This window comes from Arthrobacter sp. TS-15 (assembly GCF_006964045.1).
In the GTDB taxonomy this organism is placed as follows: Bacteria; Actinomycetota; Actinomycetes; order Actinomycetales; family Micrococcaceae; genus Arthrobacter.
Genome location: NZ_SDXQ01000003.1, coordinates 1 through 56,480, shown reverse-complemented (window position 1 = coordinate 56,480; position 56,480 = coordinate 1). Strand labels below are relative to the sequence as shown.

Here is a 56,480-nt window from a genome sequence, read left to right as displayed (position 1 = left end):
CCATTTCGATGGTTCCCTGCCAGACATGCCGTGCGCGCGGCACTCTCAGCAGGGAACCATCGAAGCGGGGGCCGGGGCCGAGGGCCGGCGCAGGGGGCCCTGGGTGTCAGTGGCTCCCAGCCAGCGAACGCCACAGGAAGTGGTTGCTCCGGGCCTGAAGCGCTGCCGCCTGCCTGTTGTCGGAGGCTCCCGCGTGGCCGCCTTCCAGGGCTTCATGGAACCAGACGTTCGGGATGCCCATGGCCTGCATGCGCGCTGCCATTTTGCGGGCTTGGACAGGACCCACCCGGTCATCCGAGGTGGCAGTCCAGATGAAGGTTTCCGGGTATTCCACGCCGTCGTGAAGCAAGTGGTACGGCGAGAAGGTGCGGATGAACTCCCATTGCGCCGGGACATCCGGGTCGCCATATTCGGCAATCCAGGAGTAACCGGCGGAGAGCTTGGTGTAGCGGCGCATGTCCAGGAGCGGCACTCCGCAGGACACGGCGCCGAACAATTCGGGGTACTGGGTCAGCATGTTTCCCACCAGGAGCCCGCCGTTGGAACCACCGACGCAACCGAGCCGGCGCCGGCTGGTAACGCCACGAGAGATGAGGTCCTTCGCTACGGCGGCGAAGTCCTCGTAGGCACGGTGTCGGTTTTCCTTAAGGGCCGCGCGGTGCCAGGAGGGACCGTATTCGCCGCCTCCGCGGATGTTGGCAACCACGTAAACGCCGCCACGCGAGTGGGCGGCAGCTCCGTCGTCGGACGCTGCGCCCGAGGTCCGGCGCTCAAGCCATGCCCGGCCTACCGTTCCGCTGTACGCGGGGGTCCGGGAAACTTCGAAGCCTCCATAGCCGGAGAGCTGCGTGGGGTTCTGGCCGTCCAACACCAGATCTTTCGAAGCAACCTGGAAGTACGGCACGCGGGTGCCGTCCGCAGACTCCGCGAAGTGTTGCTGGACTTCGTAGTCGGCTTCGGTAAAGAACGACGGCGACCGCTTCACTTCGGCGTGGCGGCTACCCACCCCGGAGCCCCCGGAAGAGGCTGCAACAAGAGTTCCTCGAGTCAACGTCGTCGGCGTGGTGAAGCCCGTGGCCACCAGCCAGAAGTCGTTGCCTTCAGCGCCGGTGTCTTCGTCGTCCACGGCGTAGGCATTGACGTCGTGCAGGGGAGGGCAGGCGTCCAGGACAGTGGATGCCCACACCCCATCGGAGTCAACAACAGACGGGTCAAGCACGCGGATCTCGGAGGAGACATCGCGCAGGAGGTTCAGTAGGAGGTAGTCCTTGGTCCAGCTCCAGGACTGCAGAGACGTGTGGGCATCCGGCGTGAACAGGACCAGCAGAGAACGGGTCCCTGCCAGATAGGAGTCGAAGTCGGCGGCCAGCAAGGAACCGGCAGGGTAGACAACGCCGGCAACCTCCCAGTCTTTTTGCGGGCGGAACAGCAGCCAGTCCCGGTGGGCGCTGATGTTCACGTCGGTGGGAACGTCGATTGCCACCCACGTGTCGTCGCGCCGCAGGGATGTGGTGCGGTTGTAGAAGTCGATGTAGTCCACGGCGAAAGTCCGCTCGTAACCCGGGGTGGAGTCGTGGGCCACCATGGCCAGCATGTGGTCCTCGGGGATTTCGAAGAGGCGCTCAGCGTCGGCCAGGGACTGGCCGCGGCGGAGCTTAACACCGGTACGCGCATAGGACGACGATGTGGCGGGCAGGCCTTCGGCTGTGCTGGAGACCAGCAAAGTGTCGGCGTCCAGCCAGCTGACGTTGCCTTTGGCTGTGGGCAGGTCAAAGCCACCCTCCATGAAGGTGCGGGATTCGACGTCGAACTCGCGGTGGCGGTCCGCGTCGCCGCCGTCGGGGGAGAGCGAAACCATGGCCAGGCGGTACTCGGAGCCGTCGTCCGGACGGAGGAAACCGGCCCCATGGAACACCCACTCGACGCCTTCAGCGGCGGCGAGGGCGTCGACGTCCAGCAGAACGTCCCACTCGGGTTCCTCGGTGAGGTAGCTTTCCCAGGTGGTGCGGCGCCAGAGGCCCTTGGGGTGTTCCTGGTCTTTCCAGAAGTTGTGGGGAAATCGCCGCGTTTGGAGACCATTGCGATGCGATCGGTGGAGTCGAGGACCTCCAGGATGCCGGCCTCAACGGCCTCGTATTCGGCGTCCTCCAGCAATTCCTCGGTGCGGGCATTCTGCTCGCGGACCCACGCCAGTTGCTCTTCGCCGTGGATGTCCTCAAGCCAGACGTTTTCGTCCGTTGGCTCAGGTGCAACGTCCGCTGCATGCCGCGGGCTGCGGGCCTGCGCGGTCTCGTTGTTGGGAAGTGGCGATTGATCAGCTTCTGTGGTGGTCATCGCCCCATCCAAGCAACACTCTTCGACGGTAAGCAAGTCACGCAGAAGTTAGGCTTGAGCGTGGCTAAATCGCAGACCAAACGTGTTGCCCTGATTGGGGCCGGCCCTCGGGGCACCAGTGTCCTTGAGAGGTTGCTCGCGAATTGGGCTGCGGACACACAGCCAGGGGCCACCCTTCGTATCGAAGTTGTGGACCCTTACCCGGCCGGTTCGGGTCACGTGTGGCAGCCGGAGCAGTCCCGGCTGTACCTGATGAACACGCAGTCTTTCTATCCCACGCTCATCCCCGAGGACTCTGAGCTCGCACCGCCGCTCGCGGGTGGTTCGTTTGATCAGTGGCGGGAGGCCCGTCGTCGTGATGGCGTGGGACTGAACGACGCCGAGAAGGCGGAGCTGGCCACTCTCGAATCGCACGACTTCCCCAGCCGGGCACTGTACGGACGGTACCTTCGCCAAACGTTGGCGGGCTTGCTGGAACGGCTGCCCGACGGCGTCGAGGTCACCTTCCATCAGACACTTGCCCTTGCGGCGCGCCCGGTTGAGGACGGATTCGACGTCGAACTCGCCAACGGCGGCACGCTCACCGTCGGTTCCGTGGTCCTCGCGCTGGGCCACATCGAGTCCCGGCTAAGTCCTGAGCAGCGCTCTTTCAAGAGTGCCGCGGACGAGCAGGGCCTGCTGTACTTCCCGCCTGCTCCACCGGCTGACGTTGATTGGCAGGCTGTGCCGGACAATGAACCTGTGCTGGTCCGGGGCATGGGCTTGAACTTCTTTGACGTCATGGGTCAATTGACGGAGGGTCGTGGCGGCAAGTTCGTTGAGGCCAGCTCACCCGGCGCCGGTGTGCTCGAATACCGGCCCTCGGGCCGGGAGCCAAGGATCATTGCTGCATCCCGCAGGGGCACCCCGTACCGGGCCAAGGCGGGCTTGGCGGGCTACTACCCCAGCAGCATCACCATGCGCTACCTGACAGAAGACGCCGTGGACCGGTTCCGTGCGGCTGGCATCCAGCCCGGGTTTGATCATGACCTCTGGCCGTTGCTTCACCGCGATGCGCTGTGGGCCTACTACTCAACGCTTGCCCGGTCCCAGCCCGCCGCGATCAAGGATCCCGCGCAGTTCCTCGCCGATCTTGAGGATGCGCTCCAACCGCATGCGCACACCACTGCGAACTGGGAAATTGAGGTGGGGAACCTCGTTGAAAAACACGTTGCCGCGTCCCGCCGGCTGAATTTGAGAGGGCTCGCAGCGCCGCTCGCGGGCCGGACTTTCGCCTCCCGGAGCGAGCTGGACGCCGCTATCACGGCCTACCTTGATGATGATGCCCGCCGCTCGGCGCTGGGCGAGGCGGACCCCGTCAAGATGGCCATCGGGGCTCTTCACACCGGCCGGGCCATCCTCAAATCCGTGGTGGCGGATGGCGGGATCACCGATGAATCCTGGCTGGCGGGTTTGCGGGGCTGGTTCGAGTCATTCGTTGAAGGTCTGGCCAGCGGAGCGCCTGCGCTGCGTTCGGAGCAGTTGGCCGCTTTGGCGCGTGCCGGCGTCGTAAGTTTTGTGGGCCCGGACCCGAAGTTCAGTGTGGACCGCGGGGCCAGGGTGTTCCGGGCGGTGTCTCCTTGGGTTCATGACTCCCCGGTGGAAGCGCGGACACTTGTGGAGGCGATGTCGCCGGCCAACAGGGTGGGCATCAACCTCTCGCCGCTGCTGGAGCAGCTTATGGCAGATGGTTTGGTGCGCACCAAGATCATGATGAGTGTTGAGGGAACGCCCATGCAGACCACCGGGCTTGATGTGGAACCGCACCCCTACAGGCCCTTGGCAGCCAACGGATCCGTCACGGAGGACTTGTATGTCCTGGGCCTCCAACTGTCAGCTTCACAGTGGGGTACGGCCATTGCCGCGGAAGCGAGGCCGCGCACCGGCCCGGCCTACGCGAGCGGACAACGGACCCTTCGCGATGCGGACGAGATTGCCCGGAGCATTCTGGGCCGCTAACGACCCGGGGCGCCACAACGTTCAAACAGCAGCAGGGCCTCTCACCAACAACGCGGTGAGAGGCCCTGCTTTTCATGGTCACGCTAAGGAGCGGATCAGCCCCTCAGGCACCGTTGATACTCCAGCCATGCAAACGCGTACCTGAGCCATCCCGCAATGTCGTACCACTTTGACGGCTTGGTAGGCGCGGTGCACTGCGGCGGATTCGGGCCGCTCCCTGCCACCTGTACCAGCGCCTTCACTACGGTTCCGCTTTCGACGGCGGAGAGCACCAAGGTTCCGGTGCCTGCAGCTGCCGCTGCGGGAACCTTGAGGTCCACAGTGGCGCTTCCCGCGGTCACGGGGACCGAGCCGAGCGCTATCGCTGCACCCTTGGAATCTACGAACACAGCGTTCAGCGTTGCGTTGGCCGGGCTGCCGATGGAGGTGAGGTTCAGCTTGGAGACCGCCAGAGCCATGGAGTCTCCGGCCTTCACCTCAGGCGCCGTGGAGTTGGCCACCGCAACAGAGCGGCGTGCGAAGTCCGGGGACACGGGCTTGTGTGCCTGCAGGTACTTGATCCACGCATCGCGGTCCACCAGGCCAGTGTCCTTGGTGTTGCTGCCTTCCTTGAAAATCCGGAAGTTGTCACCTCCGGTAGCCAGGAAGCTGAAGGTCCCGATCCTGTACTGCTTGGCAGGATCAATCACGGCTCCGTTCACCCAGATGCCGGTGATACGGTCCCCGGCGGGGCGAGCGGCGTCGTAGGTGTAGTTGACGTTCTTGGAAACACCCAGTTGCTGGTAGGGGCGGCTGGGGATGGTGCCGTCGGCGTTGGTCTGCCACTGCTGCTCCAGGAGCGTCTTGAACTGCGCGCCGGTTAGGGACGTGGTCCAAAGGTTGTTCACGAACGGCAGGACGGCATTGGCTTCGGCGTAGGTGATGGTGCCATCGGGCGCGTAGTACAGCTCATTACGCAGGCCGCCGGGGTTTACGACGCCGATCTCCGCTGCACCGAGTTCAGGCGCCTTGAGCGTGTCCACCAGGGAATCCGCCACCAGGTTGCCCAGCGTGGACTCACTCGCGCGATCGTCCCGCTTGGGGGCGCCGCCCGCCGGATCCGGGGTGAAGGCGGTGGTGATATCAGCGGTTACTGAGCCTACGGGCTGGTTGCCAATGACGGCAGCCTCCGCGAGGGCCTTGTCCACGATGGTCTTCACAGCGGCCACCCGCGGGTAGGCAGCAACGAGGCTGTCCGCGGTATCGGTTGTCCGGTCCACGACTGCGGCCTTGTAAGCGGTCACTGTTTTGCTTGCTGTGTCCACTGTGAGGGTCACGGTTCCCACGTTTTCACCGTAGTTGCCGGTCTGCACGATCGGGCGGGTCTTGCCGGTGGGCTGACCGCTGGCGTTCAGGATCGGAGCGTCCCAGGCATATTCCTTGTGCGTGTGTCCCGTGAAAATCGCGGCGACGTCAGCAGTGGTTTCGTTGACGAGTTTGGCGAACGGCCCGCCGGCTGCAACTTCCTGTTCCAACGTGGCACCTTCGGGCGTTCCGGAGGCAGCGCCATCGTGGTTTTCCACGATGATGAGGTCTGCCAGGTTGTCGGCCTTGATCTTCGCGGCCACCCGGTTGATGGCTTCCACAGGATCGCCGAACTCCAGATCCGCAATTCCGGCCGGCGTCACCAGGGAAGGAACTTCCTGCGTCACAGTACCGATCACTGCCACCCGCATGCCGTTCATGTCCAGCACCTTGTACTCCGGCAGGACCGGTGTGGTGGTGCCCTTCTGATAGACGTTTGCACCCAAGTAGGCGAACTTCGCGTTGGTACCTCCAGCGACGACGCGGTCGCGCAGGTCCGCCCAACCGCCGTCGAACTCGTGGTTGCCCACAGCGGAAGCCTGCAATTCGAGCGCGTTCAAGACGTCGATGGTGGGCTGGTCCTTCGCTACTGCGGAAGCGAAGAGGGAAGCACCGATGTTGTCGCCGGCGGAAATGAAGGCCGTAGCGCCGGGAGCTGCTGCCGCCCGGAGCTTCTCGACTGTTCCGGCGAAGAGGACTGTGTTGGAGTCGATCCGGCCGTGGAAGTCGTTGATACCCAGGAACTGCAGGTCAACAGTTGCCGGTTCGTCGGCAGTCAGGTTCAGGCCCACCACCACGGGGTCGTGGTCGCTGGCCCGGAACTCGTCACCGGCATAGTAGTTGGTCACATTGTTGTTATACCTGCTGTACTCCAGCGCGACAGACTCTACGGAGTTGATGTTCCAGATGTCAGTTCCGGTGACCACTTTGTGGGCGGCCGGGGACGCGAGGATGTGGTCCAGGGAGCCGACCATGCCACCGAACAGGTAGGAGTGCTTGCCGGTGCCGGCTTCCAGGTCCGTGTAGCCGGCGCCCGTCAGGACGTTGATGGGATCTTCTTTGGAGTAGGCGTTGAAGTCACCAATGAGGAAGACCTTGTCTGTGCCTTTCGAGGCCTGAAGGTCCTTGGAGAAGGCCAGCAGGGATTCGGCCTGCTTGGTACGGGCGATGTTCGAGGCGCCCTGGCCCTTGTCAGTGTCATCCGGGGTCGCTGCCGAGCCCTTGGACTTGAAGTGGTTCACGATCGCGATGAACTTCTTGTCATCGTCTCCGCCAACTGGCTTGAACACTTGTGCGAGGGGCTTGCGGGCACTTGCGAAAGCCACGGTGTCATTGTGGATGATGGACTCACCCACGGGCTCGGCCACGGCTTTCTTGTAGATGAACGCTGTACGGATCATGTCCTCGTCGCTCAGCGGGGGAGCGTTGGCGGGAGTGCGCACGTAGTCCCAAACACCGGGTGTCTTGACGTTGAGGGCATCCACCAGCTTGGACAAGGCGTCGTCGCGGTTCTTGCCGAACTGTGCCGAGTTCTCGATTTCCTCGAGGGATACGACGTCGGCGCCGGACTTGGTGATGGCCGTGACGATCTTGCTCTGCTGGCGCTCAAAGTTCTCCGCATTGGCTGCACCGCGGGCGTTGCATCCCTCTTTGACCGTGATCGGGTTGCCGTCGCGATCGGTGTAGAAGACACAGCCTGCCAGCTGGTCACCGGTGGTGGGGAAGTAGTTCAGCACGTTGAAGGAGGCCAGTTTGAGGTTGCCACCTACGTCAGCGGGGCCTGTTGGCCTGCTGGCGGTGAAGCTCGCAGGCTGGACGGAGTCAGCGTTGGCCGCAGTCAGGGCGGTCAGTGGCTGGAACTTCCAGGAGTTGTTGCCGTAGCCCAGAATGACGTCGGTCCGGAACTTTGCGGGTGAGCCGACACGGACAGGGTCGGACGTGGTCAGGTACGGAAGTTGCTGGGCCTTGGTGGAGGCGTCCTTCAAGAAATTGGTGGACGCGCCGTCGTCGAGCTTGATACCGCGCAGGGCGTTGTCCGCCACCACGGCCGCGTGCTCGGCGGAGCCGTAGGCTGCCACAGCAGTGGGCTGCACCAGAGGGGATGTGCCGGCTGCGAGGCCGATCTCACCGTACTGGTTCAGGGAATAGTTGTCCGTGACCGTGAAGTCACCCTGAGGAGCCACGAGCATACCCTCCAGGCTTTCCCGCGCGGCCTCGTTGGCAGGCAACGTGAACGGCGTGGACTTGACCTCCGGTGCCGCCTCGGTGAGCTTCTTCAACCCCGCCGCCTCAACGGTCAGCTGGGTTTGACTGGCGAATTCGCTGACCACACCGGTGAGTTGCACGTAGTCGCCCGGCTGGACCGCTGCCGCCGTCGACGGCGAATAGACGAACAAAGCGTCCGACGCCGTCCTGGCCGCCCCCGCGTTGTCACCGCCGCTTCCGGCGGTTTGGACGTAGTAGCCGTTGAAACCGCCGGTTGCGTAGACGGCTGTGACCTTGCCGCTGGTTGTCACGGTGCTGCCCACAAACGGACTGGCCGGGCCGGTTCCCTGGATCTCGGCGATGGCCTTAAACCCGGGCTGGGGGTCTACGGGCGGTGTTTCGCCGCCGTTGGAGGCGGTGGGAGTGATGGTGGCGCTGAGGCTGAAGTCCGCCGCGTTGGAGTCGGTGTCCACACCATTGGTGCGATTAAGGCTCTTGACGTCCGAGTTGCCGGCGGGTGCGGAGGCAACGGCGGTCTCAAACGTGTTGGAGGTGCCGTAGCCCAGAAGGTCGGCGATGGCTGCATTGCCCGTCACTGATCCTGCTGGAAGTGAAGAGATTGCAGTGGCCTGTTTGGCCAGGACCAGGGTTCCCGTGGTTCCGCTGGGGTTAAGCGTGCCGGTTGCCTGAACATCGGCAGCGGGTAGATCCGGCGCCGTTGATGTGCCGCTATTGGTGGCACCCTTGACCAGGAAGTACCCCTTGGCGGGAATGCTGCCTGTCAATGGGGTGACACCCGTGGGTGCTGCCGTAGCCGTGGCAGACCTGTACTGCAGGGACCATCCGGCCAGGCTGACCGGCGCGTCCGAGGAGTTGTACAGCTCCACGAACTTGTTCTTGAAGGCCGCGCCGTTGCTCCCGCCGCTGAGGTAGGCCTCGTTGATCACCACCGGGGAGGTACCGGCGGCGGCAGGTTCGTCCGCTGCCATGGCTGGGGCGGCCGTCAGCGGGGCCGCGAGCAACCCCATTGACAGGACCGTTCCCGCCAAGGATTTCCTATGCATAAATTTCATCCGCTTGAACTTTCATCAGTGAGCTCTGTGGAGCTCCATGAATGGCGCCCACTGTCTTGTGAAGTGGGCGAATGCCGGAAGTTACTCCCGGGTAAAGCTGCCTCGGACCTAGCTGAACACGAACGGATGAATGGAGGGTTGACCCGGGGTCAACAATGGGGGACCGAGCAACGGCCCGGTAGTTCCGCGACTAGCTGGTTTGCCCCAGGTCCTGAATGACCTTGAAGACGGCTCCCGTGGGGTCCGACAAGGTGGCCAGCCGGCCGAAAGGTGTGTCCTCCGCGGGCTGCATGACGGTGGCACCGAGAGCCGTGGCTTGCTCCACGCTGACATTGGTGTCTTCCACCGCGAAATACACGCTCCACATGGAGGGGACCTGTTCGGGCAGGAAACCGGAGGCGTCCATGATGCCTGCCTTGGCGTCGTCACCGGCCCCAAGCGTTACGTAACGGAAATCCGGGGTGTCGCTCATGACTGCCGTGTCCCAGCCGAAGACCTTCTGATAGAAGGTGACAGCGGACTCGTAGTCCTTGGCAAGAAGTTCGTGCCAGGCCGGAGCCCCGGCTTCTGCCGCGACCTCGTAGCCTTTCATCTCGCCGAACTGCCAGGCGCCGATGGCGGCGCCCGCGGCATCCCCATACATGGCCATGCTGCCCTGCTCAGGCACCTCCATGGGTTCCAGGAGCACCTGTCCGCCGTTGGCTGCCGCTGCCTCAGTGGTGGCTGCGATGTCATCGGTGCGCAGGTAAGTGGACCACACGTCCGGCATGGCACCCATGTCCGCCTGCTTCTCCATGATGCCTGCCACCATCCGGCCGTCCTTGAAAGCGGTGATGTAGCCACCGTACTTTTCCTGGTCTCCGGTCTCATAGGTCCAGCCGAAAAGTGCCGTGTAGAAGGCCTTGGCCTTCTCAGTATGGGACGTCATGAGGTCGATCCAGCAAGGGGAACCGGGAGTGATGTCAGGCTTGGGCATAGATGAAGCTCCTGTTGTTGCGCCGTGGCAAAAGCTGCGACTGATGTCTGCGATGTGAAGACAGGAAGAACACTATGCGGGGGCTCTGACAGTTTCAATGATCTTCCGGGTGTCAGTTCTCAGTTCCGCGGGAGCCGCGCTGCAGCTGCACCGAAGCCGCGCGGGAACTGCGTTGGCGCAACACGCCCGCAGGCACAAGAATGCCCCGGGTCCTGGGACCCGGGGCACCTCATTTGCGGAAGGTAAGGGATTTGAACCCTTGGTACGGGGTTACCGCACACTGGTTTTCAAGACCAGCTCCTTAGGCCGCTCGGACAACCTTCCTCGCCTAGTAGTGTTTCATAGGGAGTTGGCTGTTCCAAAACATCACGTATTCCAGCCCCTGCCCCGGGGTCTGGAGGACAAGCAAGAAACCGGGAGTTCGTCATGAAAGCCGTCTACATCTCAGAGCCGGGCGGGCCCGAAGTCCTCGAAATCCGCGAGGTCCCTTCTCCGGTGCCCGGCGAGGGCGAGGTCCTGATCGACGTCGTGGCTGCGGGACTGAACCGCGCCGATGTCCAGCAGCGCAGAGGGTTCTACCCGCCGCCCCCGGGGGCATCGGAAGTTCCGGGCCTGGAAGTTTCCGGTCGCATAGCCGCTTTCGGCCCCGGCGTCACTAAAGCGTTCTCCGTGGGAGACAAAGTGGTGGCACTGTTGTCTGGTGGCGGCTACGCCCAGCAAGTGGCAGTTCCGGCCGAGCAAGTCCTGCGGGTGCCCGAAGGCGTGGACCTGATAACTGCGGCTTCCCTGCCTGAAGTTGCAGCCACTGTGTATTCGAACCTGATCATGACCGCACAATTGCAACCCGGCGAGACTGTACTCATCCACGGTGCAACGGGCGGCATCGGCACCATGGCCATCCAACTGGCCAAGGCCTATGGCGCGCACGTGGCAACCACGGCCGGCACGGATGAGAAAGTCGGTACAGCCAAGGCCTTCCTCGGCGCCGATATCGCCATCAATTATGCCGAAGAGGACTTCGCTGAAAGTCTCAAGGCACGCAACGGAGGCAAAGGCGCGGACGTTATCCTCGACGTCGTGGGTGCCAAATATCTGCAACAGAACATTGATGCTCTCGCAGACTATGGCCGACTGATCGTCATCGGCCTGCAAGGTGGCGCAAAAGCCGAGATCAACCTCGGGCAACTCCTTAGCAAGAGGGCTGCTGTCATTGGCACAGCGCTGAGGCCGCGACCGGTGGCTGAAAAGGGAATCATCATCTCTGGCGTCCGCGAGTTCGTCTGGCCCATGCTGACCGATGGCAGGATCAGGCCCCTGGTGGCCAAGTCCTTCCCCCTTGAGCAAGTCCAGGAAGCACACCAGTACTTCGACTCCGGCGAGCACGTGGGCAAAGTCCTCCTGCTCCTCTAGTAAGCCCGTTCGCCCGCCGTCCATTCGACCCACTGCAGCGAGGAGCCACATGTCCATCCGGCACAGCCTGCTGGCCCTGCTCCAGGATCAGCCGCGGTACGGTTACGAGCTGCGAGTCGAATTCGAAGACCGCACGGGCGCCGCGTGGCCGTTGAACATCGGCCAGGTCTACACCACGTTGGATAGGCTTGAGCGCGACGGCTTGGTGAGTAAAGACGGCGACGACGGCGGCGGGCACGTCATCTACAGCATCACTGACGCCGGGGCTGGGGAAGTCGAAGCGTGGTTCGCCGGTGCAGTGGACCGGGGCAATCCTCCTCGGAATGAGATTGCCATCAAGTTGGCGCTCGCAGTGACCCTTCCGGGCGTGGACACTTCTGCGGTGATTCAGTCCCAACGAGAAGTATCTGTCAAGGCCCTGCAAGAGCACACGCAGGCCAGAAAAGCCGTCTCGGCCAATCAGCGGTCCTCGGATACCGCGTGGCTGCTGGTGCTCGATTCCTTGATTTTCCAGGCCGAAGCGGAAGTCCGGTGGTTGGATCTTTGCGAGGCCCGCACGGTGCAAGGCCAGGCAAACGGGGGATCGAGCCAAGCTGCTCCCAAACGGTTGAGCTGACGTCCGGCGCAGGGGAACGACCGTTCGCCGCGAACCTGCAGACGGTGGGCGTGTGCCGCCCTATCGTGTCCGTGTTGGTTGTTAAGGTGAGGAGAAGTACCGGAAGTGCAGCGGTCCCCACCGCAATAGCCGTCACCGCAGCAGTACCCATCACCGCAGCAGTTCTCAAGGAGGAGATATGGGCAAGATTTCTGACCAATCCGGACTCGCGGAAGGACTGGATCCCACCCTGCCGCCTTCGGCCGTGGATGATTCTGTCCGTGAGGCGGAGGAACGCAACTGGACCCCGGCCAAAATCGGACTGTGGATTGGTATTTCGCTGCTGGGAGCGGTGGCGTGGTTCATGCTGGCGTTGGTCCGCGGCGAGACCGTCAACGCCATCTGGTTCGTTTTCGCGGCTGTTTGCACCTACCTGATCGGCTACCGCTTCTACTCCAAAGTCATTGAGCGCTATCTGCTCAAGCCGGATGACCGCCGCGCCACTCCAGCTGAGTACAAAGCTGATGGCAAGGACTACGTCCGTACTGACAGAAACGTGTTGTTCGGCCATCACTTCGCCGCCATTGCCGGTGCCGGACCGCTGGTTGGACCTGTCATTGCGGCTCAGATGGGCTACCTTCCCGGCACTATCTGGATCATCATCGGCGTCGTTCTCGCCGGCGCCGTGCAGGACTACCTGGTCATGTTCTTCTCCATGCGCCGTGGTGGCCGTTCACTTGGCCAGATGGCGCGGGAGGAACTCGGCGTCATCGGCGGTACGGCAGCCCTGGTGGCCACGCTGCTGATCATGATCATCATTGTGGCCATCCTTGCTTTGGTAGTGGTCAATGCCCTGGGTGAAAGTCCTTGGGGCGTGTTCTCTGTGGGCATGACCATCCCCATCGCGCTTTTCATGGGCGTCTACCTTCGGTTCATCCGGCCGGGGAAGGTGATGGAGGTATCTATCATCGGCTTCGTGCTCCTGATGGCAGCCATCATCGGAGGCGGCGCTGTTGCCGGTACCGAGTGGGGTGCAGCCTTCTTCCACCTGGACAAGGTCACCATTGCCTGGGGCATCATCATTTACGGTTTCATCGCCGCAATCCTGCCCGTCTGGCTGCTCCTGGCTCCGCGCGACTATCTCTCCACCTTCATGAAGATCGGCGTGATCGTGATGCTCGCGCTGGCCATCATTGTGGTGCGGCCGGAGATCACAGTCCCGGCGTTCAGCGAGTTCGCCAGCCGGGAAAACGGCCCGGTCTTCTCCGGGGCGTTGTTCCCCTTCCTGTTCGTCACCATCGCCTGTGGCGCCCTGTCCGGCTTTCACGCCCTGATCTCCTCGGGGACCACCCCCAAGCTGATCGAGAAGGAACGGCAGACCCGCTTTATCGGCTACGGCGGCATGCTGATGGAATCCTTCGTGGCCATTATGGCTTTGGTAGCCGCGATCTCGATCGACCGTGGCATCTACTTCGCCATGAACGCACCCCTGGCACTCACCGGCGGCACCGTGGAATCTGCGGCGCAATGGGTCAACAGCCTTGGCTTGGCCAACGTCAACATCACCCCGGACGTGCTGGCCCAGACTGCCAAGGACGTGGGCGAGGAGAGCATCATTTCCCGTTCGGGCGGCGCTCCCACCTTGGCTGTCGGTTTGGCCCACATCATGCAGCAGTTCATCGGCGGACCCGGAATGATGGCTTTCTGGTACCACTTCGCCATCATGTTCGAAGCACTGTTCATCCTCACCGCCGTGGACGCAGGAACCCGCGTCGCCCGGTTCATGCTTCAGGATTCCATCGGCAACTTCATTCCCAAGTTCAAGGAAGCCTCATGGCGTCCTGGTGCCTGGCTGTGCACTGCCATCATGGTGGGTGCGTGGGGTGCCGTGCTCCTCATGGGCGTCACTGATCCGCTGGGTGGCATCAACACGCTGTTCCCGCTCTTCGGCATCGCCAACCAGTTGCTGGCAGCCATTGCACTGGCTGTGTGCCTTGCCATCACTGCAAAGCGTGGAGTGTTCAAATGGCTGTGGATCGTAGCTGTTCCGCTGACTTTTGCAGCTGTTGTGACCATCACCGCCAGCTTCCACAAGATTTTCTCGCCGGTCCCGGCCGTGGGTTACTTCGCCAACAACCAGGCGTTCTCCAAGGCATTGGCTGATGGAAAGACGGAGTTCGGCACTGCCAAGACCGTCGCCGCGATGGAAGCCGTGGTCCGCAACACCATGATCCAAGGCGTACTTTCGGTCATCTTCGTGACGTTGAGCATCATCGTGATCGTCGCCGCCCTCCTGGCAACCGTCAAGGCAATCCGCGCGGGTGGCGGCCAGGATCATGAAGACCCGACGGTGCCGTCCAAGGTGTACGCACCGGCGGGGTTGTTCCCCACTCCTGCCGAGAAAAAGTTGCTCGCAGAGTGGAACGCCCTGCCTGCGGAGAAACGGACGCAGAAGGCCGGCCACCACTGATGAACAACACAACTGCTGAAGAACGCCGCTGATGAACACCGTAGTGAAGGGTCTCCGCGGCTTCGCCACCTATATGGGCTCGCTCATGGGTGCTGACGCGTACCGGAAGTACCTTGAGCATTTCGAAGCAAGCGGCCATTCCGGGCCCGCCATGACTGAACGCGAGTTCTGGCGGGACCGGATGGACCGGCAGGACAGCAACCCGCAGGGCAGGTGCTGCTGAGGCGGCGGCCGGAACGAGGTTTCGCTACGAACGAAGTCCAAAATCGGGGCTGGGACAGAAGTTCGCGTGAAGCGCGTGAGAGTATGAACGGATGAGCGATCTGAACAACATTCAGCCCACGGATGAGGCTTCGGACGACACCCCTGTGGAGGGAACCACGCTGGACGAGGGCCTTGAGAAGCCCGCCGGACAGGAGCCTTTTACGGAAGGGGTGGCCAAGGATGCCAAACCCAAGGGAGGTAGCCTTCACGATCTTGTGGACGAGCCCGCCAAGGTGATGCGGATCGGCACTATGGTCCGCCAGCTCCTGGAGGAAGTGAAAGCCGCACCATTGGACGACGCTGCCCGCAATCGCCTTGCCGAGATTCACGAGCGGTCCATCAAGGAACTTGAGGATGGGCTGGCTCCGGAACTCATTGAGGAACTGGAGCGAATCAGCTTGCCTTTCCCTGACGATAAAGCGCCCTCCGATGCGGAGCTTCGCATCGCGCAGGCACAACTCGTTGGTTGGCTGGAGGGCTTGTTCCATGGCATTCAGGCGGCAATTGCGGCGCAGCAAGCGGCCAAGGAACACGCTGCAGCGCAGATGCAGCTCCGTCAACTCCCGCCGGGAACTGTCATCGCACCGGGCATTGTGATCGGCGAAAACGGCCAACCGCAGCGGGCTGCCGCACAGGGTGCTGGCGGCGCTGCTCCGCAAGGCCGACCGGAAGACCCCGACCACGGTCCGGGTCAGTACCTCTGAGTTCGCACGTGGGTTTCTTTGGGGCCGTCCGTCAAGGACGGAAAGACGATGTGGAGCTTGGCAAGGGCTTGTGGCGCCGCGCCCATGACCGTTTCCATCGGGGACTGGACCGGTACCACCAGGTCCTTGAGGGTGTTGATGATGAGCAGCTCTATAACGAGCTGGTGGAGATAGCCAACGAGCTTGCCGAATTGTCGGTACGGGTGAGGACTATCTGTGTCGAGGCCCAGAAGCGGTCCCCGAGTGATGGTCTGGATGTCCCGGGAGCACTAGCGGGAGTCCACCGCGCCCTGTCCAAGGCAGGAAATTCGTTGGCCACTACGGCTGAGGCTGCGGCCATGTTGAGGTTGGCCGTGGGGCCCGTCCCTGTTGGCGCGTTGTCGGTTCGGCGCCGGGCGGAGTCGGTATTCGAGCAGGTAGCCGACGCTGAGCGCCAACTCGGAGATTGACCCTCACATCCCAATGGGGCGCGTGCGCAACTACCGGCGTGCGCTTCTATTCCCTGCGCGCAAGAAGTTAAGCGCATAGCTTATCTGCGTAATATTCGGCGCTTTTGATAGCCGCGGGCTGGCAGGATGGCAGACATGACTTCGTCACCAACACTTACTTTCAACGACGGCAACACCATCCCCCAGCTCGGCTACGGGGTGTGGCAAGTTGAAGACGATGTAGCCGAAAAGGTGGTGCGCCAGGCTTTTGAAGCCGGGTTCCGCCACATCGATACCGCCAAGATCTACGGCAACGAGGCAGGCGTCGGCCGCGCCATTGCATCCTCCGGTCTTTCTGCCGAGGAAATCTTCATCACCACCAAGTTGTGGAACGCGGACCAGGGCTACGAATCCACTCTCGCTGCCTTTGAGGAGTCCATGGACCGCCTCGGCCTGGAGACCCTGGACCTGTACCTGATCCACTGGCAGCAGCCCAAGCAGGAAAAGTACGTTGACACCTGGAAGGCCCTCATCGAGCTGAAAAAGCGCGGCCGGGTCAAGTCCATCGGTGTTTCCAACTTCACCAAGGAAGGCCTGCAGCACATCATCGACGAGACCGGTGTTGTTCCGGCCATCAACCAGGTGGAGCTCCACCCGTTCTTCAACCAGGCTGATCTTCGCGAATTCAACGCGTCCAAGGGAATCCTGACTCAGGCCTGGTCGCCGCTGGGCCAAGGTGGCGAGCTACTTGAAAGCGCTACCGTGGCTGAGATCGCCGCCAAGCATGACGCCACCCCGGCCCAGGTCGTCATCGCCTGGCACCTGGCCATCGGCAACGTGGTGATCCCCAAGTCCGTCACGGAGTCCCGCATCCAGGAGAACTTCGCGGCCCTCAACGTCACGCTGGACGCTACCGACGTGGAGGCCATCAACGGCCTGGACCGTGGTGCTGAAGGCCGCATCGGCCCGGACCCGGCAGTCTCCGACTTCGCCTAAACGCGAAGTCTCACTTTGGTGCCCCGTACCCTTCATGGGTGCGGGGCACCTGCCTTTAACGCTCGTCAACGCCACTCGCGTCCGCGACGCGTCGCCGCCGGTGTCCGTGATGAAATTGAGCGACGCAGACGGACGGAGTTGGCATGGTGGTGTTTGACGCATTGGAGCGGCAGATTGTGGCTGCCCTGCAACTGGATCCGCGCTGCCCGTGGCGGAAGATTGCCGCCGTCCTGGGAGAAGCCGAACGAACTGTTGCCCGCAGGGGATCGCAGTTGCTGGAATCCGGTGCGGTGGCTGTGGTGGGCATCCGGCCCAAGCCGTCGGTAGTGCTGGTGGAAATGCGGTGCATGCCCGGGACGGTACGTGCCGCAGTTCACGCACTCTCGCAACGCTCCGACACCACTTTCGTTTACACCACCACCGGCACCGGTGACTGTGTAGCTGAGGTACTCACTGAACCCTCTCGCATGGCGGAGGTCCTCTCTGACGAGCTGCCGGCCACGCTTGGCTTGCGCGATTCCACCAGCTACCCCGTGCTTCGGTATTTCCGGACCATCCGCGGTTGGCGGCCGGAGATTCTCACCGCCGACAAAGCGGAGGCACTCCGCTCCACCTTCACCCAGGATTCGGGTGCCTTGGTGCCGCGGCAGGATTTGAGTCGCCAGGACAACGAACTCGTGGACGCGCTGTGTGCCGATGGCCGGATGAGTTTTGAGGCTTTAGGCCGCCGGGTGGGCGTTTCAGAGGCAACTGCCCGCCGCCGCAGCGAATGGTTGCTTGCCAACAACCGGGTCCACTTGCGGGCCATTGTAGAGCCCGCTTCCTTTGGCCTTGGCGTTGAAGCGCTGCTGTGGATCCGTGCCTCGCCGCAACATGTTGAACACGTGGGGAAGAGCTTGGCTGAGCTTCCCACCGTCCGATACGCCGCAGCGATCGCAGGCACTTACCAGATCATGGCTGACGTGACGGTGGAGGACATGGCTGCGCTCTACCGCTTCATCACCACCTCGGAGTGGGCACAAAACGCCGCTGGCGTGGATGTTTCGATCCTCCTTGATGCGAGGAAGCGCGGTGGCAGGGTCATGCGCTCACAGTCGTGAGCGGCTTGTGGCCGGCCGAGACAACAGGGGCGACGGCGGCGTACCCCGTCTGCTGCTCGAACGCGCGGCCATAGCGAAGCAACTGCATGTCCGTGAAATGGTTGCTGGCGAGCTGCAGGCCGATAGGTAGTCCGGCAGAGCTGAATCCCGCGGGAACACTGAGCACAGGCAGGCCGGTTGCGGACAGGAGGCAGGCTGATCGCATCCAATCCAAGTACGTCTCCGAGGCCGTCCCGGCAATGTCCGCGGGGTACCGCAGCGTTGCGTCAAAGGGGAGAACCTGGGCGCAGGGGCTGGCGAAAAGATCGTACCGTCCAAAGAAGTCCTGAACACTCAATTCCAGCCGGGTCCGGGCGGCCGCGGTCTCAATGACATCCCGCGCCGTCAGCGCGAACCCCTTCTCAACGTTCCAGTGGACTTCAGGCTTGATGACGTCACCGGCACGCTCCAGGATCGGTCCGAGGCCGGCGGCGAAGTCCAGGGCTCGGGTATTGCCGAACACCAGGTCCGCTTCGCTGAAATCCGGGGTGGCTTCCTCCACAATCGCTCCGAGATCTTCGAAGATGGCCAGTTGCCGCTCAAGATGATCCACGATCTCCGGGTCCACCGGGACCCCGATCCCGAAGTCGCGGGACCACCCGATTCGCACACCGCGCATGTCGGTTTCCAAGGTGGATCGGAATACCTCCGGGTCCAGGCCGGCCGGATGCGGAACGCGGGGATCCTTTCCCGCCGTGACGGACATGAACAGGGCAATGTCCTCCACGCTCCGGGCCATGGGCCCTGTCCTCCCCAGCCACGCGTAGGCGTTGACGTCGGACGGCATGGGGATGACCGCCGTCGACGGCCTGAAACCCACCACGTTGCAGAAGGAGGCCGGAATGCGGAGTGATCCGCCCATGTCGCTGCCGTCGCCGATGCTCTGGACGCGGGATGCGACGACGGCGGCCACTCCGCCGCTGCTGCCGCCGGCGCTCAATGTTGGCGCGTAGGGGTTGGTGGTGGTTCCGAAGAGCTCGTTGAACGTGTGGGAGCCGGCGCCGAACTCGGGGACGTTCGACTTTCCGGTGCTGACCACGCCGGCTGCCTTCAGGCGCGCAATGATGAGGTCGTCGGCGTCGGGGATGAAGTCACGCAAGGCCAGTGAGCCCTGGGTGGTGCGCATCCCGGCTGTGTTGTTGGTGTCCTTGTGGGTCATGGGAATCCCATGAAGGGGTGGCAGTTCCGCTCCGGATGCTGTGAGCTGGTCTGCCCGGTGTGCCAGGGCATGTGCACCTTCAGCGTCGAGGGTGACCACTGCGTTGACGACGGGATTAATCTCGGCAATGCGCTCCAGGTGTTCGGTCAACGCTTCGCGCGCCGAGACTTCCTTCCGGCGAATGGCTGCGGAAAGTTCGACGGCGGACAGCTCGCCAAGGGTGTCAGACATGGTGCTCCTTTGCTGGATTGCTACTGCCTGAAAGTGTGCCGGGTCACTTTGACGGGGGGAAGCCCCGAATCAACCAATGGCAAGCTTTGAACAATTCGGCCACTTCTGAGGCTGATTCCGTCAGCTATTGTGTGTGATCCGGCTCATAGCAGAGGGTGTTGGTAACCCACTGGCCGATCTGGTCGATGGGTAAGGATTTGCCCCACGGCACCACATACCGCACAGCGTCGTCCGGATGTTGGCTTGCCGGGGGCCAACACCTGGGAGGTTCCCATGCACCAACCCCTGGCTCTTCAACCGCTAGCACCCACCGACTCCACCGACATCATGGCAATTGCCAACAATCCCGTCCTCTGGATCTGCGTGGCCGGCGTCTTTGGCGTCATCATTATCCAATCCGTCATCTTCATGAAGGCAGCCCGACGCGCTGCTCCCTCAGTGGACATGAGTGTGCAAGACATCAGGACCTCGTTCCGCTCAGGCGCTGTCTCGGCCATCGGTCCCTCCCTGGCGGTATCGCTGGTGGCCATTGCTTTGCTGGGTCTCTTCGGGGCACCGGCTGTGTTGTCCCGGATCGGCCTGATCGGCTCGGCTGCCTACGATGTTTCGGCCGCGGGCATCGCAGCAGGTTCCATGGGGGCCAAGCTGGGCGATGCCAGTTACACGCAAAGTGTCTTCGCGGTGGCGTTCTTTGCCATGAGCATCGGCGGGGCGATGTGGATGCTCGCTACCTTGATCCTGACGCCTCTGCTGCGCAAGGGTGACGCCAAGATCCGCTCGGTGAATCCAGCAGCCATGGCGATCGTCCCTGCGGCGGCCTTGATCGGCGCCTTCTCCTGCCTGGGTCTCACAGAGCTGCCCAAATCTGGAATCCATGTGCTGTCCTTCGCAGTCTCCGCAGCGGTCATGGGCACGTGCCTGTTGCTGGCCAAGAAAATCGGCAAGAGCTGGTTGCGGGAATGGGGGCTCGGAATCTCGATCGTCATTGGCCTCAGTGCCGCCTACCTGGCCGTCAGCGCCTAAGCCGCCTGCCGACGTCGTCATTCTTTAGGTCCGAAAGGAACACCCCATGTCTTCCATCACTTCTGCTCCAACCGCCAACAACACCGCCATGGCGGACTTCAGCCGCACCACGTCCCGCTGGGGCCAGATCACCATGATCGCAGGCCTCCTGGTTTCCGTGGCGGGTCCGCTGTACCTGGTTTTCGCTACCGGGCTGGATATTGCACCCGCCCAGCTGTGGATCGCCTTCGCGGCAGTAGCCGCAACATTCGGCATCATCTGGATCGTCGAGCCGCTCACGTACTACCCGATCCTGGGCCCGGCAGCGATGTACCAGGCGTTCATGATCGGCAACATCTCCAACAAGCTCCTGCCAGCGGCACTGATCGCCCAAACCAACATCGGCGCAAAGCCGGGCAGCAAGCGGGCGGAACTTGCCGCCGTCGTTGCTATCTGCGGCGCAGCGGTAGTCCACCTGGTCTCCTTGGCGATCTTCGTCGGTCTCCTGGGCAGCTGGCTCATCAGCGTCATCCCGCCGTCGGTGCTGCTCGTCACCCGGCTGTACGTGCTGCCCACCGTCCTGGGAGCCGTACTGGTGCAGGCCATCGTTTCCATGAAGCAGCCCCGCACTACTGTGTTCGCCTTGTTGATCTCGGCCGTGGTCGTGTTCGTCGTGCTTCCGCTGGTGCCTTCGCTCGCCATGGTGTCCACCGCTATCGCTGTGCTGGGCACCATCCTGCTGGCATGGTTCTTCCGCGGTAAGTCCACCATTGCCGAGGCGAAGCCTATCCACATCGAGTAGCAACGCCCGGAACAAGCCCGCATCCACCAGGAAGACAGGACCCATGACGTCAACAGCTACCGCCCTCCAGCTCGATACCAGCCAGACCGCCAAACTACATGCCTTGTACCGGCACCTTCACGCACATCCGGAACTCTCCATGCAGGAGTTCGCCACAGCTACCCTGATCGAGGAGCAACTGGACGGCCTGGGCATTGAGCATTTCCGCTGCGGCGGCACCGGAGTGGTGGGAATCCTGCGAAACGGCGACGGACCCGTGGTGGCCTTCCGCGCCGATTCCGATGGCTTGCCCATCGAGGAAGCTACCGGCTTGGACTACGCCAGCAGGGATACAGGCACACTGCCGGACGGCACGGTAGTACCGGTCATGCACGGCTGTGGCCATGACACCCACGTGGCCAGCCTGCTGGGCGCCGCCGAACTGCTTGCGGGCAACCGGGATGCCTGGTCAGGAACGCTGGTGTTGATCTTCCAACCCGGCGAGGAGACTGCCGCCGGTGCCTTGGCAATGCTCGACGACGGACTGTGGGACAAAGCACCGCGGCCGGAAGTGATCTTCGGGCAGCATGTCATGCCCCGCCCGGTAGGTACGGTTGCGATTTCCAGCGGACCGGTAGCCGCCATGGCGGATTCGCTCAGGGTCACGGTTCACGGCCAGCAGTCCCATGGCTCCCAGCCACAGGATTCCATCGACCCCATCGTGATGGCCGCCCACATGGTCACGCGGTTGCAGGGCATCGTGTCCCGCGAGCTGGATCCGCGGAAGTCCGCCGTCGTCACCGTGGGCACGTTCCACGCGGGCCTCAAAGAAAACATCATCCCTGCCTCGGCCGAGTTCACCCTCAACATCCGAACCTTCGACGACGATGTCCGCGGCCAGGTCCTCGCCGCCGTTCGACGCATCATCGAGGCCGAAGCCGCCGCCTCCGGGGCGCCGCGGCCGGATATCGAGGAGATGTACCGCTTTCCGCAATGTTTCAACGATCCCGACGCCGTTCCGTCCGTTGTTGAGGCCATGCGGCTTGCGTTGGGGGATGAGGCCGTCGAAATCACCCCACCGATGATGGGCAGCGAGGACTTTGGGCACCTGGGCACCGCCATCGGAGTGCCGTCCGTGTTCTGGATGTTCGGTGGCACACCGCTGGACGGACATGAAGGGCCTGGTCCCATCCCTGTCAACCATTCGCCGTTCTTCGCTCCCGAGCTGGAAGGTTCGCTGGCCGGGGGAGTCTCCGCCGCCGTCGCCGTGTTGATGTCCCGGCTGGGCCACTAACATCCGGGTCCGCCCTAGGATGTTGCCCATGGGGGAAATTGAAGATCTTTTTGGCGGGCCTGCATCTGGAATGTCAGCACCGCTTTCGAACAAAGCTGTACTGAGTCGGCGGACGGCCCAATCCGGGCCAGCGGCGGAGGACGCAGCCCCGGTCAAGCACCTTGCCGGGTACGCGCCCTTCGTGGCGTTCTGCGAAAGCAGGGGAGTTTCCGCTGGGCAGCTTGCCTCCGACGTGAACGCGTTGCTGGGATTCCTGCGCACCAACATCGGCGACATCCCGGGCGACCCCGGCCTCAATGAAGCCGCCACCATCTTCGTTGGAAACGTCATTGCGGCCATGCGCCCGGAAGCGCACTGGACAGTGATGGCGGACGGATCCCGCGAAGTAGGCGACCGCGACATGATGATCACGGTGGACCGCTTGATGGAGGGGCTGGGGGAGGCCGACGACGGTATGGTAGCCGGCCTCCTCACGCACCTTGCGGAATGGGCTGGCGACGAGCCGGACGGTCCCGCGCTCCCCGAATTGCGACCGGTTCCCAGCGGGCAAGCCCGCGAACCTTTTGTACGGCCTGAACTGTCATCGCCTCGGTATCGCGACCCTCATGGCCAAGTGATTGATTACGGGAACCGATGGGGCGCAGATAGCCCACCCGAGGACTCCTACAGCGTGGAAACTCACAGGGAACGGTTCGAAGGGCTCCACACGGTGGCTCGGGCTTTGATCGAGTACTTGGAGAGCGCGTACGACGTTGATGTCAGCTGGGATGCAGCCCATGCCACGGACGTGTCCATGAACACTGACGAGGTGATCGGTGCCGCGCGTCTGACATCGCGGGACCCACTCGCCGCCCCGCTGACGTTTGTGTTGACCGATTCCCCGGGGGTGGTGGTTCACGCCGGTGTGCTGCACGACTTCCCGTTTCCCATCTGCGGCTGCGACGCTTGTGACGAGACCGCTGAGAGCGAAGCGTCCCGCCTGGAGGAACTGGTCCTTGGCGTTGCCGCAGGCGGCTACGCCGAACGCTACCCCGTGGGCCGGAAGAAGTGGGCGGAGTACGCGCTCTTCGCTGCTGATGGATCCGGCAACCGTAGCGGGCGTGGCCCCGTGGGAGCCACGCCCGCTCAACTAGCCGCCGCTGAGGAGCGACTCCAAGCCGTCCCGGATGGGTGGAAAGCATGGCCACTCAGGAGGGGCGGAAGGTCTACTCGTGTTTCGGCACCAGGACCCGCCTAGCTGTGCCGCCGTTCAGTAGGTCCTGGGCGCGGACCGCGATGAGCTCGGACAGGAAGCCGAGGGACTCAGGTGGCGCTGTTTCCGCCGCCGCTGCCGCCACCCTCTCCAGTGTTGAAGCCACTGTCTGACGGGCATCGTCGTCGTCCATGCCCCAGGCTGCCCCTTCGGCGACCAGATGTTCCAAGGTGATGTAGCCCAGCCGGATCTGGCCGCTGACGGCGTGCCCGGCAAGGCCGCTCGGCTGGTACAGCAGCAGGGTGGGCGCAACGTCATAGAGCGGAGCCAGCAGCACTTCTCCACCGTCGCGCAGCATGAGGGAGTAATTTTTGGAGTGTGCATCGCCGTTGCCGATCAGCAGGTTGAACGTCACGGCGCGCAACAGGTCACGGCGAAACGCGGCCTCGTCGCGGGTGTGCGGCGCCGCGGCGTTGACCAGCCGGGTCAGGCGCGAGGGCGGTGCGGTGGTGCCTTCGTACTTCGCTTCACTGGCCAGGGCCAAGGCTTGGGTGAAGTCTTCCTGGTGCAACCGGCTGCCCTCGCCTGTGCGGTCGAAGCGCTCCACGATGATGGCCCGACGGGATCCGAAGCTTTCCAGATGGGCTTTGGCCGCGGGAAGCCCTGCCGCGGCTGCTGTCCGCAAAGCCCAGTCCTCGGCGGGGAGCAGCTCCGGGATGGTGGACTCGAGTGGTTCGGGCTTGATGATGTGGGTCGACACCGAACCACTGCCTGGCCAGGCCCAGCCGTCGCCATGTTGGGAAAGCAGCACCTTGGACTGGACGCCGCCCAAGGACGCAGTGACCAGGAAATGCTCCGGCAGGTCCCACGTAGGCAGGGATTCGACCACGTTGATGACCTCTTCTGCGGTCATGGGCGCTGCAGCGTCCTCCCGGGCGGGGGGTTCCCCTGGCGGCAGGACTTGGACGGCCCCGGCGCAGTCGGCGCCCAGGACGCGGAGCAGCCCAAAAGCGTCCGGGACGGTGACACCGTGTTCTTTGGCCAGGTTGGAACGGACCTGGCCTTCGGGCAGGAGACCGTCAAAGAAGTTGTAGACTTCCACCCCGTCCAAGCGCTTTCTGGTCAGCGGCAGGGACAGTGATAGCAGGATGGACCCGGCACCGTAGGCGGCCAGCACCTGCGGGGCGTACTGGAAGGACAGCTTGAGGCCGTTGCCGCGCAGCTCACCGATTCGGTCCCCGCGCAGGTACACATCAAGGGTCTTGCGGGGGCTCATGGCCGAACCTGCAGCTTCGAAAAGCGCGGCACCAGGGCCACGTCGCGGCCCACGGCCCTGATGGCTTGCATAGCCACGACCATGGAGACTGCTTCGCCGGCTTCAAGGCGCACGATGGTGCCGCGGGTGACGCCCAGTCTCACGGCAAGCTCGTGCTGGGTGAGTGCGGCCTCTTTGCGTGCCTCAGCGATGGATCGCCCTAGGGAGGCGGCGTCGACGGCCCGGTAAAACGGTGTCAACTCATCGGAATGTTCCATATATCGATCATACGACTCAACACTCCAAATGTCCTATATTTTGAACATTTCAATGACTTGGGCGAATGTTCGATATTTCCATCACAAGTATGCGTGGACGGCTCTGTCCTAGGCCTCGGAAACGAAAAGCCCCGCCGGTTCAACGAGCCGGCGGGGCTTTTTTTCTCTGAGCTTCCTATCAGAATCGAACTGATGACCTTTTCATTACGAGTGAAACGCTCTACCGACTGAGCTAAGGAAGCACCGCGTTCATCACCGGTTTCCCGGGCGATCACGCAAGACATAACTGTAATAGAGGCACCGCACCCGGGTCAAAACGAGGGCGACGGCGGCCGTTGCGGGGATGTTCACCCACGCGTCGGGCCGGGTTCAGGCGGAGGTTTCCCGGTGGCCGGAAGCTGGGGAATCACCCGTGGCGGAGTACGCCGTCACAAGAACAGGCCGAAGGAGCCGCTCCATGACGAGGGATGCATTGCCCAAGGACGCCAGCCAAGCACCCAACCGGCTGAGACTGGCCGTGGTGGACATGGTAGGCACCACCATTACGGACGACGGCCGAACAGAGCGTGCCATGTCCCGGGCGCTGGTTGACCACGGAATTGAACCCGGAACCACCAGGTTCGAGAGCATGCTCGGCTACGCCAGGGACACCATGGGCCTCTCGAAAATGACTGTCTTCAGCCACCTCTTTGAGGATCCTGCCGTGGCCGAGAGCGCCAACAGAGTTTTCGAGAACAGCTATGACGAGTTCATTGAAGACGGTGGTGTCCGGGCCATTGCCGGAGCGGAGGAAGCCATCCTGTGGATGCGTGAGACCGGTATGCGGGTTTGCCTGGCCACGGGATTCGGCCGCCACACCCAGAACATGGTGCTGGAATCGCTCGGGTGGATGGGGCTGGCGGACCTCAGCCTGTGCCCGTCCGACGCTGGACGTGGACGGCCTTACCCGGACATGATCCTGACGGCGGTGCTCGCCCTTGACCTCGACGACGTAAGGGAGGTGGCTGTGGTGGGTGACACCAGCTCGGACATGCTCTCGGGTGTTCGTTCCGGAGCATCCCTCGTGGCAGGTGTCCTCACCGGCTCCCATTCAGAGGCGACACTACGCGCGGCCGGAGCCACCGTCGTGGTGGATTCCATCAAGCAGCTCCCGCTCCTGGTGGAGAAGCGCGAAGCCAGCCACCTCTAGCACTTGAGGCCGTCCTGCGGCAGTTTGCCGTCAACAAAGTAGTCGTCGACGGCGGTGCTGACGCAGGAGTTCGCACGGCCGTACGCTGTGTGCCCCTCACCTTCCCACGTAACCAGGGAGGCATTCTCCAACTGCTTGCGCAGCGACTGGGACCATTGCAACGGAGTTGCGGGGTCGCCGGTGGTGCCGACCACCACGATGGGTGCGGAGCCGTTGTATTCCACGGGTGCCGGGGTGCGCGTGCTGGCGTAGGGCCAGTCCTTGCAGCTGACGCCTCCGTAGGCAAAGAACGCCCCGAATGTGGGGGAGTCCTGCATGAGGCGGACTTCCTCGGCTCGCATGGCGGCGGTGTCGGTCACCATCGGGTAGTCCAGGCAGTTGATGGCCTGGAATGCGAAGGCGGAGTTGGAGCTGTACGTGCCGTTGGGTTCGCGGTCGGCGCCAAGATCCGCCAACCGCATCATCTGGGACACGTCACCGGAGAAGGCGCTTTCCAGCGCTTGGGTCAGGGCCGGCCAGCTTTGGTCGTTGTAGAGGGGGAGGATGAGACCGTTGACGAAGTCGTTGGAGGTCACCAACCGTCCGTCTTTGGCGGTCTGGGGGTTCTGGTCCACAGCCGTGATGAGTTCCCGGATTTCCTGGACACCGTTTTCCACTGAGCCGCTCAGGGGGCACTGTTGCTGCCGTTGGCAGCTGCCCACGTAGGTGCGCAGGGCTTTTTCGAAAGCGACTGCTTGGCCCGCTGTCAGTTCTTCGTTGCTGATGGAAGGATCCACGGCGCCATCGAGGACCAGCCGGCCCACGTTGTCCGGAAAAAGTGAAGCGTAGGTGGAGCCCAGGAAGGTGCCGTAGGAGAAGCCCAGGTAGTTGAGCTTGGCATCGTTTGACACCGCGCGCAGGACATCCAGGTCCTTAGCCGCACTCACGGTATCTATGTGCCCCATGACATCGCCGGTCTGCTGGGCGCACTGCTCAGCGAAGGACTTGTTGAAGGCAAGCGCGGCGGCCAGCCCTTCGTCAGTGTTCTTGCGGAACACTTTTTCGCGGGCGGCGTCACGTTCGGCGTCGGTCATACAGGTCACCGGCGCGGAACGGCCCACACCCCTGGGATCAAAACCGACAACATCATAATTGGCGCGCAATTTCTCGGTGAAGTGGGTGTTGCCGGCGTCCTTGACGAAGTCCACGCCCGAACCACCTGGGCCGCCGGGGTTGACCAGAATGGACCCTTGCTTGTTGCCGGTGCTGGGCAACTTGATGACAGAAAGGGTGATGTCCCCGGATGAAGGATTGCCGTAGTCCTTGGGCACCTGCACTTTGCCGCAGTGGAAGCCGTCCTCGCATGAGCTCCACTCCACCGACTGCGAGTAGTACTTCTCCAGGCCATCAGGAGCTGAGGCGGCGATGGACGGATCCACAGTGCTGGTGGACGGCTGTGCCGTTGGAGGCGGCAGGAACGGGACAGTGCACGCGCTGAGTACCAGCATGGACGCCAGGGCAACGCAGACCGCCGCAAACCCGCGGCGGGACCCCCGTGCAGCACCCCGGATCGCCGAACCACCACCCGCTTCAAGCTGGGCAGACCGGTCCCTTGAAGGGGTACCGGCGGACCGGCGGGGTGCGGACTTCATGCATTCTCCTATTGCTGGATGAGGCTCGTGGCCATGGACTCAACCGCCAACAGCGGCGCCACGTTGGTGGTGGTGATTCGGACACGGGCTTTGTTGATGGCGTCCATTCGGGCCAGGGTGGTTTCCGGTGTTGACTGTCCCGCGTAGTCTTCCAGTTCGCTCTTGAGTTCAACGTTGACCAGTTCCACGGCGTTCCCCAGCTGGATGATCAGGACGTCCCGGTAGAAGGACAGCAGATCTGTGAGCGTGCGGTCCAACGAGTCGGTGATGGAGCGCTTGGCACGCCGTTTCTGATCGTCCTCAAGCTGCTTGACCTGGCTGCGCATGGAGGGTGGGAGTGTCCCGGATTCAGGAGCGCCCAGGCTCGCCAGCAGTGCGATCTTTTCCGCGGCGTCGCGTTCGTCGTTGGAGCTATTGGCTTCCTCGGTGGCTATTTTGACCAACTTTTCAGCCATCATCACCGCAGCGGTGACGCCGCGAAGACCAAGAGGTATACGCACGGTATCCAAGCGGCGCTGCCGTGCATCGGCATCGCGGGCCAGCCGGCGTGCAATCCCTATATGGCTTTGGGCCGCACGCGCCGCACGGTCGGCGAGGCCGCGTTCGACGCCGTCGCGCCTCACCAGAAGGTCGGCGACGTCGGAGGCTGGCGGCAGCCGCAGGCTCACCGGGCGGCATCGGGAACGGATGGTGACCAAAACATCGGCAGGGGAGGGGGCACACAGCATCCAGATGGTCCTGGGTGTGGGTTCCTCGATGGCCTTCAGCAGCACGTTGGTGGTCCGCTCTGCCATACGGTCCGCGTCTTCCACCACAATGATCCGCCACCGCCCAGTGGCGGGCCGGTCGCCTGCCTTGGAGACGAGTTCGCGTGCCTCATCAATGGTGATGGTGACTTTCTCGGTCCGCACGAACGTCACATCTGAGTGGGTTTCACCCAGGATGGTGTGGCAGGCAGCGCATTGACCGCAGCCGCGCAGGGTGACGTCGTCCTGCTCGCAGTTCAAGGCTGCCGCGAAAGCCTTGGCTGCGTTTGAACGGCCCGATCCCGGCGGACCGGTGAAGAGCCACGCATGGGTCAGGCCGGTGTCGCCCTGTGCCGCTTGCTTTAGCTGGGCAACCACAGGTGCCTGCCCTTGGAGGTCGTCCCAAACGCTCACGGGCGGTCGCCCAAAACAGTATCGTCCTTCAAAGAGGCCGGCACGCCATTGGCAACCAGCAAGGCCTCCACCCTCTCCAGGATCCGGGACGCCAAGGTTTCGATATCTGCATTGGCGGGCAGCACCAGATAGCTGGCGGGTGCAGCCGCTGCGAGGTCCAGGAACGCGTGCCGGATCGCGGAATGGAAATCGTCAGGCTCGGACTCCAACCTGTCCTCGGTGGCGTCCCCGGCGGTCCGGCGCCGGCGGCCATCGGAGGGGTCGACGTCGAGCAGTACCGTCAGGTCCGGGTGGAGGCCTTCAGTGGCCCACTCGTTGAGCGACAAAACACCCTCGGCGCCAAGTCCGCGCCCGGCACCTTGATAAGCGACGGAGGAATCAATGTAGCGGTCCGTGATGACTACTGTTCCCTCAACAAGCGCAGGCCTAATCACCTGGCTGGCATGGGCGGCGCGGGCGGCCGCGAACATGAGGGCTTCGGTCCGCGGATCAATGGTTCCGTGTCCGTGGTCCAGGACCAAGGAGCGCAATTTCTCGCCGATGGGAGTTCCGCCTGGCTCACGGGTGCGCAGGACGGACAGACCCCGCGACTCAAGGGCGTCAGAGAGCCGGGCGGCCTGGGTGGACTTGCCCGCTCCGTCCCCGCCTTCGAAGGCGATGAAAAGGCCTGGGCTCTTAATACTCACTGGACTAGCCTACCGATCACCGGCATGCGAGACGGCTTTTATCCACAGCATTGCCCGCGGCTACGCTGAAACCATGAGCCTTTCCGATCAACGTGCCGCCGATTTGTCTCCGGAAACCGTTGTAGTTGCGGCCGGTCGCCCCGACCGCGCCCACGACGAGCCCGTCAACCCACCCATCGTCCTGTCCTCCACATACTTCGGAACAGGTTCATTAGGCGACGGAGATCGCGGTTACGGGCGCTACGCCAACCCCACCTGGGATCCCTTCGAGGACGCGCTGGCCAAACTGGAAGGCGCCACCCTGCCAGGCCTGCTCTACGCCTCCGGCCTGGCGGCCGTCAGCTCAGCGCTGTCCCTTGTGCCCGCCGGCGGTGTGGTGGTGATGCCCTCACACAGTTACGCAGGTTCCCTGGTCATGGCCACTGAACTTGCTGAGAAGGGATTCCTCGAACTTCGCACGGTGGACATCACGGACACGGACGCCGTGAAGGCGCTCATCAGTCCCCAGACGGGCAAGAAGGCAGATCTGCTCTGGCTGGAAAGCCCCACCAACCCCATGCTCGGCATCGCCGACATCCGCTCACTGACGGACGCTGCCCACGCGGTCGGCGCAATTGTGGTCACGGACAATACTTTCTCCACGCCTCTGGTGCAGCAGCCCCTCAAACTCGGATCCGACGTCGTACTTCACTCGGTGACCAAATACCTGGCGGGACATTCGGACGTCGTCCTCGGCGCCCTCGTCACGTCCAACCCGGAACTGCGCGCCACATTGCTCCATCACCGCATCATCCACGGCGGCATCGCCGGGCCGTTTGAGGCTTGGCTGGCTCTGCGCGGTCTCCGCACCTTGGCGCTGCGGATTGAACGCTCGCAGGCCTCAGCGGCAACCCTTGCCGAACGCCTCAGCAGCCACCCCCGGGTGGAAACCATCCGTTACCCGGGCCTCCCGAGCGATCCCGGGCACGAGCGCGCCAAGGTACAGATGAAGGGCTTCGGGTCCATCCTCTGCATCCAGATCGCTGGAGACGAACAGCGCAGTGGTGCCGACGCCGCCGACGAATTGGTCCGCGCGCTGCAGCTTTGGCTGCCTGCAACTTCCCTCGGCGGAGTCGAGTCTCTGATTGAACGCCGACGCCGGCACACGGCTGAGCCGCTCAGCGTTCCGGAGAACCTGGTCCGGTTGAGTGTGGGGATCGAGAACATGGAAGACCTCTGGTCCGACCTCGAGCAAGCGCTGAAGTCGTTGGACGGCTAGGCTAAAGGACGTGGACGGAAAAATTTTGATCGCGGTTGTCACCAGCGGGGTTTACTGGATTCTTGGCTTGGTGGCACTTGCCCTGGAACTGTGGGCGTTCGCGGACTGCCTGCGCCATAAGCCGACGCTCTTCGTGGCGGCTTCAAAGCGCACCAAGATGTTCTGGTTGGCGCTCACAGGCGTTGCGCTTGCGATCGGCGCCCTGACCGTATTGACGGGCGGCAGCAGCCTTGGACTGTTCGGCATCGCCGCCGTCACCGCAGCGTGCGTGTATCTTGCCGATGTCCGTCCCGCCCTGCGCGAGGCCGGCAGCGGCGGCAACCGGAACGTCGGCCCGTACGGTCCCTGGTAAACAGCCTTACTGAGGCGCCACCGCGTCCCACGCCACCGTCACTTCACCCAACCGCCACCTCGCCGGACCATCCTGAAGCGGCCACCCGGCGTCGCGCAGTGAACTACACATGCCCGTCCAGCGTTGCCGGTTCCCGAACGATGCCAACGGCGCAGCTTCCAACCAGGCTTTGTCCATGGCCTGCAGGAAGGCATGAATCGGCTCGCCCGGGATGTTCCGGTGAATCAGGGCCTTGGGTAGCCGCTCGGCCACCTCGGACGGCAACTCGAAACTGCCGAACCGCACCGAGAAGCTCAAACTCAACGGGCGCTCCTGGTCCAGTGCCACCCAGGTGACGCGGCGGCCGATTTCGTCGCACGTGCCATCGATGAAGAGTCCGCCCGGGGCGAGACGCGACTGCACCAGCCGCCAGATCCCCGCGACGTCCGCTTCCTCGTACTGCCGTAGCACGTTGAAGGCCCGGACCAGTACGGGGTTACCTGGCACAGGAACTTCGAACCCGCCCACGTGGAAGCTGAGGCCCGGCCGCTCCAACGCCTTGGCGGTCCGCACCCGCTCCGGCTCGATTTCGATTCCACAGACCCGCACGTCAGGCCGTACGGCCTGCAGCCGCTCGAAAAGTTCGACGGCGGTGGTCGGCGAGGCGCCATAGCCCAGGTCCACCACAAGGGGGTCGACGGCGGCGCGCAGCCGCCACGCCTGCGGTCCGGCAAGCCACCGGTCCAGGCGTCGCATGCGGTTGGGGTTGGTGGTGCCGCGGGTGATGTTGCCAACCGGCTTCCCGCCCCGACTGCGGGGAGAGCCCACCCGTTCCGCTTTTTGCACCACGGCCCCCACTTTATCGCTGCGCGCATCAGACCGGGGAGTCCGTTGCCGGACGTAACGCCGGGCAGGGCACGGAGCTGCTCGGCTAGGATGAAAACCATGACTTACAAGCTGATTCTGCTGCGCCATGGCCACAGCGAATGGAACGCCAAGAACCTGTTCACCGGTTGGGTGGACGTTGACCTGAACGATCAAGGCCGCCAAGAAGCAGTGCGCGGTGGAGAGCTCCTGGTTGAGAATGACATCCTCCCGGACGTCCTCTACACCTCGCTGCTGAAGCGTGCCATCAACACCGCCAACATGGCCCTGGACAAGGCCGACCGCGGCTGGATTCCGGTTAAGCGCGATTGGCGCCTCAACGAACGCCACTACGGCGCGTTGCAGGGCAAGGACAAGGCCCAGACCCTGGCCGAGTTCGGCGAAGAGCAGTTCATGGAATGGCGCCGCAGCTACGACACCCCGCCGCCGCCCCTGTCTGACGACAGCGAATTCTCCCAGGCCCACGACGTCCGCTACAAGGATCTTGGTGACGCCCTCCCGCGCACCGAGTGCCTCAAGGACGTCCTTGTGCGCCTGCTCCCTTACTGGGAATCGGACATCAAGGAAGACCTCAAGGCCGGCAAGACCGTGCTGGTCACAGCCCACGGCAACTCACTGCGCGCCCTCGTGAAGCACCTGGACGGCATCAGCGACGACGCCATTGCCGGCCTCAACATCCCCACGGGCATCCCGCTGGTGTACGAACTGGATGAGGACTTCCAACCCATCAACCCGGGCGGAACCTACCTGGATCCCGACGCAGCAGCCCAGGCCATCCTCGCGGTGGCCAACCAGGGCAAAAAATGACGTTGTAGCTAACGACGACGACGGCCGGTCACCTGAGGTGACCGGCCGTCGTCGTTAATGCTGTTGTGGCTAGAAGCCTTCAGGCTGCCATTCACCGGTCACCAAGTAGGTGACCTTGCGAGCGACCGAAACGCCGTGATCGGCGAAGCGCTCGAAGTAGCGGCTCGCCAGGGCGACGTCCACGGTGGTAGACGGGCTCTCGGTCCACTCGGGGGAAGCAATCGCCTTGAAGACGCTGAGGTGGAGGTCGTCCACGGCGATGTTGATCTTGAGGATGTCGCGGGCAACCTCAAGGTCGCGCGTTTCCAGCAGTTCAATGACCTTGGCGGTGATCTCGATGTCGTGCTGGGCCATGGCCTTGAAGGTCTGGGTCAGCGAAGCGGGGATCACGGTAGCCGGGTAGCGGAGGCGTGCCAGCTGGGCCACGTGGCGGGCCAGGTCACCCATGCGTTCCAGCGACGCGCTCATGCGCAGCGAACCTACGATCATGCGGAGGTCGCTGGCCACCGGGCCCTGCAAGGCAAGGATGTCGATGGCACGCTCGTCGAGGCTGTTCTGCAGGAAGTCGATCCGCGCATCTGCCGCGATGACGTCCTGGGCAAGATCCACGTCCGCGCCTTCGAAGGAGGTAGTCGCCTTCGTGATTGCTTCGTGAACCAGCTTGGAGATCTCGATGAGGTCGTCACCTACCTGGGTGAGCTCCTCCTGAAAAACCTTGCGCACTAAGGCGTCCTTTCCTTGGAAATCCGGCTCCCATGGGGCGGGGCGGATCTCAAAACCATTGGCAGTCCAACCAGTAACTGTGTCAGGGGCCAGTGAACGGTTCGGCACCTTTAGATGAACGTTAGTTGAACCGTCCGCGTTTGGGGCCCGATCACTGCTTGGCCGTGTTTCCACAGCATAAGCTGGACACGTGGATCCATTGCTCATAGGTGTCGTCGCTGGCCTTGTAGGCCTGTCGTTGGGCGTCTTTGGCATGCTCGCTTTCAGGATCAGCGAACGTCAGCGGAGCATCGTGGACCTGGACGTCAGTGAACCCCTGCTTCCTGAGGGTGCCGCGGAGGTGCTGTCCGTCGTCGGGCGTGCCTTTGTTGTGGTGGACGCGATCGACGGCGTGGTCCGCGCCAGTCCTGCAGCCTACGCGTACGGCTTGGTACGCGGGCACACCGTGGTCCACAAACAACTCCTGGACATGACCGCCAAGGTCCGCCGCGACGGCGTGATCCTCGAAGAGCAGTACGAACTCCCGCGCGGCCCGCTGGGCAAAGGGACCATTGTGGTTCAGGTACGCGCAGCCATGCTCGGGTGGGAATACATCGTGCTCCTGGCCGACGACCGTACCGAGATCACCCGCACCGAGGAAATCCGGAACGACTTCGTAGCCAACGTCTCCCACGAGCTCAAGACCCCGGTGGGTGCCATCTCCCTGCTTGCGGAAGCCCTCGAAGCCTCGCCCGATGACGAAGAAGCAGTCCGCCGCTTTGCCAAGCGCATGCACAAGGAATCCGGGCGATTGGCAGCCCTGGTCCAGGACATCATTGAACTTTCCCGCCTGCAGGGAGCCAACGTCGCCCAGCGGGGTCTCCCGGTGGACATCAATACCGTCATCACAGAAGCGGTTGATCGTTCCCAACTGCCGGCCGAGAGCAAGAACATCCAGATCGTGGTGGGCGGTCACTCTGAGGCACTGGTGTTTGGAGACCACGACCTCCTGGTCACCGCACTGCGGAACCTGATCGACAACGCCATCCGCTACTCGCCGGAGAATACGCGAGTGGGTGTGGGCGTGCGGACGCGGGAGGGCGTCGTGGCCATCTCCGTCACAGACCAAGGCGAAGGCCTCACGCCGGAGGACCAGGAGAGGGTATTCGAACGCTTCTACCGCGTGGACGCGGCACGATCCCGCCACACGGGCGGCACTGGCCTTGGCCTCAGCATCGTCAAGCACGTGGTCTCCAACCACGGCGGTGAGGTGACTGTGTGGTCGCAGCCCGGCCAAGGGTCCACGTTCACTGTCCGCCTGCCGGAGATGGAAGGCCAGGGCGACGACGCCGGCCTGCCGCCTTCCGCTGCAGCTGCGCCCACCGAGCAACAGGGGACTGCCGTCGTCGAGCCTCGTCCCTTGAGTCAACAACCCCAACGCGTGAATCATCAAAGGGGCGCCAACGGCGCCCAAGAGCAAGGAGCCAGCGCTTGAGCCGGATTTTGATAGTGGAGGACGAAGAGTCCTTCAGCGACCCCCTGTCTTATCTCCTGGGCAAGGAAGGGTTTGACGTCGAGGTAGTGGACAACGGCAGCGATGCTTTGGTGGAGTTTGACCGGAACGGTGCCGACCTCGTCCTCCTGGACCTGCAGTTGCCTGGGACGCCGGGGACGGAAGTGTGCCGCCAGCTTCGCCAGCGCTCCAGCGTGCCCGTCATCATGTTGACGGCCAAAGACTCCGAAATCGACAAAGTTGTTGGGCTGGAGCTCGGTGCAGACGACTACGTCACCAAGCCGTATTCCTCCCGCGAGCTCGTGGCCCGTGTCCGTGCGGTGCTGCGTCGGCAAGGTGAGCCGGAGGAACTGATCACCTCCACAGTGCAGGCCGGTCCTGTCCGCATGGACATCGAACGCCACGTGGTGAGTGTCAACGGCGAGCAGGTTTCACTGCCGCTTAAGGAGTTCGAGCTGCTGGAGATGCTGCTGCGGAACTCAGGCCGGGTTTTGACTCGCGGCCAGTTGATCGACCGCGTCTGGGGTTCGGACTACGTGGGGGATACCAAAACCCTCGATGTCCACGTCAAGCGGCTTCGGAGCAAGATCGAACCTGACCCCTCCGCACCTCGCTACCTGGTGACGGTCCGCGGCCTGGGCTACAAGTTCGAGCCGTAAGAACCCCTGCACACAACAAAGACTCTGCATACGACGAAGGAAGGGCCCCGCCGAGGCGGGACCCTTCCTTAGTTGTATCGCTTGTGGCGCGGGCCTAGTGACCGGCTCCCGGAGCCTCCGAGGTCGTCGCAGTGGACGTCGGCGTTGCCGTGGGGCTCGGCGTGGTGGGCAGGTACTTGGCGTACTCGGGGAGGGTACCGTCAAGCACCGGGACGTTGATGGTGGCGGAGTCGGAGCCGCTACGGATGGTGACCGGAACCAGGCCGCCGGGAATGACACCCGCGGTGCTGAGGATCGCTGCATCCGCGGTGTCATTCAGGAAGGTCTCGCCGTTGGCCTTGACCGGGATCTCGGTCTGGGCTCCGTTGGCACCACTCATGGTGAGGGTGGCGTCGGTGCTGGAGGAGTTGAACACAGCGCCGATCACGCGGCCGGGCTCTTTCTCGCCCGAAGCAACAATCAGGATGTTGCGCAACTGCAACGAGCCGAGATCTGCTTTGATCCCGTCCGATGCCGAGTACTGGTGGGTGGTCTGCTGGGCGTTGACGAATCCACAGCCGGTGACGGACAGAAGACCGACGCCGATCGCAGCCGCCGCAATTGCCAGCTTGCCGCGCTGGACAGGGTTCATCGCAGTATTGCGCACGACACCTACTCCTCAAGAGTCATTGGAACACTTTTCAGCCATAGCCTATCGGCAAACCCCCGGAAATATGGATTCGGGAAGGCTATGTGGCGCCATTACGAGAAGAGATCTTGCTCGCACGTTGCCTCCTCCATGCATCTTTCGCCTAATACGTCAAGACCTTGGAGGAAGTCGTTTGAGGGCTCATTCCCTTTATTGGCGCGGCAGGAGGGCCCTTCCGGTGCCAGTCGTATGCCTTAATCGTGATAGACTAATCTGCGGGAAAGGGGAAAGTCCACATGGTTTTTGAGGTCGGCGAGACAGTAGTTTACCCTCACCACGGTGCAGCAAAAATTGAGGAAATCAAGATGCGCACCATCAAGGGCGAAGAGAAGATGTATCTCAAGCTCAAGGTGGCTCAGGGTGATCTGACCATTGAAGTTCCAGCAGAGAATGTTGACCTTGTTGGGGTCCGGGACGTAGTGGGCAAAGAAGGCTTGGAGCACGTATTTGACGTTCTCCGCGCCGAGTTCACTGAAGAGCCTACCAACTGGTCACGTCGTTACAAGGCGAACCTGGAGAAACTTGCTTCAGGCGATGTCATCAAGGTGGCAGAGGTCGTTCGCGATCTTTGGCGTCGTGATCACGATCGCGGCCTTTCCGCAGGTGAGAAGCGGATGCTGGCCAAGGCGCGGCAGATTCTGATTTCAGAACTGGCCCTGGCTGAGAAGACAGATGAAGAGAAGGCTGCAAGCGTTCTTGACGAGGTCTTGGCTTCCTAAGAATTGAGCCCGGTGGTGCGAAAGCGCCGCCGGGTTTCTTTTTGCCACACTCCGGGTTTCATTTCCCACAAGTACTCTGGTGAGCATGAGTATTCCTACCAAGCGCGCCGTCACGGCCGTGATCGTGGTTGCTGCCGGCTCCGGTGAACGCCTCGGCTACGGCATGCCCAAAGCCCAGGTTCCGCTGGGCGGCGAGACCATCCTGATGCATGCACTCCGTGGTGTTGTTGCTTCCGATGTCGCGCGCCAGATCTGCGTCGCCGTGCCCAGAGGGGACACGGCCCTGCGTGAGTCAATTGCCGAGTTCACCATTGACCTGGTGGACGGCGGCCCTGAAATCTCGGTGGTCGACGGCGGTTCATCCCGCGCGGATTCGGTCCGCGCCGCCATGGCTGCTTTAGAGGACGGGACAGAACTTGTCCTGGTCCACGACGCCGCACGTGCCTTGACCCCCGAGCGGGTCTTCCAACGCGTATCTGCAGCCTTGGCTTCCGGAGCGAAGGCCGTCATTCCCACCATGCCGGTAGTGGATACCATCAAGACCGTTGCCGAAACCAGCGGCTCAGACGCATCCATCGCCCCGGAAGTCGTCACAGGCACAGCTCCCCGCGAGCATCTCCGTGCCGTGCAGACCCCGCAGGGTTTCGAACTGGCCGTCCTGCGCAGGGCCCACGAAGCCGCCGGGCTCTTCGATGACAAACAATCAGCAGCTGTCACTGACGACGCCATGCTGGTGGAGCTCCTGGGTGTTCCGGTGCACGCTGTACGCGGCGCAAGCCAGTCGCTGAAGATCACCACACCTTTGGACCTCATCATTGCCGAGGGTCTACTCGAGGGGCCGCTGGGAATGCGATGGGTGGAAGGCTGATGACACTGAATATGGTCCTTCCCCGAACAGGGGTCGGGATAGATGTCCACGCATTCGCCCCCGAAGACGACCCGCAGCCGCTCTGGTTGGGCGGGCTTTTCTGGGAAGGCGAGCAAGGGCTCTCAGGGCATTCCGACGGCGATTGCGTGGCCCACGCCGCTGCTGACGCACTCTTCTCCGCCTGTGGCATCGGTGACCTGGGCACCCACTTCGGCACGGACCGCCCCGAGTTTGCCGGCGCCTCCGGGGTCAAGCTGCTCGGTGAAGCCGCACGCATTGTGCGTGCGGCAGGATTCGAGATCGGCAACGTGGCCGTGCAGTTCGTTGCTAACCGTCCCAAGTTCGGGCCACGCCGGGAAGAATCCCAGCGTGTCTTGAGCGAAGCAGCAGGTGCGCCGGTCAGTGTCACGGCAACCACCAGCGACGGACTCGGCTTCACGGGACGCGGCGAAGGGATTTCCGCGGTTGCCACGGCCCTCGTGTACCCGGTCTCCGGACACGGGTTGGCGGCATCCGAGCCGGGTCCCGCGAAAGGTGCCCCGCATGCTTAAGTCACGTGCCGGCGTCGTGCGTTCCGCTGTGGTGACTGCAGGCTTGGCCGCCTCGCTCCTGCTGAGCGGGTGTGGAGGGGCGCAAACCATGGACGTGGCGGCCAGCTGCGCTTTCCTGAACGACGACACCTTCAAGCCTGACGGCAATCAGCAGCAGCAGTCCAAACAGATCGCCGAGCACTATCACCAGATCGCTGGGAAACTGGCGCCGGAGATCGGGAACCCCATCAAGGAGATGGCCGCGATCATGGACGAAGCAGCGGGATCGTCCCTCGGGGCAGCCACCCAGGACCAGCAGGAGAAGCTCAAAGTCCAGTTCAACAAGATCGGCGAATACTGCAAGTAGGCAGGTCACGCCGCGTCATCGGCTAATCTGGAGCGGTGACCCTGCGCTTCTATGACACCGCCTCCGCCGAAGTCCGCGACTTCGTTCCCCTCGAAGACGGCAAGGCCAGCGTGTACTACTGCGGGGCCACCGTCCAAGGAATGCCGCATGTGGGCCACGTCAGGTCGGCCATCGCCTTTGACCAGCTGACGCGCTGGCTCGAGTTCCGGGGCCTCCGGGTCACGGTGGTACGCAACGTCACGGACATCGACGACAAGATCCTGGCCAAGTCCGCGCAGTCGTTCGGGCCGGACTGGGACGCCGAGCCATCCGCGCGCCAAGCCGAAGAATGGTGGGCACTGGCATACCGCTACGAGCAGGAATTCGAGAATGCGTACGAATCCCTCGGCGTGCAGCGGCCCACGTACGAGCCCCGCGCAACCGGCCACATCCCTGAGATGCACGCACTGATCCAGCGCCTCATTGACCGCGGCCACGCCTACCCTGCCCTGGACGATTCCGGCGACGTGTACTTCGACGTCCGCTCCTGGAGCAAATACGGTTCGCTGACCCGCCAGAATATTGACGACATGCAGGGAGCAACCGACGTCGAGGCTCAATTCATCAGCAGGAAGCGCGATCCGCGCGACTTCGCGCTGTGGAAGGGTTTCAAAGACGGTGAGCCCGTCACCGCCAAGTGGGAGTCCCCTTGGGGCGCCGGTCGTCCCGGATGGCACCTCGAGTGCTCAGCCATGGTCACCAAATACTTGGGCCCCCGGTTTGATATCCACGGTGGCGGACTGGACCTTCGCTTCCCGCACCACGAGAACGAGATGGCCCAATCCCAGGCCGCCGGCGACGATTTCGCCAACTTCTGGATGCACAACGGCATGGTCACCTATGAAGGTGAAAAGATGTCCAAATCCATCGGCAACACGGTGAGCCCGGCCGAGATGCTCCAGCTCGCCTCACCCCGCGTGGTGCGCTACTACCTCGGCCAGGCACATTACCGTTCCATCCTGGACTACCGGCCCACCTCGCTGCAGGAGGCCGCCGCCGCCGTCGAGCGGATTGACGGCTTCATCCACAAGGCATCTTCCAAAGTGGGCACGGGCGCCTCGGACGTGTCCCCGCAGGCGAATATGCCCGCGGCTTTCATCGCAGCCATGGACGACGACCTCAACGTCCCCCAGGCCCTGGGCGTCCTGCACGAAACCGTGCGGGCAGGCAACACCGCCCTGGCTGCCGGTGACCTTGAAGGCGCGAAATCGGCCCTCTACAGTGTGCTGTCCATGACCGAAGTGCTTGGCCTGGATTCGGTCAAACGTCCCGAAGCCGTCCAAGGGCGCGAGCACGCGGCCTTGGAAGTGCTGATCGAAGCTCAACTCGAAGCCCGTGCCGCCGCCAGAGCCAGCAAGGACTGGGCCGCGTCCGATGCGATCCGGGACACGCTCGCCGCCGCCGGCGTCGTCGTCGAAGATGGTGCGGACGGCGCCACCTGGAGCCTGAAACGCGACTGACAAACCGGCGCGACAGCCGAATTGCATCGGGTCAGTAGACTTGATTCCAGACTTACTCACAAAATCAAGGATGGAATCTCATGGCCAATAATGGTCGCCGGTCGGTCAAACAGAAGAAGGGCCCCACCACCGGAACCGGTGGCCACGGCCGCAAGGCCCTGGAAGGCAAGGGTCCTACGCCCAAAGCGGAGGAACGCACCTACCACAAGGCATACAAGAACAAGCAGCTGGCTGAGCGCTCGGCTGCCAAGCGCGGTTCGGGCACCCGTCCCGGCGGTGCAGGCGCCCGCTCCGGCCCCAAGGGCCGTGCCACGGAAGAGCTGGTGACGGGCCGTAACTCGGTGGTCGAGGCTCTCCGCGCCGGCATCCCGGCCAAGGCTTTGCACGTCGCCATCCGCATTGAGATGGACGACCGCGTCAAGGAATCCCTCAAACTCGCTGCCGAACGCGGCATTCCGCTGCTCGAAACCGGCAAGGTTGAGCTGGACCGCATGACCGAAGACGCCGTCCACCAAGGCCTCGTACTGCAGATCCCGCCGTACGAATACGAGGACGCATACGACCTCGCCGAGACGACCCTTGCCAAGTGGAAGAAGGGGCACATTTCCAACGCCCCCATCTTCGTTGCACTGGACGGCATCACCGACCCCCGCAACCTTGGCGCGATCATCCGCTCCGTCTCCGCATTCAGCGGCCACGGCGTGATCGTGCCGGAGCGTCGCTCCGTCGGCGTCACCGCATCCGCCTGGAAGACCAGCGCCGGTGCCGCTGTCCGCGTCCCGGTTGCCCGCGCGTCGAACCTGAACAACGCGCTCAAGCAATTCAAGAACATGGGCATCTATGTCCTTGGCCTGGACGGAGACGGCGACGTCTCGCTGCCCGACCTCACCGTGGCAACCGAGCCCGTGTGCATCGTAGTGGGCTCCGAAGGCAAGGGCCTCAGCAGGCTCGTGCGCGAAAACTGCGACCAAATCGTCTCGATCCCGATCGACTCCGCCATGGAATCGCTCAACGCATCCATGGCCGTCGGTATCTCCTTGTACGAAGTGTCGAGGCAGCGCGCCGCTAAGTAATCCTCGCTCGGCGCCGCAAGCGCCATCCTCCGCGTGCTCGCTCGTTCCTCGCTTAGACGCACGCTACCGGATGGCCCTTGCGGCGCCTTTCGTGTGCCCGGAGTTCAACGCTCTATCACATCCGTCGGGTTTGGGCCGGACGCTCTCTCACATCCCTCGGGTTTGGGCCGGACGCTCTATCCATCCGTCGGGTTTGGGCCGCCGAGCAAAATGGGGAATCCACCGGGACGGGTTAGAAGTCGCGGCGGTTGGCCAGCACGGGAAGTTTTTGGCGGGCGTCTTCCACAGTGGCGGGGTCGAGGTCGTAGAAAATAAGGCCCGGCTCGCCTTCGAGGGCTTCCAGTACCTGTCCGAATGGGGATACGACGGCGGAGTACCCCACTCCCGTGGGCGCGGAACCTTTAACCTCGATGCCTTGGCTTGCCGGATCGCCTTGGCCGCAGGCGAGGACGATCGTGGTGGTGTCCACGGCACGGGCACGGGCCAGGAGTTGCCACTGCTCGGCCTTGCCGGGCCCGGAACCCCAGGACGCGGAAACGATGTTGACCACAGCGCCGCGCTGGGCATTGGCCGTGAACAGGGCAGGGAAGCGGATGTCGTAGCAGGTAGCCAAACCAAAGGTGAGGCCACCGGCGTCGAACGTTACCGGATCGGTGCCAGCCTCAACGGTGTCCGATTCCGCAAAACCGAACGCGTCAAAGAGGTGGATTTTGTCGTAGCTCGCTTCCACGCCCGGTCCCGTGGCCAGAAGCGTGTTCCGCACCCGCGGTGAACCGGAATCGGAGGGGCTGCCCGGGGTGAACATGCCCGCCACGATCACCAGCTGAAGTTCCTCGGCGAGGGCTCTCACCCGGCTGGCCCACGGCCCGTCCAACGGCTCGGCGATGTCCAGCAGCGAGTTTCCGAACGCGCGCATCATCGCCTCGGGGAACACCACCAACTCGGCGCCGCCGTCCTTGGCCCGGCGGGCGTTGTCCTCAAGGAGCCGCAGGTTGCCGGCCAGATCCCGGCCGGTGATGACTTGGGCAAGTGCCACTCGCACGATGTAACCTCCAGTTGTCTTGGTCCCAGTATGCCAATCCGACTGGCAAGGAGGCAGAGCAAGGCGACACAATTGCTTCCCTCCATCCCCACCCGGCCGGACTCACATGCGGCGTTTCAGCACGTGAGTGGCTGATCAAATCCCGCCATATTGGGGCAAGTAATGAAATCGAGACGCTGAACGTCGTCACATGGCGGGCCCGCGCGGTACATACTTTGCGTGGAACTAAACTTGCAAGCAATGGTTATGCCTATTTTTGACACAGCAACTGCCCTGGACGCATCGCAACCCAGGCCCCTCGGACTGAGCACGCCCCAGTCCGCAGTTCCCGACGCCCAGACCACCCCGGAAAATTTGGTGAACGTGGCCGTGTTCGCCCCGGATCTGGACCGGGTGGAGGTGGTGTTCCAAGCACCTGGGGAAGCTTGGCAGTCCCACATCCTGTCCAACACCGAGGACGGCGTGCACTTCAGCCTTGTCAACGGCATGCCGCCAGGCACCCGCTACGGCTTCCGGGCCGCCCCGAGCGAGGGCGGGCTTCCTCTGTCCATGCCGGCTTTGGACCTGGATAACGACGGCGGCCAGCCGCTGCTGCTCGATCCTTATGGCCGCGCCGTGGACCAGCGGGGCGAGTTCCTCACCAGTGTCCACGTGGAGACAGGCTTTGATTGGGGCGACGATCAACCGCCGCGGACGCCCATGCGTACCTCGGTGATCTATGAGGCACACGTCCGCGGCCAGACCATGCTCCACCCGGACATCCCGGAGCACCTCCGCGGGACGTATGCTGGCATGGCGCATCCTGTGATGATCCAGCACCTCACCGAACTAGGCATCACCGCTGTCCAGCTCCTGCCCATTCATTTCCACCTGGATGAGTCCCATCTTCAGGACCTGGGAATGACCAATTATTGGGGCTACAACACGGCCGCTTTTTTCGCTCCCCACGCTGACTACGCCACGGAGGCGGCTCGCAACGCTGGTCCCCATGCGGTGCAGGATGAGCTCAAGGGCATGATCAAGCTGCTCCATGCGGCGGGGATCGAAGTCATCCTTGACGTCGTGTACAACCACACCGCCGAGGCGGGGCCGGACGGACCGCCACTGAGCTTCCGTGGATTGGCTGAGAAACGCTATTACCGGCACGATGCCCACGGCCGTTACTTGGATACCACCGGGTGCGGCAACACGTTGGATTTCAGTGATCCAGTAGTGGTTGACCTGGCATTGGATTCCTTGCGTTACTGGGTGAACGACTTCCATGTGGACGGGTTCCGCTTCGACCTCGCCGTGACACTGTGCCGCGATGCCAGCAACACCTTTGATCCGCAGCACCCATTCCTGCAGGCGATTGCCGAGGACCCCGTACTTTCAGGGGTCAAACTGATCGCCGAACCTTGGGACGTGGGCTACGGTGGCTGGCAGACCGGCCGTTTCCCGCAGGGCTGGTCGGACTGGAATGACCATTTCCGCGACGGCGTCCGGAGCTTCTGGCTCTCCGACCGGGCTGCCATGGAATCCGGTGGCCATGGCGGCTCCATTGCGTCACTGGCTGAGCTGATGGCGGGCTCCGCCAATCTCTTCGCGTCATCGGGACGCACACGGCTGGCCAGCGTCAACTTCATCACTGCTCATGACGGCTTTACCCTCAAAGACCTGGTGAGCTACGACCGTAAGCACAATGAGGCTAACGGCGAGCAGAACCGGGACGGCCACGGAGACAACCGCAGCTACAACCACGGCGTGGAGGGGCGGAGCGAAAACGAGGCAATCGTGGCCGCCCGCGCACTGTCGGTCCGCAATCTGATGGCCACTTTGCTCCTGTCTTTCGGTGTTCCCCTGATCACTGCCGGTGACGAGATCGGGCGCACCCAACAGGGCAACAACAATGCCTACTGCCAGGACAACCCCACGGCTTGGCTCGATTGGAGCCGGACCCAGGAAGCCAATGCCATGTTCAGGACCACGCGCGAACTGGTCAGGTTGCGCCGGTGGTTCCTTCGGCATCAGCCCGAGAGTTTCCCCGGCAACGCCAACGACTCCAGCTTGCAATGGTTTGATGACAAGGGAAAGCGTATGACTCCGGCGCGCTGGAACGAGCCCAACCTCCGTTCCGTCCAGCTCCTGATGGGTCACGAGGACAGTGAGATCCGCGGCTTGATCTCGGTGAACGGCAGCAACCAGGACGTGAAAATGGTCCTGCCTGAGATTTTGAGCGAGTCAGGCATCGGTAAGCGCATGTTCGAACTTCGCTTCACCACCTCGGTGCTGCATGAGCGCAGGAAGGGAGCGTTGGTGGCTTCCGGCGAGCGGGATATCCTGCAAGCCAACACCATTAACGTCTACCGCACCTAGGCACTAACCACGCAGGGAGTTCACCGCATGAGCAGCCGAAACAAACTGGTGGCCTTCGCGGGACTGGTGATCGCCGTCGTCGTGCTGGTGGTTGCCATGGTGGGCGGAGGCTCACTGACCGCGCAAACCACGACGCCGGAACCTGGCTCTCCGTCGACGTCACCCCAGGTAGTCAGCACGTCGGCGCCCGGCCGGGCTGTCGCCAACCCTTCTGCGCTGCCCTCCATCAATGCCTCGCAGCTACCCAGGGAAGCCCGCCAAACCCTTGCCCTGATTGCTAAGGGCGGCCCGTACCCTTACGACCGTGACGGCGTGAATTTCGGCAACTTCGAGGGTTTGCTGCCCAAGAAGTCCGGTGGTTTCTACAAGGAGTACACGGTACGTACGCCGGGGGAGTCGGACCGCGGTGCGCGAAGAATCATTGTGGGTAAAGACTCAGCCAAGTACTACACACCGGACCATTACGAGTCCTTCAAATTCATTGTCGAAGACAAGTAGGAGCCCATGAAAATCTATTCGGCGGACACCTGGACCCTCGAGGAACTGCAGGAGCAGGTCTCCGATGCGGGTCGCAGGACCCTACTGGTCCCACCCGCAAGCACCAAGCAGGCGGTTCTTGAGGTCTTCGGCCAGGTGCTCGATTTCCCCGAGTATTACGGGGTGAACCTCGACGCCCTCAACGACTCCTTGCACGATTACGCCGATGCCCTCTCTGAGGATGACGGCAGCCCAGTCACCATGATCTGGCAAGTCCCCGCGGCCTACCGCACGGACCGCTCCTTCGGAGTAGTCTGCGAAATCCTCCAAGACGCCGAAAAGTACGCCGGACGGGACCTCACGGTCATCGCGGTCTTCGAAAACTAGTCGCGCCAACGGGCCCTATGGATCCCAACCGTAGCGGGCCTTGAGACGCAATTGGCGACCGTGACCCGGCAGCGTGCGTCAAAGCGACGAAGGAGCAGCACGCAGAGGGTTACGGTCGCCAATTGGGCTACGGCGGACTAGGCGTTCGCGATCAATCCCAGCTCAGCTTTGGATGCCAACGCTGAGTGCTTCGGGAACACCCGGACGGTATAGCCGAAGGAGCCGGACCTGTTGATCACCAAGGACCCGCTGAACAGGTGGCGTCCGCCGCCGAGGTCTTCCACCGAGTCCAGTTCGGCAACCACAATGTCTTCGAGCTCGTCGGATTCCTCGGCTCGTCCGAAGGCTACTTCCACGGAGACGTCGTCGGGTGTCAGGTTGTTGAGAGCCACGTAGGCGTTGACTTGGAGCGCGTCGCCTACCTGGGGTTCTTCGGAGACGCCCACGGAGTCAACGTGTTCCACCACAACCTCGGGCCACGCGTTCCTTACCTTGGTGGTCCAGGATGCGAGCTCCTTGGCTTCCTTGAACGCTTCGGCAACTGCCCTGCGCCCGGATACAGCGGCCGGGCAGTAGAGGTTGTTGACGTAGTCGTGGAGCATGCGTTCTGCCGAGACTGCCGGGCCCAGGTTGGCCAGCGTGTGCTTGATCATTGACACCCAGTGGGTGGGCACGGTCTCAACGCTGGATTCCGAGGGTCCGGCCGCGCCGGCGGCTTGTGCCACCGTTGTGCCGTAGAACCTTGGCGCCACCTGGGTTTCCAGGAGTTCGTAGAGTGCCGACGCCTCAATGTCATCGCGTTCCTCGGAGGAGGCGTTGTTGTTGGCTGTGGGGATTGCCCAGCCGTTTTCGCCGTCGTACATTTCGTCCCACCAGCCGTCCAGGACGGAGAGGTTGAGCGAGCCGTTGATGGCTGCTTTCATGCCGGAGGTGCCGCACGCTTCGAGCGGGCGGAGCGGGTTGTTGAGCCAGACGTCGCAGCCGGGGAACAGGGTCCTTGCCATGGCGATGTCATAGTTGGGCAGGAACACGATCCTGTGCCGCACCTGGGGGTCGTCGGTGAACTTGACCAGGTCCTGGATCATTTTCTTGCCGGCGTCGTCTGCGGGGTGGGACTTGCCTGCAATGACCAGCTGGATGGGGTGCTTGGGGTCCAGCAGGAGGGCTTTCAACCGTGCAGGATCGCGCAGCATGAGGGTGAGCCGTTTGTAGGTGGGCACACGGCGTGCGAATCCGATGGTCAGGACGTCGGGGTCCAGCACGGAGTCGGTCCAACCGAGTTCGGCATCGGCCGCGCCGCGCTTCTTCCAGGAGGCGCGGAGCCGGCGTCGGACGTCGTCGATGAGCTGGGCGCGGAGCTCCCGGCGGAGGGCCCAGACGTCTTCGTCGCTGACGTTGTAGGCCAGGTCCCAGCGTCCCATGGCTTCGGCTTCGGCCCCGAATTGGGTCCGTGCAAGGGCGGAGATGCGGGGATCCACCCACGTGGGCACGTGGACGCCGTTGGTGACGGAGGTGATGGGGATTTCGGAGTGGTCGAATCCCGGCCAGAGTCCGGCGAACATTTCGCGGGACACCACGCCGTGCAGCTTGGCCACACCGTTTGCTCGTTGCGCCAGGCGCAGGCCCATTACGGCCATGTTGAACACCGAGGGGTTGCCGCCGTCGTAGTTTTCGCGTCCGAGTTCCAGGATGCGTTCGGTGGGCACGGCGGGTGCCAGCCCGGCTTCGAAGAAGTGCTTGATTTGCACGGTTTCGAAGCGGTCGATTCCGGCGGGTACGGGTGTGTGCGTGGTGAAGACGGTGGATGCCCGGCCGGCGGCGAGGGCTTCGTCCCAGCTGAGGGGGTGGTCGGTGTTGGACATGGCTTCCTGGATGCGTTCAATTCCCAGGAAGCCGGCGTGACCTTCGTTGGTGTGGAAGACCTCGGGCGCGGGTGTGCCGGTGATCTCCTGATAGACGCGCAGGGCTTTGACGCCGCCCATGCCCAGGAGAAGTTCCTGCTGGAGCCGGTGGTCGCCGCCGCCGCCGTACAGGCGGTCGGTGATGCCGCGCGCGGCTTCGTCGTTGGAGGGGACGTTGGAGTCCAGGAGCAGCAGAGGAACACGTCCGACGTCGGCACGCCAGACATGCGCGTGGAGTTCGCGTCCGTTGGGCAGCGGCAGGGAGATGTGGACTGGCTTTCCGGGGGCGCCGTCCTTGGCAGGGTGGCGAAGCAGCGTCAGGGGGAGTCCGTCGGGGTCCAGGACGGGGTAGGTTTCCTGCTGCCAGGCGTCCCGGGAGAGCGACTGCTTGAAGTAGCCGGCCTGATACAGAAGGCCTACGCCGATCAGCGGCACGCCGAGGTCCGAAGCAGCCTTGAGGTGGTCGCCGGCGAGGATTCCGAGACCTCCGGAGTACTGCGGAAGCACTTCGGTGATGCCGAACTCGGGGGAGAAGTACGCGATGCACGCCGGAGCGTCCTCGTTGAGGCCCTGGTACCAGCGGGGTTCGCTGAGGTAGCGGTCCAGATCGGCTGCGGCGTGCTGAACGCGTTCCACAACCTCTCCGTCGTTTGCCAGGTCCTGCAGTTGCTCGCGGCTGATGGACCCCAACAAGGCGATGGGGTCGTGCTGCGAGGCCTCCCAGAGAGCCGGGTTAAGGCTCGCGAAAAGTTCCCGAGTGGGCCGGTGCCAGGACCAGCGCAAATTGGTCGCCAGACGGGCCAAGGGCCTGATGGGCTCGGGGAGGACGGTACGGACTGTAAACCTTCGAATAGCCTTCACGAGCGCCACACTAACGGACTCGCATGGAAGCCGGAACTGCATTGGGTTTCTTTTAGGTAAAAGTCATCTTGCGTCGAGGAGAAAGGTCGTGTGCTTAGCATTCTGTGATTTTTCTCGCTAACGTCGTGGTTGTGACGAAAACCGCGCGAACCATCACCGCTCTGAAATCCAAGACGACTACGGACATCACCGAGGGACTTCGCTTCGGCCGGTTCCCCATCACGGCCGTGCAGCCGGTGGTTGAGGGTGGCCGTTTCCCGGCGAAGGCCTTGCCGGGCGAGGACCTCGTGGTTGGCGCCACGGTCTTCCGTGAAGGCCATGACCAGCTGGGCGTATCCGCTGTGCTGCTCGATCCCAAGGGCAAGGAGCGTCAGCGCGTCCGCCTGACCCCGGCCGAGGGCGAGCAATGGAAGGGCCTGGACCGCTGGGAGGGCTTGATCACGCCCGCCGGCACCGGCGCCTGGTCCTTCGTCATTGAGGCCTGGCATGACCGCTACGGCACCTGGCACCACAACGCTGAGGTCAAAGTGGGGGCCGGCATTGACGTTGAGTTGATGCTTGCCGAGGGCGCTGCCCTCCTCGCCGAAGCAGTGGACGACGCCGGACGCAGCGCTGCGGAGAAGCGCACCTTGCGTGCCGCTTCCGTTGTGCTCTCCGACACCACCAAGACTGCCGAGGAGCGCCTTGGCGCCGGCTTCAGCCCGGAGGTGCTGGCCGCCGTCGGACGCGTTCCGATCCGCGAACTGGTGACTGTTTCCGAGCGTTTCCCGCTGCAGGTGGAGCGCGACCTCGCGGGCCGCGGTTCCTGGTACGAGTTCTTCCCCCGCTCAGAGGGCGCTGTGCTGGATCACTCCACCGGTGTGTGGACCTCCGGCAACTTCCGGACGGCAGCCAGAAGGCTCGACGCCGTGGCGGAGATGGGCTTCGACATCATCTACCTGCCACCTATCCACCCGATCGGTTTTCAACACCGCAAGGGCCGCAACAACACGTTGACTCCGGGCCCGCAGGATCCCGGTTCGCCGTGGGCCATTGGTTCCCGGGACGGTGGCCATGACGCCATCCACCCGGAACTGGGTACGTTTGAGGACTTTGACGCGTTCGTAGCGCGAGCCAACGAGCTCGGACTTGAGGTTGCGTTGGACCTCGCCCTGCAGGCAGCTCCGGACCACCCTTGGGTAGCGTCCAACCCGGAGTGGTTCACCACCCGAGTGGACGGTTCCATCGCTTATGCAGAGAACCCGCCGAAAAAGTACCAGGACATTTATCCCCTGAACTTTGACAACGACCCGGCCGGCCTTTCCAAGGAGATCCTGCGGATTGTCCAGCTGTGGATCAGCCACGGCGTCAAGGTTTTCCGTGTGGACAATCCCCACACCAAGCCCGTCTGGTTCTGGGAATGGCTGATCGGCAAGATCAACAAGAAGAACCCCGAGGTTGTTTTCCTGGCCGAAGCCTTCACACGCCCGCCCATGATGCACGCTTTGGGCCGCGCGGGATTCCAGCAGTCCTACTCCTACTTCACGTGGCGGAACACCAAGACCGAGCTGGAGCAGTATTTCCACGAGGTCAGCCACGAGACCGCTGCCTTCTTCCGTCCCAACTTCTTTGTGAACACCCCGGACATTCTCACCGAGTACCTGCAGTACGGTGGCCCGGCCGCGTTCCGCATCCGGGCGGTCTTGGCCGCTACGGCCAGCCCGCTGTGGGGCGTCTATGCGGGCTATGAGTTGTACGAGCACGTGGCCCGTCCGGGCGCGGAGGAGTACATCGATAACGAAAAGTACGAGTACAAGGCGCGGGATTGGGAAGGCGCTGCCGAGTCAGGGCGGACCTTGGCGCCGTACATCACCAGGCTCAACACCATCCGCAAGGACCACGTGGCCTTGGGCGATCTGCAGAACCTGACACTTCACAGCAGCACCGACGACGCCACGATTGTCTACTCCAAGCACAAGACGCTGCCGGACGGCACCAAGGACACCTTGATCATTGTGGTCAACGTGGATCCTCACAGCACCCGCGAAAGCACGGTGTCCTTGGACCTGGGGGCCCTGCAGTTGGATCCTTCGGACTTCAACGAGGACGGCCGGTTCCGGGTGGACGACTTGATCAGCGGTGAGAGCTGGGAGTGGGGCGAGCACAACTACGTCCGCCTGGATGCCCACGTTGAGCCGGCGCACATACTGAGCATCCGGAGGCAGCCTTAGTGAGTTTTTCTCCGCAGAACCCCAGCCAGTACTTCACGCCGAAGAACACCTTCGAGTTGAACGCCCCAGGTCTCCAGCACGATCCGCACTGGTACCGCAAGGCAGTCTTCTATGAGGTACTGGTGCGGGCTTTTGCGGACGCCAACGGGGATGGGTCCGGCGACTTCCACGGCCTGATCGAGAAACTGGATTACCTCCAGTGGCTGGGTGTTGACTGCCTGTGGTTGCCGCCGTTCTTCCATTCCCCGTTGCGCGATGGCGGTTATGACATTGCGGACTACACGTCCGTGCTGGACGAGTTCGGTACCATCAGCGACTTCAAGAGGTTGGTTGCCGAGGCCCACGCCCGTGGGGTCCGTGTGATCATCGACCTCCCGTTGAACCACACCTCGGACCAGCATCCCTGGTTCCAGGAATCGCGTAAGGACCCAACGGGTCCCTACGGCGATTTCTACGTGTGGAGCGATACTGACGAGAAGTACCAGGACGCGCGCATCATCTTCGTTGACACAGAAGAGTCCAACTGGACGTTCGATCCCATCCGCCGGCAGTTCTTCTGGCACCGCTTCTTCAGCCACCAGCCGGACCTGAACTTCGAGAACCCCAAGGTGATTGAGGCGCTCTATGACGTAGTCCGCTTCTGGCTGGACCAGGGCATCGATGGCTTCCGTGCTGACGCCATCCCTTATCTGTTCGAAGAAGACGGAACCAACTGCGAGAACCTGCCTGCCACGCACACCTTCCTGCAGGACCTCCGCCGGATGGTGGACTCGAACTACCCCGGCCGGGTCATCATTGCCGAGGCGAACCAGCCCCCGCATGAGGTGGTGGAGTACTTTGGCACGGAGGAAGCCCCCGAATGCCACATGGCCTTCCACTTCCCCATCATGCCCAGGCTCTACTACGCCTTGCGGGACCAGAAGGCCGCTCCCATCATTGAGACACTGCGGAACACCCCGGAGATACCCAAGGGCGCGCAGTGGGGGACTTTCCTGAGGAACCACGACGAACTGACGTTGGAGATGGTGCCAGCAGAAGAGCGCGCCGCCATGCTCGGATGGTACGCCCCGGATCCGCGGATGCGGGCCAACATTGGTATTCGACGACGCTTGGCGCCGTTGCTGGACAACTCCCGTTCCGAGATTGAGCTGATCAACGCGCTGCTGCTGTCCTTGCCGGGCAGTCCTTTCCTCTATTACGGGGATGAGATCGGCATGGGGGACAACATTTGGCTCGATGACCGTGATGCCGTCCGAACTCCGATGCAGTGGAACCCTGATCGGAACGCAGGTTTTTCCGGTGCTGATCCAGGCCAGCTGTACCTGCCGGTCATCCAATCGCTGGTGTACAACTACAGCATGGCCAACGTTGAGGCCGAGGCCGCGCACTCAGGTTCGCTGCTGCGCTGGACCCGCCAGATCCTGAGCGTCCGGAAGAACCATCCGGTGTTTGGTCTGGGCGGTTTCCGGCATATCGAGGCGGATCATGAAGTGGTGCTCGCCTATGTTCGCGAGTTGCCGGCGGGTAACCCCGAGGGGGAGGACGCCGAAACCATATTGTGCGTCTTCAACCTCTCCCAGCACCCTGTAGCGGCAACGCTGGACATTCCCGAGTTCGCGGGCAGGGGCCTGCGCGACATTTTCGGCGGCCAGCCCTTCCCGGCGGTCGGAGACAACGGTCATCTGACCGTGATGTTGGGCAGCCACAGCTTCTATTGGCTGCGGGTTCGCTCGGCATTTTCCAATCCCTCGTCGCCTTTTACCCAGGCGATTCCCGTGGTGACCTCCAAAGGATGAGATGAACGAGGAACACTTGAGCCCCTCCATTGAAGGACTTCTCCGGACCTGGCTGCCAGGCAAGCGCTGGTTCCCGGTCAAGAGCCCCGACTTTGCGCTGGAGCAGGTGGGCGGCTTCAGCCTCCCCCATGCAAGCGGCGACGCACAGCTGGAAGTTGTGCTGTTGGCGGTAACCCACCGAACGGCCGACGGCGGTTCGCGGACTGACGTTGTTCAGGTTCCGTTGAGCTACCGGAGCCAGCCGCTATCCGATGCGCCAACAGCTTTGCTGGGCGAGGTGACGGATCCAGAACTAGGCCTGAGGCTCGTTTACGATGCCGTCTACGATTCCGACTTCGTCACAGCATGGCTGGAACTCATGCGCAGTGAAGGAACAGTGGGCGGTGCCCAAGGACACCTAACCACTGGCCGTGTAGCGCTCCCGAAAGACCCAACGTCAGTGCGTGTCCTCTCGGGTGAGCAATCCAACACGTCAGTCATCATTGACGACGGCGATTCGGCGTCGATCATCAAAATCTTCCGTGTGCTTGCCGACGGCAAGAATCCTGAAGTGGAGCTTGGCGCTGCCCTGACCGCGGCTGGCACCACGGAGGTTCCCGCGACGCTTGGCTGGATTACCGGCTCGTGGAATGGTCCGGCGTCGAACGGTTCAACAGTGGCCACCGGTGAGCTGACCGTTGCCCACGAGTTTCTCCTCGGCGGCCGGGACGCTTGGCGCCTGGCGGTGGAGGCAGCCGCGGCCGGTAAGGATTTCACCGCAGAAGCCCGCGGGCTGGGCGCTGCTACTGCCACGGTTCATGCCAGGCTCGCTGAAACATTCGGAACCCAGGACGGGCAGGAACAGGGCCCGGACATCATCGCCTCAGTAGTCCGGCGCGTCCGCGGCTCGTGGGCGGAAGCCTCGTCCGCCGTCGGTCCCCATGACCAACAACTCGATGAGTTGCTGGCGGCTCTGGATCCCCGCGACGTTGGCCAGTTGCAGCGCGTCCACGGCGACCTCCACCTGGGCCAGATTCTGTTGGTTCCCGGCACTGAGGGGCAGCCAGGGCGGTGGGCCATCCTTGACTTCGAGGGCGAGCCGCTCCGGACCATTGATGAGCGCAATACTCCCGATCTTCCTTTGCGGGATGTCACCGGGATGCTGCGCTCGTTCGACTACGCAGCCGGGGCCGCCACGCTCGAAAACATCGACGTCAGAGTGCCTGAAGCCTGGGTGGATGACTGCGCTGCCGCGTTCCTTGAGGGGTATAGCGAGGTCACCCCGGGAACTATTGACCGCCGGTCGCCGCTCTTTGTGGCATTGTGGCTGGACAAGGCCTTATACGAGGTTGTTTACGAGTTGCGGAACCGGCCCGACTGGTTGTCGATCCCCGTGAATGCATCCCGACGAATCCTCGAAAACACTAGCCGCGGCAAGCATGCGGCAGCTACAGCGGAAGGTAATGACATGACTGGCTCTGCACGCACCGAACGGCCGCGAGTTCCCCTGCACGTGGACTCCGAGACCTTGGAACGCGTGGCGGCCGCCGCCTACCATGCACCCCACTCAGTGCTGGGCGCACACTTGGACGATCACGGCCACGTCACTATCCGCACCGTGAAGCACCTCGCGAAGTCCGTGGTTGTAGTGACCGAAGCCGGCCGCACCGACATGACCCACGAGGCCCACGGCGTCTGGACTGCTGTTCTGGAACCGCTGCAGGCCGGCCACGTGCCTGACTACCGTTTGGAAGTGGTGTACGACGTCGAACCCGTCACCATCGATGACCCGTACCACTACCTGCCTACCGTGGGTGAGGTGGACCTGCACCTGATCGGCGAAGGCCGCCACGAACGCCTTTGGGATGTTCTGGGTGCGCACGTTCAGCATTACCGCTCCGCGCTGGGTGAGGTGGACGGAGTTTCCTTCGCCGTCTGGGCCCCCAACGCCCAGGCCGTACGTGTGAAGGGCGACTTCAACGCGTGGGATGGCCGCTCCCACGGAATGCGTTCACTGGGGTCCTCCGGTGTGTGGGAACTGTTCATCCCGGGTGTTGTAGCAGGGGCGTGCTACAAATACGAGATCCTGACCAAGTCGGGACACTGGATTGAAAAGGCCGATCCGCTGGCTTTCGGCACCGAGGTTCCGCCACTGACGGCCTCACGTGTTGTGGACGCCAGCTACCGGTTCAAGGATGCGGAATGGATGAGCGCGCGTGCTGCGAAAGACCCGCACAACTCGCCCATGAGCGTCTACGAAGTCCACCTGGGATCCTGGCGGCTGGGCCTTGGCTACAAGGAACTCGCCAAGGAACTCGTGGACTACGTGAAGTGGCTCGGCTTCTCCCACGTTGAGTTCATGCCGGTGGCGGAGCACCCCTTCGGTGGTTCGTGGGGCTACCAAGTGACGTCCTACTTCGCTCCCACCTCACGGTTCGGACACCCGGACGAGTTCCGGTTCCTGGTGGATTCGCTTCACCAGGCCGGCATCGGCGTCCTCCTTGACTGGGTACCTGCCCACTTCCCCAAGGACTCCTGGGCGCTGGCACAGTTCGACGGCCAGCCACTGTACGAGCACTCGGACCCCGCCTTGGGCGAACACCCGGACTGGGGAACGCTGATCTTCGACTTTGGGCGCAGCGAGGTCAGGAACTTCCTGGTGTCCAACGCGCTGTACTGGCTGGAAGAATTCCACATTGATGGCCTGCGTGTAGATGCTGTTGCCTCGATGATCTACCTGGACTATTCCCGCGAAGAAGGGCAGTGGAAGCCCAACAAGTTCGGCGGGCGTGAGAACCTCGAAGCCATTTCCTTCATGCAGGAAGTCAACGCCACCGTCTACAAGTCCCACCCGGGCGCCATCATCATTGCCGAGGAATCCACCGCATTCCCCGGTGTTACGGCTCCCACCAACCACGGCGGACTCGGCTTCGGGCTCAAATGGAACATGGGCTGGATGCATGATTCGCTCAAGTACATTTCCGAAGACCCCATCAACCGCAAATGGCACCACGGCACCATCACGTTCTCCTTGGTCTATGCCTTCACTGAGAACTTCCTGCTGCCCATCAGCCACGACGAAGTAGTTCACGGCAAAGGCTCCATGCTGCGGAAGATGCCGGGCGACCGGTGGCAGCAACTGGCAAACCTGCGCGCGTTCTTTGCGTACCAGTGGGCGCATCCGGGCAAGCAGCTCATCTTCATGGGTACGGAGTTCGGCCAGGAAGCAGAATGGTCCGAACAGTACGGACTGGATTGGTTCCTCGCCGACATTCCCGCGCACCGCGGGCTGCAGCTCCTGATCAAGGATCTGAACGAGCTCTATACCGCAACGCCGGCCCTTTACCAGCGGGACAACGAGGCCGGCGGTTTCCAATGGATCAACGGCGGGGATGCTGATCACAACGTCCTCACGTTCATCCGCTGGGACCACGATGGCAAACCGCTGGTGTGCGCAGTGAACTTCTCCGGCGGTCCGCACAAGGATTACATCTTGGGCGTACCGGCAGCAGGGGAGTGGACGGAAGTCCTCAACACGGACGCTGAGACATACGGCGGCTCGGGGGTTGTCAACGCAGGATCGCTGACGGCGTCTACTCCGGGAACTGATGGACAACCTGCGGCGCTGACTGTAACGCTTCCTCCGCTGGGCGCCTCATGGTTCACGCCGGCTGGCTGATCCTCTCTCACATCACCACCCTTTTCCAGCGTCCCTCGCTCACATAACGGCCGCTTTCGAGCAACGCTCTCTCACTCACGTGAACTGCTCCCCTGAAGTT

At 63.0% G+C, this 56,480-nt stretch carries 44 protein-coding genes, 2 tRNA genes and 1 pseudogene; 31 read left to right on the top strand and 16 right to left on the bottom strand.

The window, feature by feature from the left end; all coding sequences use genetic code 11:
• Positions 1–106: 106 nt before the first annotated feature.
• Positions 107–2,334: pseudogene (locus EU811_RS00600) on the bottom strand (prolyl oligopeptidase family serine peptidase).
• A 60-nt stretch (positions 2,335–2,394) separates the two neighbouring features.
• On the opposite strand from EU811_RS00600, the gene EU811_RS00595 reads away from it, so the two are divergent.
• Positions 2,395–4,332, top strand: a complete 1,938-nt coding sequence (locus EU811_RS00595; protein ID WP_142936591.1) for an FAD/NAD(P)-binding protein — start codon at positions 2,395–2,397, stop codon at positions 4,330–4,332.
• Positions 4,333–4,427: 95 nt separating this feature from the next.
• Here EU811_RS00595 and EU811_RS00590 read toward each other — a convergent pair whose 3' ends face one another.
• From EU811_RS00590 to EU811_RS00580, 3 genes are all read right to left on the bottom strand, one after another.
• A complete protein-coding gene (locus EU811_RS00590) occupies positions 4,428–8,945 on the bottom strand; it encodes an ExeM/NucH family extracellular endonuclease (RefSeq protein WP_142936595.1) in 4,518 nt (1,505 codons plus the stop codon).
• Positions 8,946–9,144: 199 nt separating this feature from the next.
• Entirely contained in the window at positions 9,145–9,930 is a 786-nt protein-coding gene (locus EU811_RS00585) for a VOC family protein (RefSeq protein ID WP_142936590.1), read from the bottom strand.
• Between the two features lie 236 nt (positions 9,931–10,166).
• A tRNA-Ser gene (locus EU811_RS00580) sits at positions 10,167–10,254 on the bottom strand.
• A gap of 102 nt (positions 10,255–10,356) precedes the next feature.
• Between EU811_RS00580 and EU811_RS00575 the strand changes: the two genes are divergently transcribed.
• The 8 genes from EU811_RS00575 (at position 10,357) to EU811_RS00540 (ending at position 17,897) form a co-directional block, all read left to right on the top strand.
• Entirely contained in the window at positions 10,357–11,340 is a 984-nt protein-coding gene (locus EU811_RS00575; RefSeq protein ID WP_142936589.1) for an NAD(P)H-quinone oxidoreductase, read from the top strand.
• A gap of 49 nt (positions 11,341–11,389) precedes the next feature.
• Positions 11,390–11,956: a PadR family transcriptional regulator gene (locus EU811_RS00570; protein WP_142936588.1), complete on the top strand. Its 567-nt coding sequence runs from the start codon at positions 11,390–11,392 to the stop codon at positions 11,954–11,956.
• Between the two features lie 178 nt (positions 11,957–12,134).
• Positions 12,135–14,405 carry a carbon starvation CstA family protein gene (locus EU811_RS00565; RefSeq protein ID WP_142936587.1) on the top strand — a complete coding sequence of 757 codons (2,271 nt, stop codon included), beginning with the start codon at positions 12,135–12,137 and terminating at the stop codon, positions 14,403–14,405.
• A gap of 31 nt (positions 14,406–14,436) precedes the next feature.
• A complete protein-coding gene (locus tag EU811_RS00560; RefSeq protein ID WP_011773592.1) occupies positions 14,437–14,628 on the top strand; it encodes a YbdD/YjiX family protein in 192 nt (63 codons plus the stop codon).
• 91 nt (positions 14,629–14,719) lie between these two features.
• Positions 14,720–15,373: a bacterial proteasome activator family protein gene (locus EU811_RS00555; protein WP_142936586.1), complete on the top strand. Its 654-nt coding sequence runs from the start codon at positions 14,720–14,722 to the stop codon at positions 15,371–15,373.
• An 8-nt stretch (positions 15,374–15,381) separates the two neighbouring features.
• On the top strand, positions 15,382–15,822 hold the full coding sequence (locus tag EU811_RS00550; protein WP_142936585.1) for a hypothetical protein: 441 nt from the start codon (positions 15,382–15,384) through the stop codon (positions 15,820–15,822).
• Between the two features lie 135 nt (positions 15,823–15,957).
• The gene (locus EU811_RS00545) at positions 15,958–16,797 is read left to right on the top strand and encodes an aldo/keto reductase (protein ID WP_026005386.1); all 840 of its coding nucleotides are present in this window, start codon (positions 15,958–15,960) and stop codon (positions 16,795–16,797) included.
• A 143-nt stretch (positions 16,798–16,940) separates the two neighbouring features.
• Positions 16,941–17,897: an Lrp/AsnC family transcriptional regulator gene (locus EU811_RS00540; RefSeq protein ID WP_142936584.1), complete on the top strand. Its 957-nt coding sequence runs from the start codon at positions 16,941–16,943 to the stop codon at positions 17,895–17,897.
• On the opposite strand, the gene EU811_RS00535 is transcribed toward EU811_RS00540, so the two are convergent.
• Positions 17,878–19,326: an amidase gene (locus EU811_RS00535; protein WP_142936583.1), complete on the bottom strand. Its 1,449-nt coding sequence runs from the start codon at positions 19,324–19,326 to the stop codon at positions 17,878–17,880. The two genes, EU811_RS00540 and EU811_RS00535, sit on opposite strands and share 20 nt — an antisense overlap.
• A 273-nt stretch (positions 19,327–19,599) precedes the next feature.
• Here EU811_RS00535 and EU811_RS00530 point away from each other — a divergent pair, with 273 nt between their 5' ends.
• Genes EU811_RS00530 through EU811_RS00515 form a run of 4 tightly spaced genes read left to right on the top strand, consistent with a single transcriptional unit; the run spans position 19,600 to position 23,640 of the window.
• A complete protein-coding gene (locus EU811_RS00530) occupies positions 19,600–20,349 on the top strand; it encodes a DUF5058 family protein (RefSeq protein ID WP_142936582.1) in 750 nt (249 codons plus the stop codon).
• A 46-nt stretch (positions 20,350–20,395) separates the two neighbouring features.
• Complete coding sequence (locus EU811_RS00525; protein WP_142936581.1) at positions 20,396–21,130, top strand: hypothetical protein; 735 nt, start codon at positions 20,396–20,398, stop codon at positions 21,128–21,130.
• A gap of 43 nt (positions 21,131–21,173) precedes the next feature.
• The gene (locus EU811_RS00520) at positions 21,174–22,403 is read left to right on the top strand and encodes an amidohydrolase (protein ID WP_142936580.1); all 1,230 of its coding nucleotides are present in this window, start codon (positions 21,174–21,176) and stop codon (positions 22,401–22,403) included.
• Positions 22,404–22,431: 28 nt separating this feature from the next.
• Positions 22,432–23,640 (top strand): DUF6226 family protein, encoded by a 1,209-nt coding sequence (locus tag EU811_RS00515; protein WP_142936579.1) that lies wholly within the window; start codon positions 22,432–22,434, stop codon positions 23,638–23,640.
• Here EU811_RS00515 and EU811_RS00510 read toward each other — a convergent pair.
• From EU811_RS00510 to EU811_RS00500, 3 genes are all read right to left on the bottom strand, one after another.
• Positions 23,609–24,871 (bottom strand): type II toxin-antitoxin system HipA family toxin, encoded by a 1,263-nt coding sequence (locus EU811_RS00510; RefSeq protein WP_142936578.1) that lies wholly within the window; start codon positions 24,869–24,871, stop codon positions 23,609–23,611. The two genes, EU811_RS00515 and EU811_RS00510, sit on opposite strands and share 32 nt — an antisense overlap.
• On the bottom strand, positions 24,868–25,128 hold the full coding sequence (locus EU811_RS00505; protein ID WP_142936577.1) for a helix-turn-helix transcriptional regulator: 261 nt from the start codon (positions 25,126–25,128) through the stop codon (positions 24,868–24,870). The genes EU811_RS00510 and EU811_RS00505 overlap by 4 nt, the downstream gene beginning before the upstream one ends.
• Positions 25,129–25,297: 169 nt before the next feature.
• A tRNA-Thr gene (locus tag EU811_RS00500) sits at positions 25,298–25,370 on the bottom strand.
• Between the two features lie 215 nt (positions 25,371–25,585).
• Here EU811_RS00500 and EU811_RS00495 point away from each other — a divergent pair.
• On the top strand, positions 25,586–26,317 hold the full coding sequence (locus tag EU811_RS00495; protein WP_142936576.1) for an HAD family hydrolase: 732 nt from the start codon (positions 25,586–25,588) through the stop codon (positions 26,315–26,317).
• On the opposite strand, the gene EU811_RS00490 is transcribed toward EU811_RS00495, so the two are convergent.
• From EU811_RS00490 to tmk, 3 genes are read right to left on the bottom strand one after another with little or no spacing between them, the layout of a single operon-like run.
• Positions 26,314–27,948, bottom strand: a complete 1,635-nt coding sequence (locus EU811_RS00490) for an alpha/beta hydrolase (RefSeq protein WP_142936575.1) — start codon at positions 27,946–27,948, stop codon at positions 26,314–26,316. The genes EU811_RS00495 and EU811_RS00490 overlap by 4 nt on opposite strands.
• Before the next feature lie 8 nt (positions 27,949–27,956).
• Positions 27,957–29,108, bottom strand: coding sequence for a DNA polymerase III subunit delta' (locus EU811_RS00485; RefSeq protein WP_142936574.1), 1,152 nt, complete (start codon positions 29,106–29,108; stop codon positions 27,957–27,959).
• Complete coding sequence (gene tmk / locus EU811_RS00480) at positions 29,105–29,794, bottom strand: dTMP kinase (RefSeq protein ID WP_142936573.1); 690 nt, start codon at positions 29,792–29,794, stop codon at positions 29,105–29,107. The genes EU811_RS00485 and tmk overlap by 4 nt, the downstream gene beginning before the upstream one ends.
• A 73-nt stretch (positions 29,795–29,867) precedes the next feature.
• On the opposite strand from tmk, the gene EU811_RS00475 reads away from it, so the two are divergent.
• Positions 29,868–31,052, top strand: a complete 1,185-nt coding sequence (locus tag EU811_RS00475) for a trans-sulfuration enzyme family protein (RefSeq protein WP_142936572.1) — start codon at positions 29,868–29,870, stop codon at positions 31,050–31,052.
• Between the two features lie 10 nt (positions 31,053–31,062).
• The gene (locus EU811_RS00470) at positions 31,063–31,404 is read left to right on the top strand and encodes a DUF2516 family protein (RefSeq protein WP_142936571.1); all 342 of its coding nucleotides are present in this window, start codon (positions 31,063–31,065) and stop codon (positions 31,402–31,404) included.
• 6 nt (positions 31,405–31,410) lie between these two features.
• On the opposite strand, the gene EU811_RS00465 is transcribed toward EU811_RS00470, so the two are convergent.
• On the bottom strand, positions 31,411–32,232 hold the full coding sequence (locus tag EU811_RS00465; protein ID WP_187697049.1) for a class I SAM-dependent methyltransferase: 822 nt from the start codon (positions 32,230–32,232) through the stop codon (positions 31,411–31,413).
• Between the two features lie 96 nt (positions 32,233–32,328).
• Here EU811_RS00465 and EU811_RS00460 point away from each other — a divergent pair, with 96 nt between their 5' ends.
• Positions 32,329–33,075 (top strand): phosphoglyceromutase, encoded by a 747-nt coding sequence (locus tag EU811_RS00460; protein ID WP_142936570.1) that lies wholly within the window; start codon positions 32,329–32,331, stop codon positions 33,073–33,075.
• Positions 33,076–33,144: 69 nt separating this feature from the next.
• Here EU811_RS00460 and phoU read toward each other — a convergent pair whose 3' ends face one another.
• Positions 33,145–33,798, bottom strand: a complete 654-nt coding sequence (gene phoU, locus EU811_RS00455) for a phosphate signaling complex protein PhoU (protein ID WP_142936569.1) — start codon at positions 33,796–33,798, stop codon at positions 33,145–33,147.
• 199 nt (positions 33,799–33,997) lie between these two features.
• Here phoU and EU811_RS00450 point away from each other — a divergent pair, with 199 nt between their 5' ends.
• Both EU811_RS00450 and EU811_RS00445 read left to right on the top strand, forming a co-directional pair.
• Complete coding sequence (locus tag EU811_RS00450) at positions 33,998–35,272, top strand: sensor histidine kinase (RefSeq protein ID WP_187697051.1); 1,275 nt, start codon at positions 33,998–34,000, stop codon at positions 35,270–35,272.
• Positions 35,269–35,949: a response regulator transcription factor gene (locus EU811_RS00445; RefSeq protein ID WP_020608526.1), complete on the top strand. Its 681-nt coding sequence runs from the start codon at positions 35,269–35,271 to the stop codon at positions 35,947–35,949. The genes EU811_RS00450 and EU811_RS00445 overlap by 4 nt, the downstream gene beginning before the upstream one ends.
• Positions 35,950–36,043: 94 nt before the next feature.
• On the opposite strand, the gene EU811_RS00440 is transcribed toward EU811_RS00445, so the two are convergent.
• Positions 36,044–36,580 carry a hypothetical protein gene (locus EU811_RS00440; protein WP_142936592.1) on the bottom strand — a complete coding sequence of 179 codons (537 nt, stop codon included), beginning with the start codon at positions 36,578–36,580 and terminating at the stop codon, positions 36,044–36,046.
• 293 nt (positions 36,581–36,873) lie between these two features.
• Here EU811_RS00440 and EU811_RS00435 point away from each other — a divergent pair, with 293 nt between their 5' ends.
• The 6 genes from EU811_RS00435 (at position 36,874) to rlmB (ending at position 41,693) form a co-directional block, all read left to right on the top strand.
• Positions 36,874–37,356, top strand: coding sequence for a CarD family transcriptional regulator (locus EU811_RS00435; protein WP_011690592.1), 483 nt, complete (start codon positions 36,874–36,876; stop codon positions 37,354–37,356).
• A gap of 85 nt (positions 37,357–37,441) precedes the next feature.
• The gene (gene ispD, locus EU811_RS00430) at positions 37,442–38,224 is read left to right on the top strand and encodes a 2-C-methyl-D-erythritol 4-phosphate cytidylyltransferase (protein WP_165450131.1); all 783 of its coding nucleotides are present in this window, start codon (positions 37,442–37,444) and stop codon (positions 38,222–38,224) included.
• Entirely contained in the window at positions 38,224–38,775 is a 552-nt protein-coding gene (gene ispF, locus EU811_RS00425; protein ID WP_142936567.1) for a 2-C-methyl-D-erythritol 2,4-cyclodiphosphate synthase, read from the top strand. Before ispD ends, ispF begins: the two co-directional genes overlap by 1 nt.
• Positions 38,768–39,121, top strand: coding sequence for a hypothetical protein (locus EU811_RS00420; RefSeq protein WP_142936566.1), 354 nt, complete (start codon positions 38,768–38,770; stop codon positions 39,119–39,121). The genes ispF and EU811_RS00420 overlap by 8 nt, the downstream gene beginning before the upstream one ends.
• A 35-nt stretch (positions 39,122–39,156) precedes the next feature.
• On the top strand, positions 39,157–40,620 hold the full coding sequence (gene cysS / locus EU811_RS00415) for a cysteine--tRNA ligase (RefSeq protein WP_142936565.1): 1,464 nt from the start codon (positions 39,157–39,159) through the stop codon (positions 40,618–40,620).
• Between the two features lie 80 nt (positions 40,621–40,700).
• Positions 40,701–41,693, top strand: a complete 993-nt coding sequence (gene rlmB / locus EU811_RS00410; RefSeq protein WP_142936564.1) for a 23S rRNA (guanosine(2251)-2'-O)-methyltransferase RlmB — start codon at positions 40,701–40,703, stop codon at positions 41,691–41,693.
• Between the two features lie 232 nt (positions 41,694–41,925).
• Here rlmB and EU811_RS00405 read toward each other — a convergent pair whose 3' ends face one another.
• Entirely contained in the window at positions 41,926–42,735 is an 810-nt protein-coding gene (locus tag EU811_RS00405) for a carbon-nitrogen hydrolase family protein (RefSeq protein WP_142936563.1), read from the bottom strand.
• A 240-nt stretch (positions 42,736–42,975) separates the two neighbouring features.
• On the opposite strand from EU811_RS00405, the gene glgX reads away from it, so the two are divergent.
• The 3 genes from glgX to EU811_RS00390 are packed head-to-tail and all read left to right on the top strand — an operon-like array spanning position 42,976 to position 45,954.
• Positions 42,976–45,090 carry a glycogen debranching protein GlgX gene (gene glgX, locus EU811_RS00400; RefSeq protein WP_142936562.1) on the top strand — a complete coding sequence of 705 codons (2,115 nt, stop codon included), beginning with the start codon at positions 42,976–42,978 and terminating at the stop codon, positions 45,088–45,090.
• 27 nt (positions 45,091–45,117) lie between these two features.
• Positions 45,118–45,588: a ribonuclease domain-containing protein gene (locus EU811_RS00395; protein ID WP_142936561.1), complete on the top strand. Its 471-nt coding sequence runs from the start codon at positions 45,118–45,120 to the stop codon at positions 45,586–45,588.
• Between the two features lie 6 nt (positions 45,589–45,594).
• Entirely contained in the window at positions 45,595–45,954 is a 360-nt protein-coding gene (locus EU811_RS00390) for a barstar family protein (RefSeq protein WP_142936560.1), read from the top strand.
• Positions 45,955–46,091: 137 nt separating this feature from the next.
• Here EU811_RS00390 and glgP read toward each other — a convergent pair whose 3' ends face one another.
• Positions 46,092–48,716 carry an alpha-glucan family phosphorylase gene (gene glgP / locus EU811_RS00385; RefSeq protein WP_187697048.1) on the bottom strand — a complete coding sequence of 875 codons (2,625 nt, stop codon included), beginning with the start codon at positions 48,714–48,716 and terminating at the stop codon, positions 46,092–46,094.
• A gap of 125 nt (positions 48,717–48,841) precedes the next feature.
• On the opposite strand from glgP, the gene EU811_RS00380 reads away from it, so the two are divergent.
• The 3 genes from EU811_RS00380 to EU811_RS00370 are packed head-to-tail and all read left to right on the top strand — an operon-like array spanning position 48,842 to position 56,380.
• Complete coding sequence (locus EU811_RS00380) at positions 48,842–50,926, top strand: alpha-1,4-glucan--maltose-1-phosphate maltosyltransferase (protein ID WP_187697050.1); 2,085 nt, start codon at positions 48,842–48,844, stop codon at positions 50,924–50,926.
• Positions 50,926–52,722, top strand: coding sequence for a maltose alpha-D-glucosyltransferase (gene treS, locus EU811_RS00375; protein WP_142936557.1), 1,797 nt, complete (start codon positions 50,926–50,928; stop codon positions 52,720–52,722). The genes EU811_RS00380 and treS overlap by 1 nt, the downstream gene beginning before the upstream one ends.
• A 1-nt stretch (position 52,723) precedes the next feature.
• Complete coding sequence (locus EU811_RS00370) at positions 52,724–56,380, top strand: 1,4-alpha-glucan branching enzyme (RefSeq protein WP_142936556.1); 3,657 nt, start codon at positions 52,724–52,726, stop codon at positions 56,378–56,380.
• Positions 56,381–56,480 lie beyond the last annotated feature (100 nt).

Bases quoted from the DNA above. Each gene is read 5' to 3' on its own strand.
- EU811_RS00590 (WP_142936595.1), bottom strand. From the start codon at position 8,945: ATGCATAGGAAATCCTTGGCGGGAACGGTCCTGTCAATGGGGTTGCTC.
- EU811_RS00585 (WP_142936590.1), bottom strand. From the start codon at position 9,930: ATGCCCAAGCCTGACATCACTCCCGGTTCCCCTTGCTGGATCGACCTC.
- EU811_RS00575 (WP_142936589.1), top strand. From the start codon at position 10,357: ATGAAAGCCGTCTACATCTCAGAGCCGGGCGGGCCCGAAGTCCTCGAA.
- EU811_RS00570 (WP_142936588.1), top strand. From the start codon at position 11,390: ATGTCCATCCGGCACAGCCTGCTGGCCCTGCTCCAGGATCAGCCGCGG.
- EU811_RS00565 (WP_142936587.1), top strand. From the start codon at position 12,135: ATGGGCAAGATTTCTGACCAATCCGGACTCGCGGAAGGACTGGATCCC.
- EU811_RS00560 (WP_011773592.1), top strand. From the start codon at position 14,437: ATGAACACCGTAGTGAAGGGTCTCCGCGGCTTCGCCACCTATATGGGC.
- EU811_RS00555 (WP_142936586.1), top strand. From the start codon at position 14,720: ATGAGCGATCTGAACAACATTCAGCCCACGGATGAGGCTTCGGACGAC.
- EU811_RS00545 (WP_026005386.1), top strand. From the start codon at position 15,958: ATGACTTCGTCACCAACACTTACTTTCAACGACGGCAACACCATCCCC.
- EU811_RS00540 (WP_142936584.1), top strand. From the start codon at position 16,941: ATGGTGGTGTTTGACGCATTGGAGCGGCAGATTGTGGCTGCCCTGCAA.
- EU811_RS00535 (WP_142936583.1), bottom strand. From the start codon at position 19,326: ATGTCTGACACCCTTGGCGAGCTGTCCGCCGTCGAACTTTCCGCAGCC.
- EU811_RS00530 (WP_142936582.1), top strand. From the start codon at position 19,600: ATGCACCAACCCCTGGCTCTTCAACCGCTAGCACCCACCGACTCCACC.
- EU811_RS00525 (WP_142936581.1), top strand. From the start codon at position 20,396: ATGTCTTCCATCACTTCTGCTCCAACCGCCAACAACACCGCCATGGCG.
- EU811_RS00520 (WP_142936580.1), top strand. From the start codon at position 21,174: ATGACGTCAACAGCTACCGCCCTCCAGCTCGATACCAGCCAGACCGCC.
- EU811_RS00515 (WP_142936579.1), top strand. From the start codon at position 22,432: ATGGGGGAAATTGAAGATCTTTTTGGCGGGCCTGCATCTGGAATGTCA.
- EU811_RS00510 (WP_142936578.1), bottom strand. From the start codon at position 24,871: ATGAGCCCCCGCAAGACCCTTGATGTGTACCTGCGCGGGGACCGAATC.
- EU811_RS00505 (WP_142936577.1), bottom strand. From the start codon at position 25,128: ATGGAACATTCCGATGAGTTGACACCGTTTTACCGGGCCGTCGACGCC.
- EU811_RS00495 (WP_142936576.1), top strand. From the start codon at position 25,586: ATGACGAGGGATGCATTGCCCAAGGACGCCAGCCAAGCACCCAACCGG.
- EU811_RS00490 (WP_142936575.1), bottom strand. From the start codon at position 27,948: ATGAAGTCCGCACCCCGCCGGTCCGCCGGTACCCCTTCAAGGGACCGG.
- EU811_RS00475 (WP_142936572.1), top strand. From the start codon at position 29,868: ATGAGCCTTTCCGATCAACGTGCCGCCGATTTGTCTCCGGAAACCGTT.
- EU811_RS00460 (WP_142936570.1), top strand. From the start codon at position 32,329: ATGACTTACAAGCTGATTCTGCTGCGCCATGGCCACAGCGAATGGAAC.
- EU811_RS00440 (WP_142936592.1), bottom strand. From the start codon at position 36,580: ATGAACCCTGTCCAGCGCGGCAAGCTGGCAATTGCGGCGGCTGCGATC.
- EU811_RS00435 (WP_011690592.1), top strand. From the start codon at position 36,874: ATGGTTTTTGAGGTCGGCGAGACAGTAGTTTACCCTCACCACGGTGCA.
- ispD (WP_165450131.1), top strand. From the start codon at position 37,442: ATGAGTATTCCTACCAAGCGCGCCGTCACGGCCGTGATCGTGGTTGCT.
- ispF (WP_142936567.1), top strand. From the start codon at position 38,224: ATGACACTGAATATGGTCCTTCCCCGAACAGGGGTCGGGATAGATGTC.
- EU811_RS00420 (WP_142936566.1), top strand. From the start codon at position 38,768: ATGCTTAAGTCACGTGCCGGCGTCGTGCGTTCCGCTGTGGTGACTGCA.
- rlmB (WP_142936564.1), top strand. From the start codon at position 40,701: ATGGCCAATAATGGTCGCCGGTCGGTCAAACAGAAGAAGGGCCCCACC.
- glgX (WP_142936562.1), top strand. From the start codon at position 42,976: ATGGTTATGCCTATTTTTGACACAGCAACTGCCCTGGACGCATCGCAA.
- EU811_RS00395 (WP_142936561.1), top strand. From the start codon at position 45,118: ATGAGCAGCCGAAACAAACTGGTGGCCTTCGCGGGACTGGTGATCGCC.
- EU811_RS00390 (WP_142936560.1), top strand. From the start codon at position 45,595: ATGAAAATCTATTCGGCGGACACCTGGACCCTCGAGGAACTGCAGGAG.
- EU811_RS00370 (WP_142936556.1), top strand. From the start codon at position 52,724: ATGAACGAGGAACACTTGAGCCCCTCCATTGAAGGACTTCTCCGGACC.